At 61.7% G+C, this 56,368-nt stretch carries 53 protein-coding genes (1 of these 53 cut by a window edge); 28 read left to right on the plus strand and 25 right to left on the minus strand.

The window, feature by feature from the left end:
* Positions 1-152: 152 nt before the first annotated feature.
* The 3 genes from yaaA to WAO69_RS01720 all read right to left on the minus strand — a co-directional run bounded on the left by yaaA (position 153) and on the right by WAO69_RS01720 (position 3,381).
* Positions 153-941 carry a peroxide stress protein YaaA gene (gene yaaA / locus WAO69_RS01710; protein ID WP_422176101.1) on the minus strand — a complete coding sequence of 263 codons (789 nt, stop codon included), beginning with the start codon at positions 939-941 and terminating at the stop codon, positions 153-155.
* A gap of 33 nt (positions 942-974) precedes the next feature.
* Positions 975-3,014, minus strand: coding sequence for a DNA helicase RecQ (gene recQ / locus WAO69_RS01715; protein WP_422176103.1), 2,040 nt, complete (start codon positions 3,012-3,014; stop codon positions 975-977).
* 79 nt (positions 3,015-3,093) lie between these two features.
* A complete protein-coding gene (locus WAO69_RS01720; RefSeq protein ID WP_422176105.1) occupies positions 3,094-3,381 on the minus strand; it encodes a YggT family protein in 288 nt (95 codons plus the stop codon).
* Between the two features lie 136 nt (positions 3,382-3,517).
* Between WAO69_RS01720 and WAO69_RS01725 the strand changes: the two genes are divergently transcribed.
* From WAO69_RS01725 to arfB, 5 genes are all read left to right on the plus strand, one after another.
* A complete protein-coding gene (locus WAO69_RS01725) occupies positions 3,518-4,933 on the plus strand; it encodes an MFS transporter (RefSeq protein ID WP_422176107.1) in 1,416 nt (471 codons plus the stop codon).
* Positions 4,930-5,802, plus strand: coding sequence for a penicillin-insensitive murein endopeptidase (gene mepA / locus WAO69_RS01730; protein WP_422176109.1), 873 nt, complete (start codon positions 4,930-4,932; stop codon positions 5,800-5,802). The genes WAO69_RS01725 and mepA overlap by 4 nt, the downstream gene beginning before the upstream one ends.
* A complete protein-coding gene (locus tag WAO69_RS01735) occupies positions 5,775-6,656 on the plus strand; it encodes an esterase-like activity of phytase family protein (RefSeq protein WP_422176111.1) in 882 nt (293 codons plus the stop codon). The genes mepA and WAO69_RS01735 overlap by 28 nt, the downstream gene beginning before the upstream one ends.
* An 86-nt stretch (positions 6,657-6,742) precedes the next feature.
* The gene (locus WAO69_RS01740) at positions 6,743-7,372 is read left to right on the plus strand and encodes a queuosine precursor transporter (protein ID WP_422176113.1); all 630 of its coding nucleotides are present in this window, start codon (positions 6,743-6,745) and stop codon (positions 7,370-7,372) included.
* Positions 7,373-7,672: 300 nt separating this feature from the next.
* Complete coding sequence (gene arfB, locus WAO69_RS01745) at positions 7,673-8,089, plus strand: alternative ribosome rescue aminoacyl-tRNA hydrolase ArfB (RefSeq protein ID WP_422176208.1); 417 nt, start codon at positions 7,673-7,675, stop codon at positions 8,087-8,089.
* Positions 8,090-8,123: 34 nt separating this feature from the next.
* On the opposite strand, the gene pncB is transcribed toward arfB, so the two are convergent.
* From pncB to pncA, 3 genes are all read right to left on the minus strand, one after another.
* Positions 8,124-9,413, minus strand: coding sequence for a nicotinate phosphoribosyltransferase (pncB, locus tag WAO69_RS01750; RefSeq protein WP_422176115.1), 1,290 nt, complete (start codon positions 9,411-9,413; stop codon positions 8,124-8,126).
* A gap of 66 nt (positions 9,414-9,479) precedes the next feature.
* Positions 9,480-11,711, minus strand: a complete 2,232-nt coding sequence (locus WAO69_RS01755) for an ATP-binding protein (RefSeq protein ID WP_422176117.1) — start codon at positions 11,709-11,711, stop codon at positions 9,480-9,482.
* A 66-nt stretch (positions 11,712-11,777) separates the two neighbouring features.
* A complete protein-coding gene (pncA, locus tag WAO69_RS01760) occupies positions 11,778-12,374 on the minus strand; it encodes a bifunctional nicotinamidase/pyrazinamidase (protein WP_422176120.1) in 597 nt (198 codons plus the stop codon).
* 98 nt (positions 12,375-12,472) lie between these two features.
* Between pncA and WAO69_RS01765 the strand changes: the two genes are divergently transcribed.
* Complete coding sequence (locus WAO69_RS01765) at positions 12,473-13,381, plus strand: rhodanese-related sulfurtransferase (RefSeq protein WP_422176122.1); 909 nt, start codon at positions 12,473-12,475, stop codon at positions 13,379-13,381.
* Positions 13,382-13,457: 76 nt separating this feature from the next.
* On the opposite strand, the gene WAO69_RS01770 is transcribed toward WAO69_RS01765, so the two are convergent.
* The 4 genes from WAO69_RS01770 to WAO69_RS01785 all read right to left on the minus strand — a co-directional run bounded on the left by WAO69_RS01770 (position 13,458) and on the right by WAO69_RS01785 (position 17,682).
* Positions 13,458-14,675: a CynX/NimT family MFS transporter gene (locus WAO69_RS01770; protein ID WP_422176124.1), complete on the minus strand. Its 1,218-nt coding sequence runs from the start codon at positions 14,673-14,675 to the stop codon at positions 13,458-13,460.
* A gap of 45 nt (positions 14,676-14,720) precedes the next feature.
* A complete protein-coding gene (locus WAO69_RS01775; RefSeq protein WP_422176126.1) occupies positions 14,721-15,398 on the minus strand; it encodes an SDR family NAD(P)-dependent oxidoreductase in 678 nt (225 codons plus the stop codon).
* Positions 15,399-15,456: 58 nt separating this feature from the next.
* Positions 15,457-16,527: a hypothetical protein gene (locus tag WAO69_RS01780; protein WP_422176128.1), complete on the minus strand. Its 1,071-nt coding sequence runs from the start codon at positions 16,525-16,527 to the stop codon at positions 15,457-15,459.
* Between the two features lie 144 nt (positions 16,528-16,671).
* Positions 16,672-17,682, minus strand: coding sequence for a serine hydrolase domain-containing protein (locus WAO69_RS01785; RefSeq protein WP_422176130.1), 1,011 nt, complete (start codon positions 17,680-17,682; stop codon positions 16,672-16,674).
* A 196-nt stretch (positions 17,683-17,878) separates the two neighbouring features.
* Between WAO69_RS01785 and WAO69_RS01790 the strand changes: the two genes are divergently transcribed.
* Both WAO69_RS01790 and WAO69_RS01795 read left to right on the plus strand, forming a co-directional pair.
* Positions 17,879-19,078 carry a benzoate/H(+) symporter BenE family transporter gene (locus WAO69_RS01790; protein WP_422176132.1) on the plus strand — a complete coding sequence of 400 codons (1,200 nt, stop codon included), beginning with the start codon at positions 17,879-17,881 and terminating at the stop codon, positions 19,076-19,078.
* A 125-nt stretch (positions 19,079-19,203) separates the two neighbouring features.
* On the plus strand, positions 19,204-19,941 hold the full coding sequence (locus WAO69_RS01795; RefSeq protein WP_422176134.1) for a gamma-glutamylcyclotransferase: 738 nt from the start codon (positions 19,204-19,206) through the stop codon (positions 19,939-19,941).
* 59 nt (positions 19,942-20,000) lie between these two features.
* Here WAO69_RS01795 and gyrB read toward each other — a convergent pair whose 3' ends face one another.
* From gyrB to dnaN, 4 genes are all read right to left on the minus strand, one after another.
* Positions 20,001-22,418, minus strand: a complete 2,418-nt coding sequence (gene gyrB / locus WAO69_RS01800) for a DNA topoisomerase (ATP-hydrolyzing) subunit B (RefSeq protein WP_422176136.1) — start codon at positions 22,416-22,418, stop codon at positions 20,001-20,003.
* A 77-nt stretch (positions 22,419-22,495) separates the two neighbouring features.
* Positions 22,496-23,116, minus strand: coding sequence for a LysE family translocator (locus WAO69_RS01805; protein ID WP_422176138.1), 621 nt, complete (start codon positions 23,114-23,116; stop codon positions 22,496-22,498).
* A gap of 4 nt (positions 23,117-23,120) precedes the next feature.
* Complete coding sequence (recF, locus tag WAO69_RS01810; RefSeq protein ID WP_422176140.1) at positions 23,121-24,230, minus strand: DNA replication/repair protein RecF; 1,110 nt, start codon at positions 24,228-24,230, stop codon at positions 23,121-23,123.
* A 60-nt stretch (positions 24,231-24,290) separates the two neighbouring features.
* Positions 24,291-25,409 (minus strand): DNA polymerase III subunit beta, encoded by a 1,119-nt coding sequence (dnaN, locus tag WAO69_RS01815; RefSeq protein ID WP_422176143.1) that lies wholly within the window; start codon positions 25,407-25,409, stop codon positions 24,291-24,293.
* A 195-nt stretch (positions 25,410-25,604) separates the two neighbouring features.
* On the opposite strand from dnaN, the gene WAO69_RS01820 reads away from it, so the two are divergent.
* Positions 25,605-26,483: a phytanoyl-CoA dioxygenase family protein gene (locus tag WAO69_RS01820; protein WP_422176145.1), complete on the plus strand. Its 879-nt coding sequence runs from the start codon at positions 25,605-25,607 to the stop codon at positions 26,481-26,483.
* A 97-nt stretch (positions 26,484-26,580) separates the two neighbouring features.
* Here WAO69_RS01820 and dnaA read toward each other — a convergent pair whose 3' ends face one another.
* The 4 genes from dnaA to mutM all read right to left on the minus strand — a co-directional run bounded on the left by dnaA (position 26,581) and on the right by mutM (position 30,811).
* Positions 26,581-27,960, minus strand: a complete 1,380-nt coding sequence (gene dnaA / locus WAO69_RS01825; RefSeq protein ID WP_422176147.1) for a chromosomal replication initiator protein DnaA — start codon at positions 27,958-27,960, stop codon at positions 26,581-26,583.
* A gap of 517 nt (positions 27,961-28,477) precedes the next feature.
* The gene (gene rpsT, locus WAO69_RS01830) at positions 28,478-28,741 is read right to left on the minus strand and encodes a 30S ribosomal protein S20 (RefSeq protein ID WP_422176149.1); all 264 of its coding nucleotides are present in this window, start codon (positions 28,739-28,741) and stop codon (positions 28,478-28,480) included.
* A 376-nt stretch (positions 28,742-29,117) separates the two neighbouring features.
* Positions 29,118-29,894 carry an enoyl-CoA hydratase gene (locus WAO69_RS01835; RefSeq protein ID WP_422176210.1) on the minus strand — a complete coding sequence of 259 codons (777 nt, stop codon included), beginning with the start codon at positions 29,892-29,894 and terminating at the stop codon, positions 29,118-29,120.
* Between the two features lie 65 nt (positions 29,895-29,959).
* Complete coding sequence (gene mutM, locus WAO69_RS01840; RefSeq protein WP_422176151.1) at positions 29,960-30,811, minus strand: bifunctional DNA-formamidopyrimidine glycosylase/DNA-(apurinic or apyrimidinic site) lyase; 852 nt, start codon at positions 30,809-30,811, stop codon at positions 29,960-29,962.
* Positions 30,812-30,893: 82 nt separating this feature from the next.
* Here mutM and ubiE point away from each other — a divergent pair, with 82 nt between their 5' ends.
* From ubiE to WAO69_RS01860, 4 genes are all read left to right on the plus strand, one after another.
* Positions 30,894-31,646 carry a bifunctional demethylmenaquinone methyltransferase/2-methoxy-6-polyprenyl-1,4-benzoquinol methylase UbiE gene (ubiE, locus tag WAO69_RS01845; RefSeq protein ID WP_422176153.1) on the plus strand — a complete coding sequence of 251 codons (753 nt, stop codon included), beginning with the start codon at positions 30,894-30,896 and terminating at the stop codon, positions 31,644-31,646.
* A 3-nt stretch (positions 31,647-31,649) separates the two neighbouring features.
* Positions 31,650-33,182 carry a 2-polyprenylphenol 6-hydroxylase gene (ubiB, locus tag WAO69_RS01850; protein ID WP_422176155.1) on the plus strand — a complete coding sequence of 511 codons (1,533 nt, stop codon included), beginning with the start codon at positions 31,650-31,652 and terminating at the stop codon, positions 33,180-33,182.
* A 26-nt stretch (positions 33,183-33,208) separates the two neighbouring features.
* Positions 33,209-34,195 (plus strand): 4Fe-4S dicluster domain-containing protein, encoded by a 987-nt coding sequence (locus tag WAO69_RS01855; protein ID WP_422176157.1) that lies wholly within the window; start codon positions 33,209-33,211, stop codon positions 34,193-34,195.
* A gap of 71 nt (positions 34,196-34,266) precedes the next feature.
* Entirely contained in the window at positions 34,267-35,943 is a 1,677-nt protein-coding gene (locus WAO69_RS01860; protein WP_422176159.1) for an adenylate/guanylate cyclase domain-containing protein, read from the plus strand.
* A 70-nt stretch (positions 35,944-36,013) separates the two neighbouring features.
* Here WAO69_RS01860 and WAO69_RS01865 read toward each other — a convergent pair whose 3' ends face one another.
* The 4 genes from WAO69_RS01865 to WAO69_RS01880 form a co-directional block, all read right to left on the minus strand.
* On the minus strand, positions 36,014-37,189 hold the full coding sequence (locus WAO69_RS01865) for an acetyl-CoA C-acyltransferase family protein (RefSeq protein WP_422176161.1): 1,176 nt from the start codon (positions 37,187-37,189) through the stop codon (positions 36,014-36,016).
* Between the two features lie 153 nt (positions 37,190-37,342).
* Positions 37,343-38,071, minus strand: coding sequence for a metallophosphoesterase family protein (locus WAO69_RS01870; RefSeq protein WP_422176163.1), 729 nt, complete (start codon positions 38,069-38,071; stop codon positions 37,343-37,345).
* 60 nt (positions 38,072-38,131) lie between these two features.
* Positions 38,132-39,727: a phosphoglycerate dehydrogenase gene (gene serA, locus WAO69_RS01875; RefSeq protein ID WP_422176165.1), complete on the minus strand. Its 1,596-nt coding sequence runs from the start codon at positions 39,725-39,727 to the stop codon at positions 38,132-38,134.
* 89 nt (positions 39,728-39,816) lie between these two features.
* Complete coding sequence (locus WAO69_RS01880) at positions 39,817-40,971, minus strand: phosphoserine transaminase (RefSeq protein ID WP_422176167.1); 1,155 nt, start codon at positions 40,969-40,971, stop codon at positions 39,817-39,819.
* A gap of 159 nt (positions 40,972-41,130) precedes the next feature.
* Here WAO69_RS01880 and serB point away from each other — a divergent pair, with 159 nt between their 5' ends.
* Positions 41,131-42,006, plus strand: coding sequence for a phosphoserine phosphatase SerB (gene serB / locus WAO69_RS01885; protein ID WP_422176169.1), 876 nt, complete (start codon positions 41,131-41,133; stop codon positions 42,004-42,006).
* Between the two features lie 15 nt (positions 42,007-42,021).
* On the opposite strand, the gene WAO69_RS01890 is transcribed toward serB, so the two are convergent.
* The gene (locus WAO69_RS01890) at positions 42,022-43,008 is read right to left on the minus strand and encodes an asparaginase (RefSeq protein WP_422176171.1); all 987 of its coding nucleotides are present in this window, start codon (positions 43,006-43,008) and stop codon (positions 42,022-42,024) included.
* 175 nt (positions 43,009-43,183) lie between these two features.
* On the opposite strand from WAO69_RS01890, the gene WAO69_RS01895 reads away from it, so the two are divergent.
* The 3 genes from WAO69_RS01895 to WAO69_RS01905 all read left to right on the plus strand — a co-directional run bounded on the left by WAO69_RS01895 (position 43,184) and on the right by WAO69_RS01905 (position 45,466).
* Positions 43,184-43,729, plus strand: a complete 546-nt coding sequence (locus WAO69_RS01895) for an invasion associated locus B family protein (protein WP_422176173.1) — start codon at positions 43,184-43,186, stop codon at positions 43,727-43,729.
* Positions 43,730-43,897: 168 nt separating this feature from the next.
* Positions 43,898-45,079 carry a 23S rRNA (adenine(2503)-C(2))-methyltransferase RlmN gene (gene rlmN / locus WAO69_RS01900; protein WP_422176175.1) on the plus strand — a complete coding sequence of 394 codons (1,182 nt, stop codon included), beginning with the start codon at positions 43,898-43,900 and terminating at the stop codon, positions 45,077-45,079.
* Between the two features lie 177 nt (positions 45,080-45,256).
* On the plus strand, positions 45,257-45,466 hold the full coding sequence (locus tag WAO69_RS01905; RefSeq protein WP_422176177.1) for a hypothetical protein: 210 nt from the start codon (positions 45,257-45,259) through the stop codon (positions 45,464-45,466).
* A gap of 59 nt (positions 45,467-45,525) precedes the next feature.
* Here WAO69_RS01905 and WAO69_RS01910 read toward each other — a convergent pair whose 3' ends face one another.
* Entirely contained in the window at positions 45,526-46,368 is an 843-nt protein-coding gene (locus tag WAO69_RS01910; protein WP_422176179.1) for a TIGR00730 family Rossman fold protein, read from the minus strand.
* A 78-nt stretch (positions 46,369-46,446) separates the two neighbouring features.
* Here WAO69_RS01910 and WAO69_RS01915 point away from each other — a divergent pair, with 78 nt between their 5' ends.
* The 5 genes from WAO69_RS01915 to WAO69_RS01935 all read left to right on the plus strand — a co-directional run bounded on the left by WAO69_RS01915 (position 46,447) and on the right by WAO69_RS01935 (position 49,920).
* Positions 46,447-47,367, plus strand: a complete 921-nt coding sequence (locus WAO69_RS01915; RefSeq protein WP_422176181.1) for a threonine/serine dehydratase — start codon at positions 46,447-46,449, stop codon at positions 47,365-47,367.
* 77 nt (positions 47,368-47,444) lie between these two features.
* Entirely contained in the window at positions 47,445-48,272 is an 828-nt protein-coding gene (dapD, locus tag WAO69_RS01920; RefSeq protein WP_422176212.1) for a 2,3,4,5-tetrahydropyridine-2,6-dicarboxylate N-succinyltransferase, read from the plus strand.
* 92 nt (positions 48,273-48,364) lie between these two features.
* The gene (locus tag WAO69_RS01925) at positions 48,365-49,078 is read left to right on the plus strand and encodes a cytochrome c biogenesis CcdA family protein (RefSeq protein WP_422176183.1); all 714 of its coding nucleotides are present in this window, start codon (positions 48,365-48,367) and stop codon (positions 49,076-49,078) included.
* Positions 49,079-49,094: 16 nt separating this feature from the next.
* Positions 49,095-49,523, plus strand: coding sequence for a thioredoxin family protein (locus WAO69_RS01930; RefSeq protein WP_422176185.1), 429 nt, complete (start codon positions 49,095-49,097; stop codon positions 49,521-49,523).
* Between the two features lie 43 nt (positions 49,524-49,566).
* Positions 49,567-49,920, plus strand: a complete 354-nt coding sequence (locus tag WAO69_RS01935) for a hypothetical protein (protein ID WP_422176187.1) — start codon at positions 49,567-49,569, stop codon at positions 49,918-49,920.
* Here WAO69_RS01935 and WAO69_RS01940 read toward each other — a convergent pair.
* Positions 49,905-50,603, minus strand: coding sequence for a Hint domain-containing protein (locus tag WAO69_RS01940; protein WP_422176214.1), 699 nt, complete (start codon positions 50,601-50,603; stop codon positions 49,905-49,907). The two genes, WAO69_RS01935 and WAO69_RS01940, sit on opposite strands and share 16 nt — an antisense overlap.
* Before the next feature lie 123 nt (positions 50,604-50,726).
* On the opposite strand from WAO69_RS01940, the gene WAO69_RS01945 reads away from it, so the two are divergent.
* The 6 genes from WAO69_RS01945 to WAO69_RS01970 all read left to right on the plus strand — a co-directional run.
* Complete coding sequence (locus WAO69_RS01945) at positions 50,727-51,014, plus strand: hypothetical protein (protein WP_422176189.1); 288 nt, start codon at positions 50,727-50,729, stop codon at positions 51,012-51,014.
* 172 nt (positions 51,015-51,186) lie between these two features.
* On the plus strand, positions 51,187-52,332 hold the full coding sequence (dapE, locus tag WAO69_RS01950) for a succinyl-diaminopimelate desuccinylase (RefSeq protein WP_422176191.1): 1,146 nt from the start codon (positions 51,187-51,189) through the stop codon (positions 52,330-52,332).
* On the plus strand, positions 52,329-52,748 hold the full coding sequence (locus tag WAO69_RS01955) for a GNAT family N-acetyltransferase (protein ID WP_422176193.1): 420 nt from the start codon (positions 52,329-52,331) through the stop codon (positions 52,746-52,748). The genes dapE and WAO69_RS01955 overlap by 4 nt, the downstream gene beginning before the upstream one ends.
* 20 nt (positions 52,749-52,768) lie before the next feature.
* Positions 52,769-53,350: a TIGR04282 family arsenosugar biosynthesis glycosyltransferase gene (locus WAO69_RS01960; RefSeq protein ID WP_422176216.1), complete on the plus strand. Its 582-nt coding sequence runs from the start codon at positions 52,769-52,771 to the stop codon at positions 53,348-53,350.
* A gap of 68 nt (positions 53,351-53,418) precedes the next feature.
* Entirely contained in the window at positions 53,419-55,671 is a 2,253-nt protein-coding gene (gene rnr, locus WAO69_RS01965; protein ID WP_422176196.1) for a ribonuclease R, read from the plus strand.
* 138 nt (positions 55,672-55,809) lie between these two features.
* Positions 55,810-56,368 carry the beginning of a lytic murein transglycosylase gene (locus WAO69_RS01970; RefSeq protein WP_422176218.1) on the plus strand. It continues 764 nt past the right edge of the window, so only the first 559 of its 1,323 coding nucleotides appear in the window; the start codon lies at positions 55,810-55,812; its stop codon lies off the right edge, out of view.

Raw genomic sequence — 56,368 nt, forward strand, 5'->3', positions numbered from 1 at the left:
CAGCGAACAGGCCCAAATACGTGAGGCAGGTGTCGACACGTGCCTCACGAAACCCCTGCGCAAGGACGTGATACTGGAGCAGATCTCGCTGAATGAACCAGACGGGGTTTTGCCCCCGCTGCCGGGCGGCTGAAACTCTCGAGTGGTGGGCCTTACGACGCTGCCTTGAGCGCTGCAGCCTGCGGGCGAACAAACACCGGCTTGTCCTCTTGCGACAGATCCGGGCGGAACTCATACCCACCTATATCGAAATCCGACAGCGCAGCCGGATCGGTCAGGCGCCGCTGGACAATGAACCGCGCCATCGCCCCGCGGGCTTTCTTGGCAAAAAAGCTGACGATTTTCGGACCTTTGTCTTTCTCTTCCATGAACACGGGTGTGATCACGCGCAACTTGAGCGCATCAGGCTTGACCGCGCCAAAGTATTCCTGGCTTGCACAGTTCACCAGAACCTGCGCGCCCGTGGCAGCACCCTGCGCATTCAGCGCCTCTGCGATCTGATCGCCCCAATACTGATAGAGCGATGTGCCACGGCGAGTCTTGAGGCGGCTGCCCATTTCCAGACGATAGGGCTGGATCGCATCCAGCGGTCGCAGCACACCGTAAAGGCCCGACAGAATGCGCAGGTGGTCCTGCGCCCACATCATCTCATCGGTATCCAGCGATCCCGCCTCAAGCCCCTGATAGGTATCGCCGGCAAAGGCAAGCGCGGCAGGTCTCACGCCGTCGGCGGCCGGTTCCTCGGCAAAATCGCGGAAACGGTCGCGGTTCAGCTTGGCCAGATCGGGGCTGATATCCATCAGCTTCTGAAGATCTTCCAGAGTGAGATTGCGCGCGGTCTTGGCCAGGCGGATCGCATCCGCCTGAAAATCCGGTTGCGTCACGGATGTTTCGCGCTCGGCCCAATCCAGACGCTTGGCAGGTGATATGACGACCAGCATGTATTCCCCCTAGGTTCGATTGCCCGACACGATCTAGCTCGCCTCGCGCAGAACGTCCAGAAACGCCGCGCCGAAGCGCTCCGTGCGGCGTTCGCCAAGCAGCCGTTCAAGGCCCTGTTCATCGTCAGGTCGGATCTGCGCCACCTTGGCCAGCAAAGAGGCCGAGCAACTGAGCGGTTTGTCCACTCCTGTCTCACCTCGCGCCAGATCAGCCTGAACTTCGAGCAGGCGATCATAAAGCGAGCCCGCCTGACGCCCGGCCAGTTTTTGCCGCATCGGGTGCAGGGAGGGAGTGTCACCTGCAATCACCTCAAGGAACGTTCTGCCATAGCGGTCCAGCTTCTTGGCCCCGACCCCGCCGATCCGTGCCATATCGTCGATGGATTGCGGGCGCGTTTCCGCCATTTCGATCAGGGTGCGATCGGGAAAAATCACATAGGCGGGTACCTTGGCAGCCTCGGCCAGCGCGCGGCGCTTGGCCTTGAGCGCGGATAACAGTGGCGCGTCTTCTTCCGAGACCAGCATTTTGACGACGGGATGGCGCGTGGCTTTGGCGATGCTGTCGCGCCGCAGGGTGATATGCGCCTCGCCTTTCAGGATCGGACGGGCCGCCTCGGTCATCCGCAACGCGCCGTGACGCTCGGGATCGGGGCGGATCAGGTCATGGCCCATCATCTGCCGGAAGATCGCCTGCCACTGCCGGCGGTCATACTCCGTACCCACAGCAAAAGTGGGCAGATCGTCATGACCCCGTGCCCGCACCTTGTCTGTCACTGTTCCTGTCAGAATGTCGATCAAGTGACCCGAGCCGAACCATTCTTCCGTGCGCAGGATGGCGGACAGGGCCATGCGTACCGGTGTTGTGCCGTCAAACGTCTCGACCGGGCTGTCACACAGGTCACAGCGCCCGCAAGGCACCTCGGTTTCGCCGAAATACCCCAGCAAGGTCTTGCGGCGGCAATCCAGCGCTTCGGCCAGACCTAGAAGCGCGTTCAGACGTGCGTGATCGGCCATACGGCGTTCTGGCGGCGCCAGCCCCTCGTCAATCTGAGAGCGGCGCAGGCGGATGTCTTCGGGACCAAACAGCGTAAGCGTTTCCGCAGGTGCGCCATCGCGTCCGGCCCGGCCGATTTCCTGATAATAGGACTCGATCGATTTGGGCAGATCGGCATGGGCGACCCAGCGGATATCGGGCTTGTCCACGCCCATACCAAAGGCGACCGTGGCCACAACGATCAGGCCATCTTCCTGCTGAAATCGGCGTTCGGTAATGCGCCGGTCCTCTGCCTCCATCCCGCCGTGATAATGGCAGGCGCTGTGGCCATCATCGCGCAGCGCCTTGGCCAGAGTTTCGGACTTGGCGCGGGTCCCGCAATACACGATGCCGGACTGACCGCGCCGGGCCGCGGCAAAATTCAGGATCTGAGTACGCGGCGTGTTCTTGGCGGCAAATGCCAGATGCAGATTGGGGCGATCAAAACCACGCAGAAAGGCGCGCGGCGGCTCTGCGTCAAACAGTTTCTGGATGATTTCGGACTGTGTTTCGGCATCTGCCGTCGCCGTGAAGGCGGCCAGCGGCACATTCAGGCTACGGCGCAGCGCTCCAATGCGCAGATAATCCGGGCGGAAGTCATGTCCCCACTGGCTGACGCAATGCGCCTCATCGACGGCAATCAGCGTCACCCCGATGCGGCGCAGCATGCTTACGCAAGAACCGGCCGCCAGACGCTCGGGCGCGATGTAGAGCAGCTTGAGCCGCCCTTCTTCCAGGGCTTGCCAGACGGCGTCTGTCTCTTCTTGCGTGTTGCCGGATGTCAGAGCACCGGCGGCCACACCTGCCTCTTGCAAGGCGCGCACCTGATCCCGCATCAGCGCGATCAGCGGGGAAATCACCACCGTCACGCCATCGCGCATCAGCGCAGGCAATTGAAAACACAAAGACTTACCGCCACCTGTTGGCATGATGGCCAGCACGTTTTCATTCGCGCAAACGGCGTCAACGATCTCTTCCTGCCCGGGGCGGAAGGCATCGAATCCAAACACGTCGCGCAACAGCGTGGCGGCAGGCGGCATCGGGCAAACCCTGTAAGTTCTTATAAAACTGCTCTTACGGGTGACTGTCCCACACTAAGATTCCGTGAACAAGATCAGATCAGGCAAAACCGAAAATCACCGGCAGCACATAGGCCCTGAGCGAGATCACGACAATCAGAGCCACAAGCGGCGCAAGGTCCAGAGGTCGCGTGTCCGGCAGGATACGGCGGATGGGTTCGTAAATCGGCTCAAGCAGGCGATTCAGCCCGTTCCAGATCTGCGAAACAATCGGCTGATGCAGGTTGAGAACCTGAAAATTGATCAACCAGCTCATGATGATATGCACGATCATCACAAAGTAGACGACGCTGAGGATCAGTTGCAGCGGACCGTAAATGGCGAGCATGGGCGTTAGGCTCCTTGGAAAAACTAACAGTGACCTAAGCCTGACAGTGCAAAAGGGCAAGTCTTGGCAAGGGCGCATGCCCATCGTCGCATCAAGGAAAAACTTGCCCCTGTTACAATTCCCGTGTCTCATCTGCATGAAACGCGAGGGCACGATGGCAGACACGGCGCATCCCGGCATGGTTCAGGGCATTTCGATCCGCAAACGGATCTGGGGCTGGTACTTTTTTGACTGGGCCAGCCAACCCTACAACACGTTGATGCTGACCTTCATCTTTGGCCCGTATTTTGCTCAGACCGCGACGGCCCAATTGATGAGCGATGGCATGACCCAGCAGGCCGCAGCGGCGCAGGCCCAGGCGTGGTGGGGCTATGGGTTGACGGTGACCGGTATCCTGATCGCCGTGCTTGCGCCCGTTCTGGGTTCGGTTGCGGACAGCACAGGCAAACGGATGCCCTGGATCTGGCTGTTTTCCATCCTGTATTTCATCGGCGCGATGGGCACCTGGTGGAGCGCGCCCGAAGCCTTCAACCCGGTTCTGGTGCTGGCGTTTTTCGGGATCGGCATGATCGGTATGGAGTTTGCGACGATCTTCACGAATTCCTACCTGCCCTCGATGGGACCAAAGAAAGAGCTTGGACGCATTTCCGGCTCTGGCTGGGCCTTCGGCTATGTTGGCGGTGTCGTGGCGCTGATCATCATGCTCATGCTGTTTCAGGCCGGGGCAAGCGGCAAGACGATGGCGGGACTGTCTCCATTGTTCGGGCTGGACAGCGCGACCAAGGCCGATACCCGGATCGTGGGGCCCCTGACAGCGATGTGGTTTTTGGTCTTCATGATCCCGTTTTTCCTATGGGTGCGGGATGAAAAGAACGAACCAAGGCTCAAGTATCGCTTTGGCAAAGGCGTAACCGACCTGGTGCAAACGCTGAAGAACCTGCCGGGCAATCCCAGCCTTCTGGCCTATCTGGGCTCGTCCATGTTCTATCGTGACGCGTTGAACGGGATGTATACCTTTGGTGGCATCTACGCCGTCGGAGTCCTGGGCTGGTCGATCACTCAGATCGGAATATTCGGGATTTCTGCCGCGCTGAGCGGCGCGATCTTCTGTTGGATCGCGGGCTATATCGACCGCGCCATCGGACCAAAACCCGTGATTGTCGCCTGTTGCCTGATCATGATGCTGACGGCCCTTCTGATCATCTCGCTGACTCCGACTTCGGTGCTTTGGTTCGCGGTCGAGGACGGCTCGGCCCTGCCTGACCAGATGTTCTATCTGGCCGGTATCCTGATCGGGGCAGCGGGCGGGGTTCTGCAAAGCTCAAGCCGCAACATGCTGACGCGCCAGGGCAACCCGGAACGTATGACCGAAGCCTTCGGGCTGTATGCGCTGTCGGGCAAAGCGACGTCTTTCCTGGCACCCGCGCTGATCGCACTGGTGTCGGACATAACGGGCAGCCAGAGATTGGGCGTGACTCCGCTGGTGTTCCTTTTCGCTTTGGGTCTATTTCTGTTACTCTGGGTGAAACCGGATGGAGAGCCCGAGACATGACACTCATACGCCTGATCGCAGCTCTGGGCTTGAGCCTGACGCTGACAACACCGCTGGCAGCCGAGCCCTTGGCGAAACAACAATTTGGCGCACAGAAAACCGGATCAGCGCAGGCACCCGCGCCTTTGGGCAGCTATGCCAAGGGATGCGTTGCCGGGGCCATGCAATTGCCAGAAACAGGACCGACTTGGCAGGCAATGCGGCTGAGCAGAAACCGCAACTGGGGCCATCCTGAAACGATTGAGTTCATCAAGGATCTGAGCAAGTTCGCCGCCCAGCAACCGGGCTGGGCAGGTCTGTACATAGGAGACATCAGCCAGCCGCGCGGCGGTCCGATGCTGACAGGGCATCGCAGCCACCAGATCGGTCTGGATATTGATATCTGGATGCTTCCGGCCGCAAACCTGAAACTCAGCAAGGCGCAGCGTGAAAACATCTCGTCAGTGTCCCTGCGCCGGGCCGAAGGGGCTTTTGTCAACGACAATTGGAGCCGCGCCCATCATCGCATCATGAAAGAGGCGGCCAAGGATCCCCGCGTGGCGCGGATCTTTGTCTTTCCCGGTGCCAAGGTGCAGATGTGCAACGACGAAAAGGGCAACAGGGCATGGCTGCGCAAGATCCGGCCCTGGTGGGGACATCATTATCATTTCCACGTGCGACTGAATTGTCCGAAAGGAATGCGCGATTGCGTGGATCAGGATCCGATCCCCAGGGGAGATGGCTGTGCGGATGCGCAGCAATGGGTCAACAACATTCTCAACCCTCCTCCGCCTGACCCCAACGCGCCGAAAACACCGCGCCAACCCCGGCGCGAGCTGGTTCTGTCTGATTTGCCACAGCAATGCGTCTCGGTTCTGCGCTCGCAGTAATCGCTCTCGCCTCGCTCATCTTTTTGCGCCCGGTTCTGCCGCTCGCTGAAGGTGCGCGATTGGTGACGGCCTTTACCTGGCAGAACCCGCCCCGAGGGGTGGGCGGGCTGTCGGCGATTACCATCGGCGAGATGGGTCGTACTGCCGTGGTTCTGGTGGACAGGGGAAGCATTTTGAGCCTGCGGCTTGAGCGCGACGGCGATGTGATCACCGATGCTGTGGTGACCGCTGAAACAGCGCTGTTCAGTGGGACCCGTCCGTCAAAGGTCGGCTATGACAGCGAAGGGATCGCCATCGGTGCGGATGGCGCGATCTATGTCTCTTATGAACAGGATCAGCGCATTCAGCGATACGATCAAACGACGGGTGCGCAAACCGCTGTCCCGACCCCGCGGGCCTTTGAGGCGTTTGGCGCAAACACCGGGCTTGAGGCTCTGGCTATTGATCGCAAGGGTCATCTCTATACGCTGCCCGAGAGGCCGCGCTCTCTCAGGCAGGGATTTCCGGTCTGGCATTGGGATGGGGCCGCATGGAGCCGGCCCTATCACCTGCGCCCGCGCAATGGGTTTCTTGTGGTCGCTGCGGACTTTGGGCCGGACGGGCGGCTTTACCTGTTGGAACGGCGCCTGACATTCCTTGGGTTTCAGTCGCGCTTGCGACGCTGGGAGGCGGACGCAGAGAGTGCAACGGATGAAGCCATTCTGCTGACCACCCGCGCAGGGGAATTCGGAAATCTGGAAGGCTTGTCGCTCTGGCGGGATAAGGACAATCGGATGCGGGCGACGATGGTGTCGGACAATAATTTCTTGCCGGTGATGCGGACGCAGATCGTGGAATTTGTTCTGACGGAATGACTTGCGCCGGCCTGCGGGAGCCGTTAGGTGCGCGGCTGTCCCCGATTGGGCCAAGTCTCCGCAACCTTGTCAAAACGGAAACCGATATGACACGCGCACATCTTCCCGGCATCATTGCCATGGCGGCCATTGTCGTCGCCTCCAACATCCTGGTGCAGTTCCTGTTTGAAAACTGGCTGACATGGGGTGCCTTCACCTATCCTCTGGCCTTCCTGGTCACCGACCTGATGAACCGCATCTATGGCGCGGGGCCTGCCCGCACCGTGGTATTCGTCGGCTTTCTGGTCGGCGTGTTCTGCTCGTTGGTGGGCACGCAGATCATGGGAGAATACGGCCCTCTCGTTACCTTCCGGATCGCCATCGGATCGGGTCTGGCATTCCTTACGGCCCAGCTGCTGGACGTCAGCATCTTTTCGGCGCTGCGCAACCGCGCATGGTGGCTGGCACCCTTGTTTTCAACGGTAATCGGCGCAACCGTCGACACGGCGATCTTCTTCTCGATCGCGTTTTCGGATGCTCTGGCCTGGATCCATCCCGAGACCGATGTGGCCTGGGCCAATGAGGTTCTGCCGCTTCTGGGTGTCGGACCCGCGGTCCCGCTCTGGGTATCGCTGGCGGTGGCGGACTGGGGGGTGAAACTGTCGCTTGCCCTGATCGCGCTGATCCCGTTCCGCCTGATTGTTGTGCGGCTTGATAAACACACGTCGCTGGCCTGACGATTTTGTTTGGCACCTGTGGATAACTGTGCAAGGTTTGAGGCAGGTTCAACAAAACGGAAGGAGGTGATCCAGTGTCAAGAAAGATGTTGGAGAGTGGAGTCGGGACAACGTGGGAGGTCGCCAGCTAAGGCAACCCTTGGCGGTTCAGAATCGCCCACGGTGATTTCGATCTAACCGGAATCCCCTCCTGAAACTTTCGAAAGGGCCGCTCTTCCGGGCGGCCCTTTTTCGTGGGAAACTGCCATGCACAATGCGTACACAACCTGTACACATGGCGTACATACGACCGAGGGCATGATGCTGCGGATTAACGACACGATCGCGATCCTGGATTGGGAGCTGACCGAGCAATTCGTCCGCGCCTCGGGTCCCGGCGGGCAGAACGTCAACAAGGTCTCCTCGGCGGTCGAATTGCGGTTTGAGGCCGAACGCTCGCCCTCCCTGCCCGATCCTGTGAAACGAAGACTGCGCCGGCTGGCCGGCCGGCGCTGGACGAAAGAGGGCGCGCTGGTGATCCAATGCGACGAGACCCGGTCACAGGCGCGCAACCGCGAGATCGCGCGGGAGCGGTTGGTGGAGCTGATCCGGCAGGCTCTGGTGGTGCCCAAGTCACGACGTGCGACCAAACCGACGCGGGGCTCGATCGAGCGGCGGTTGAAGGCCAAGAAGGTGCGGGGCGAGGTCAAGGCCATGCGCGGGAGTGTCGAGGAGTAGGGTGGGGTGTCAACTGACTGGCACTGGTAGTTGCCTAAACCACCACTTCCCTTCTCTCCTGCTCTCCCACCCCGAACACGCGTTTGTACCGGGCAATCTCGGCCTCTGGTCCCATCGCCTTGACCGGGTTGTCCGAGAGCTTGACCGTGGGGCGGCCATTGGCCGAGACCGCCTTGCACACCAGGGAGAACGGGGCGAGGCGGTCATCCGGGGTCAGTCCGCGGAAATCATTGGTCAGCAGGGTGCCCCAGCCGAAGGACACTTTCACGCGGCCCGCGAATTGCGCCGACAGCTCCATGATCTTGTCCACATCCAGACCGTCGGAAAAGATCACCAGCTTTTCCCTTGGGTCCTCGCCGCGCGATTGCCACCAGCGGATGGCCTCTTCGGCCCCCTGGGCGGGATCGCCTGAATCGATGCGTATGCCCGTCCATTTGGTCAGCCAGTCCGGTGCGTTTTCCAGAAATCCACTTGTGCCATAGGTGTCGGGCAGAATGATGCGCAGGTTGCCGTCATGTTCTTCGTGCCAGTCCGACAACACATCATAGGGCGCGCGCGCAAGGGCGGCGTCGGTGTCGGCAAGGGCGGCATAAACCATGGGCAGTTCATGGGCATTGGTGCCGATCGCCTCGAGATCGCGGTTCTTGGCGATCAGGCAATTCGAGGTGCCCACGAAACTGTCGCCCAACCCCTCGACCATCGCCTGAACACACCAGTCCTGCCAGAGGAACGAGTGACGCCGGCGGGTGCCGAAGTCAGCGATCCGCAGATGAGGGACGGTTTTCAGACGCTCGACCTTTTCCCAGAGTTTGGTCATGGCGCGGGCATAGAGCACTTCGAGTTCGAACCGCCCCATGTCATTGAGCACGGCGCGGCCACGCAGTTCCATCAGCACGGCAAGCGCGGGGATTTCCCACATCATGACCTCGGGCCACGCGCCTTCGAAGGTCAGCTCATACTGATCCCCCACGCGTTCCAGGTGATAGGGCGGCAGGCGCAGGTTTTCGAACCACTCCATGAAGTCGGGGCGGAACATCTGGCGTTTGCCATAAAAGGTGTTGCCCCTGAGCCAGGTGGATTCCCCGCGGCGCAGGGACAAGGAGCGGATATGGTCAAGTTGTTCGCGCAGCTCCCCCTCGTCAATCAGCCGCGCCAGCGGGATATGGGTCGAGCGGTTGATCAGCGAAAAGGTGACCTGCGTGTCGGGCCGGTTGCGGAACACCGACTGGCACATCAGCAGCTTGTAGAAATCCGTGTCGATCAGAGAGCGCACGATCGGGTCGATTTTCCATTTGTGGTTCCAGACCCGGGTGGCGAGGTCCATAGGGCGTCTCCTGCAACAGCGTCGGGGTTTGATACGCCAGGGCGGCGGGGCGCGCCAAGGTGAAAATCACGGCAGGCCGTGACGCGGACGCGCGAGGGAGGTCAGAATATCATGACGGCGCACGGGTTTGGACAGGAACCCGTCCATGCCCGCGCGCAGGCATTTGGCCCGGTCGGTTGCAAAGGCATTGGCCGTCAGCGCCACGATGACCGGCTGGGGGCCGGGCGTGGCGCGGATATGGCGCGTTGCCTGGATCCCGTCCATCACCGGCATCGACATGTCCATGAAGACAAAATCTGGCGCAAAGCTTTGGGTCTGCGCGACGGCCTCGGCACCATTGGTGGCAAAGGCCAGCTTGATCCCGGTATCGGCCAGGAATTTCTCGATCACGATGCGGTTCACGCGGTTGTCTTCCGCAACCAGAACACGCAGGCCCTTGATCTGCGCGATGAGATCCCCGGCCTGCGCCCCGGTGGTATCGGATGGCTCGTCCGACTGCGCAGCAGACAGGCACAGCGTCAGCGTAAAGCAGGATCCCTTGCCCGGTTGCGACGTGACGGTGATATCCCCGCCCATCGCTTTGGCCAGCAGTTTCGAGATGGTCAGGCCAAGCCCGGTACCGCCAAACCGGCGCGTGGTGCTGGCTTCGGCCTGAGAGAACCTTTCGAACACCTGGCCAAGATGCGCGGGCGCGATGCCGATCCCGGTGTCCTCGACCGCGACCGAAAGCCGGTGCTGATCACCGTCAGGCTGCATCGTGATACCCACGCGCACCGCACCTTCTTCGGTGAATTTCACCGCATTGCCGATCAGGTTGAGCAGGATCTGACGCAGGCGCAGATCATCGCCATGCACGCGGGCGGGCAGATCGGCGGGCAGATCAAGGCGCAGCAGGATCCCCTTGGCTTCGGCCTGAGGCGCAAGAAGCTGCACCGTGTTTGTCAGGCAGGCGGTCAGATCGAAATCCACCGGCGCAAGGGACATCTTGCCGGCATCCAGTTTCGACAGATCAAGGATATCGTTGATGATCGCCAACAGACCCTGTGCAGATCCCCGGATCGTGTCCGCATATAGCCTCTGGTCACTGTCCAGCGGCGTGTCCATCAGCAGGTCGGACATACCGATGATCCCATTCATCGGGGTTCTGATCTCATGGCTCATCGTGGCAAGAAATTCGGCCTTGGCGCGCGCGCTGTCTTCGCTGGCGCGTTTGGCGGCCAACAGTTCCTTCTCGCGGATCTTGGCCTCGGTCACATCGCGGCTGACGGCGACCAGGGTCTCAACCGCGCCCTCTTGGTTCAGGACCGGCACCTGGTTGACCTCGTGACAGAGCACGGTTCCATCCCTGCGGGCAAAGCGGATTTCGCCCAGAAAGGCGCGCCCCTGCAGCGCGCTGTCGCGGATCGCGCTCAGCACCTCGGGATCGGTGGCGGTGAAATCCAGAACCTCTCCGGGTCGTTTGCCAAGGATGTCATCCGCGGTGAGGCCGGTGGCCCGCATGAAGGCCTCATTGACCCAGGTGGTGCGGCCTTTGGGATCGCTCAGCAACACCGCATCATTGGCATGGCGCGCAACAAGAGACAGCCGCTTCAGCTCCCGCTCGCGGGCGACAAGCTGGTCATTGGCCTGCGCCAGTTCCATGCTGCGCCGGGTCATATCAAGGCTTTTCTTGCGGTTCCTTGCAAAGCTGCCGTTCACGAAGACCAGGAAGGCCGCGACCATATAGACAAGCATCGTCGCGCCACCGACATTCAGCGCGAAACCCGGTTTGTCATGGGTGCGCAGAATCACCTCGCTGAGCAAAAGGCCGATCAGGGTCAGCCCATAGACCGTCAGGCGCGCCTTGCCCGAGGCCGGATGATAGGGCAGCAGCAGACCGGCATTCATGGCCGTGCCCAGCAGAAACGACAGCGCAAACAGCGGCGCGGAATGGCTGACAGGCCCGAACCATCCAATCGCCACACAGGCCGCGATGGTCAGGGCCTGAAACGTCCCGCTCAGCGTGCTGAGCAGATAGGCGCGCCGAAGCGCCCTGGTCTGGCGCAAGCTGCGCAAGATGTGATGCAGGCACAGGCAATCGACCAGTTCACCCAGCGCGGCCAGCAGCATGGCGGCAATGGCATAGGTCGGCCCGTTGGAGAACCACAACACGATCCCGCCCAGACCCGTCATCGACTGACGCATCCAGACATGGCGGATGCGTCCGCGCGCATAGCGGATCAGCAGCTCTTCGCGGCTGTATCTGGCCCGTGCCCGATCAAGAGCGGTGACGCTTTGCCCGGGGGTGTGAACGCTCACCCTGTACCCTCATCCTTGCCTGTGGCGGCAGGATGCAGCTAATCCCTTAAGAATTCGCAACCGTGCTCAGGTCAGGTGAACCCCGGCGCTGCGCATGTCCTCAACGGCCTTGGCCAGAGACCCGTTCAGATCGATCGCGCGGCACAGCTCCTGGCGCAGCGTTACCGAAAACCCCAGCGCTGCGGCATCAACAGCCGAATAGGCGACGCAGAAATCCGTGGCGAGCCCGACCAGCGTCAGATCGGTGATCCCGCGGCTGCGCAGATAGCCGTCAAGCCCGGTGGCCGTGCTGTGATCATTCTCGAAAAACGCCGAATAGCTGTCGATGGCAGGGTTGAACCCCTTTCGGATGATCAGATCGGCGCGCGTCACGTTCAGCCCGGCGTGAAACGCCGCCCCCTCTGAGCCCTGTACACAGTGCTCGGGCCACAGAACCTGAGGGCCATAGGGCATCTCGATCATGTCATAGGGGGATTTTCCCGCGTGGCTTGTGGCAAATGAGGAATGACCCGCCGGATGCCAGTCCTGCGTCAGGATGACAGAGACAAAGCTGTCCATCAGCGCGCTGATCCCCGCCACGATCTGATCTGCGCCTTCAACGGCAAGCGCCCCGGCGGGGCAGAAATCATTCTGAACGTCGATCACCAGAAGGGCATGGGTCATGAGGGGCTCCATTTTCTGACAACAGGGGTAGGTCGCAAGCCTCACCGCGTCAATGCAGGGTCTTGTCTGGCGCGCGCCGCAGGCGTATTTCGCCGGATATGTTCAGAATTGCCGCCCTTTATCACTTTACCCGGTTCGACGAACCCAAGGCGCTGCAGGCCCCCTTGGCGCAGCTGTGTTGCGCCGCCGGGGTGAAAGGCACGCTGTTGCTGGCGCGGGAAGGGATCAACGGCACCATCGCAGGACCGCCCGACGGGGTGAGCCGCGTGATCGATCATATCCGCACCCTGCCCGGCTGCAGCGATCTTGAATGGAAAGACAGCTGGTCCGATCATGCCCCCTTTCCCCGGCTGAAGGTCCGCCTCAAACGCGAAATCGTGACCATGGGCCAGCCCGATGTCGATCCGCGCGCGCGGGTCGGACATTACGTGGACCCCCGCGACTGGAACGCCCTAATCAGCGACCCCGAAGTGGCCGTCATCGACACGCGCAATGACTACGAGGTGGCCATCGGCACATTCGATGGCGCAATCGATCCCCGGACAGAAAGCTTCCGGGATTTCCCCGCCTGGTGGGAGGCCAACAGGCAGCGCTTTCACAACAAGAAGATCGCGATGTTCTGCACCGGCGGAATCCGCTGTGAAAAATCAACGAATTTCCTTTTGGGTCAAGGGGTTGAGGACGTCTACCACCTCAAGGGCGGCATCCTGAAATACCTCGAGGACGTGCCCGAGGCCGAAAGCCGCTGGAGAGGGGACTGTTTCGTCTTCGACAACCGGGTCAGCGTGGGTCACGGGCTGAAGGAAGGCCCGCATGAGCTCTGTCATGGCTGCCGCCGCCCGATCCTGCCGCAGGACAAGACGCGGCCGCAATACGAGGCGGGCGTGTCCTGCCATCACTGCATTGATCAGACCAGCGATCAGGACAAGGAACGCTTTCGCGAGCGCCAGAAACAGATCGCGCTGGCGCGGGCACGGGGCTCCTGCCATCTGGCCGGACAGGGCTGAGTCCTGGTTTCATCTTGCCCGAAATATCCCCGCCGGAGGCTGCGGCGCGGGCCAGGGGCACACAGGCCCGGACAGATCAGGCGGCGAGCGCGGCCGGTGTGCGGGGGCGCCCGCGCGACAGCAGCCAGAGCATGATCGCGATGTTCAGGCCGTTCCAGATGATTCCGTTGACGAAAGCCATGTGATAGCTGCCGGTCACGTCATAGATCCAGCCCGACATCCATCCGCCCAGGGCCATGCCGAGGATGGTCATCATCATCACGAAACCCACACGCTGACCGGCCTCTTTGGCGGGCATGTATTCGCGCACCACCAGCGCATAAGAGGGCACGATGCCGCCCTGTGCGAGGCCGAACATCAGGCTGATCACATATAACGACACCATCCCGTCCCAGGGCAGGTAGAGAAACAGCGCGATGCATTGCAGCGTCGAGCCGATCAGAAGCGTCATCACCCCGCCCAGCTTGTCCGCCACCAGCCCCGAGATGATCCGGCTGACCACGCCGCCCATCAGCATCAGCGAAAGCATTTCCGCCCCGACCGCCGGTCCATAGCCCAGCCCGACGCAATAGGCGACGATGTGAACCTGTGGCATCGACATCGCCACGCAGCAGCCGATACCGGCAAAGCCCAGCAGATATTGCAGGGCGCGGGGGCTGAGACCGACGCTGCGGGCGCGCAGGGCGGATGCGGCCTCGGCGACGCCATGGGCATCTTCGGGCAAGCGACGGCGCAACAGCATGGACAGGGGCGGGATCACCAGCACGGCGATGATCGCGAGCATCAGATAGACCTGCCGCCAGCCGCTATCGGCCAGAACATCGGCCAGCAGCGTCGGCCAGATCGCACCGGACAGGTAATTGCCGCTGGCCACCAGCGCGACGGCGATGCCGCGCCGTTTGAGAAACCAGTGGGAGATATCCGCGATCAGCGGTCCGAACCCCACCGCCGTGCCCAGCCCCAGCAACAAATGGGTAAAGGACAACACCATCATCGTGGGCGCATAGGTGGACAGAACGAACCCGGCCGCGATGATCAGCGCCGCGCCATTCAGCGCCAGCGTCACACCGAAGCGATCCACCAGCCGCCCGATCAGCAGGTTGCCGACCGCAAAGCCGATCATCGTCAGCGTATAGGGCATGGACGAGGCCGCCCGTGTCGCCTCGAATTCGACCTCGACCGCGGGCATGACCACGATGACAGCCCACATGCCGACATTGGCAATCATGCCGATGGCCAGCGTGATGCAAAGCCGGGTCCAGGAATAGGTGCTGTCGTGGATGGAGTGTGTCATTGCCGCGACGCTAGGCCCTGCCGGGGGCGTTGCATAGTGCCAGTTTCAGAACCTTTCGACCCAGGGTCGCAATTCGATTTCCCAGGCCCATGACGAGGGGTGTTGATCCAGAAAATGCAGATAGCTTTGCGCGATGGCATCCGGGTCAAGCTGCGCGTTGCCGGCATTGTCATCGGGGGTTTTCGTGATGCCTCCGTCGATGACGAAATGGCCGATGTGAATGCCTTTGGGGTGCAGTTCGCGGGCAAGGGACTGGCACAGGCCGCGCAGGGCGAATTTTCCCATGGCGAAGGTCGCGGATTGCGCAAAGCCCTTGACGCCGGCGGATGCTCCGGTGAACAGCAGCGCGCCGGAGCCCCGGGCCAGCATGCGTTTTGAGGCGTGATGCGCCATCAGGAAGGCCCCGTAGGCCGAGATCAAAAGCGCGTTTTCGACCGCTTCGGGATCAAGCTGGTCGATCGGGCCGCGTACCCGCGCGCTGGGATTATAGATGGCGACGGATAGCGCCGAGCCCGTGGCATCCACCCGTTCGAAAAGCCGCGCCATATCGTTGCGATCGCGCGCATCGCAGGGCACGCAGGTGGCGCCAGTTTCTTCGGCCAGTTCCCCAAGATCCGAGATATCGCGGGCGGCCAGAACGATCTTGTGCCCGCGCGCGGCCAGTTTACGCGCCAGTGAAGCCGAAAGCCCGGCACCTGCGCCGATGATCAGAGCTGTGGTCATGTGAACTCCTGTCCTGTTGCTGCCCCGGGTCCGGGCTATCGACACGCATTGGACCCGTTCAGAGATCGAACCTCAAGATGATGGCCCCGATGATGATGGCATGCACAAGCGGATAGACCCAGATCGTGACATGCCAGTCCATCCTGCGGGCAAATACGTCACGCCCCTGAACTGCCAGACGCTGCAGTGCCACGTTATAGCCCACACCAAGCGCAGACATGACAAACATCGCTGCAATGAACACATCCAGAAACGTCAGATAGCCCAACCGCGGCAATTCGTTTGATATGGTGAAGTTGAGAGCGATGAAGGCAAGAAGGTTCCCGCTGGCGATGTCGATGCGGCGGCGGTAATCCTCGAGGAACAGATTGGCCCATGCCACGCTTCCCAGCAGCAGAAGCGGCAGAAAGATCCGTGACCAGTAATAGATCTGGTGGCGATCGGCGCTGAGCCCCAGCACATATTCCGAGTGAACAAGACCAAGGGGGCCTTCGATCTGGTTTGCCTCGCTCCAGACGTCTTGAATGACCCATTCCTCTTCGCCCAGCTTCGCACCCACCCCGCTGAAGTCCTCATGCGGTCGAAACGTGACAAACTCCACCGGCGCAAGAGAGCGTACGCGGACATAAAACTTTTGTTCATCAAAGGGATAGTCCGAAAAATCAAAATCCGGAGCCTGCAGGGTCAGGATCTCGTCGCGGATATGAAGCGCGACACCGGCGTCTGTCCAGAACACCGTGGACTGCTTGGTGAAGCCGCGCGCCTGCTGGTTCTCGAACACATAGGCGGGGACGATGATTCCAGTGTCGCGGGCAAGTCGCACGAACTCCGAAGACACCATGGTTCGGTGCGTCTGGCCCTCTTTCAGCAACGCGACAAGAGCGGGGTCCGTCCATTCCATGTGGAGCTTGGCAACAACCGAGAAATTCTCGGCTTTCTGATCGACGCCGGTGATCTGCGTGATCCGCACGCCGACCTGCACATCAATGGGTGTTTCGGGAATGGCGCTTTGTTCCAGATACTGGCTGATGCCGGTCGGCTCTTCCCAGTCGTCAAATTGCTGTGCTTGCGCGCCATGAGCGACCATCGTGAAAACCACGACAAGAAAAAGAAAACCCGTCCGCAGCATCCGTGCCGTCCCTATTGCGTACCATCCGCCGAGTGCTCTTGTCCCGAGCGTTCAATGTTTTGGCGGATCGTCATTGCAAAACGGCTAACATCATTGTGCAAGTGCGTCCATGCTCAACGGTGATCGCAGAGGCGCAGGTCACGGCTAGGCCGCCTGGCTGCGCGCAGTCGGGATGATCGCACCTTCGACAAGTCGCATCAGGTCGCCGAAATATCCGCCGCTGCGGGCCGGGCGCGTCGGGTCCGAGGAGATGGCAATGGTCAGACCAAGGCTTGGCACGATGCAGATCACCTGACCGCCATAGCCCCGGGCCAGCGCATAGCTGTCGCCTTCGGCCTGTCCGAGAAACCAGCCATAGCCATAGTCGAGCCCAGAGAACAGCGAGCGCGTCCTTGGAACGAGGGAGCGCGTCACCCAGTCCTGGCTGAGCACCTGCGTGCCTGCCCAGGTCCCGCCCTGGCGATAGAGTTCGCCTAAGCGCACCATATCGGGCAGGCTGAGCGCCATTTCATTCCCGCCGAGGTATCTGCCCTGCGGGTCGCGTGTCCATGCGGGGATGTCCATGCCCAGCGGGCGGCCAAGACGATTGCGGGCCAGCGACAACAGGCTTTCCCCCGAGACCTCGGAGAGCACCGCGCCCAGCACGTGGAACGATCCTGTGGAATAGAGCATCGTGCCTCCGGGCTCGGCCACGAATGGCCGCGCAAGCGCGTCGGCCACCCAGTTTCTGCTGCTGATCCACCCGCCGTAATTGGCACCTGATGTCCGCTCGAGCCCGGCCTGCATGGTGACAAGGTTTTCAACCGTGATCGCTGCGACGCGCGGATCTGCGCCCGGTGGGATCAACTGCGGCGCGATATCGGCGAGGGTGGTGTCCAGCGCCGGGATCTCACCGCGATCCAGCGCCGCGCCGGTCAGCGCGGCGATGATGGTTTTGGACACCGATTTGACGGGCACCGCGCGACCGATGCCGGGACCGCGAAAGACCTCGGAGACCACCTCGGTGCCATTCATGTGAATGACAAGCGCGTTGCATTGATCATGGCCCCGCGCCTGCGAAACGACATCCCGCCATGGATCAGACTGCGCGCGCAGTGGCAGCGCGGTGAATGCCAGCGTTCCGGTCACAAAGCCGCGTCGGCAGAGATCTGGCATGCGCCCTCCTGTGTTCTGTGTTCCAATCTAAGCCGAACCGGGGCCCGGACCATTCAGAGTTTCGTGACCAGCGCGCCCATGGTCAAACCCGCAACACCCCTGCGCCGGCCCGCTTGACGCTGCCGGACCGTCCCGGATACGCAGGGTGTGATCGCAGCCCTTGGGCGCGTTGACACAGAAAGGCGACAGACAGGACATGGTGGATCAGGCCAGCAAACCGATGCGGCAGCGCTTGCCAGTCACCGAAACCGTCAATGCCTTCGTGGCCTTTCTGTTTGCCGCCTCGGCTCCGGTGGCGATCATTCTGGGTGCCGGGGTCAAGGGCGGGCTAAGCGAAACGGACCTGGCCTCGTGGATCTTTGCGGCCTTTGCGCTGAACGGGGCGCTGAGTATCGGGATGTCCGTCGCGTTTCGCCAGCCGCTTGCGTTTTTCTGGACGATCCCGGGCACGGTTCTGGTTGGATCGGCGCTGCAATCGCTGAGCTTTGCCGAGGTGATCGGGGCCTATCTGCTGACCGCGCTTCTGCTGTTGGTGCTGGGGCTGACCGGTTGGGTCAGGGCCGCCATGGATAGGCTGCCCATGCCGATCATCATGGGCATGGTGGCGGGCGTTTTCGTGCAGTTCGGACTGGACTGGATCCGCGCCTTTGGCACGGACCTTGCCCTGGTGGCGGCGATGACGGCAACGTTCTTCGTGCTGACCGCGATGCCGCGTGTCCAGAGGTTTGTTCCGCCGATGATCGCGGTTCTGGTGGTCGGGCTTGGGGTGCTGTTCCTTCAGGGCAGCGAAAGCGCGACCGGGTTCGGGGGCGGGCCGGTCTTTGCGGCTCCGAAATTCTATGTGCCGCAGTTCTCGGTTTCGGCGGCGCTGGAACTGGTGGTGCCGCTGGCGATCACGGTGATCGCGGCGCAGAACGCCCAAGGCATCGCCATCCTGCGATCGGCCGGGTATGCTCCGCCGGTCAGCGCGATAACCACGGCCTGTGGCGGGGCCTCGCTGGTCACCGCCTTCCTTGGCAGCGTGTCGACCTGCCTGACCGGTCCGTCCAATGCGATACTGGTGTCTGGCGGACCCAACAACCGGCACTGGATTGCGGCGGTCATACTGGGTGGTCTGGCCATTGTTTTCGGCATCTTCGCACCGCTGTTCACCAGCCTTCTGCTGGCCACGCCCACGGCCTTTCTGAGCACATTGGCCGGGCTTGCGCTGCTGCGCACGCTGCAGGCTGCGTTCCAGATCTCGTTCGGTCCGTCCTTTCCGCTGGGGGCGCTGGTCGCCTTTCTGGTGACCCTTGCGGGCCTGCCCATCGCAAACATTGGCGCGCCCTTCTGGGGGCTGGTCTTTGGCGTTCTGACAAGCCTTGTGCTGGAGCGGGAGTCGTTCTTGAAACGCTAAACGCAGGATATGCGGTCGCTGCCGTCCCGCAGCCTGATGCGGCGATGGCGTGATTGGTTGGCACCGGGGCTGTGTTGGTCAAATCACCTCTGGCCCCTGCGGTGCAAAGCTTGTTAGATCGCGCCATGCCCTTTGCTCATCATGTCTTTCGCCATACCCCTGCCCTGCGCGGGTTGATCACACCGCCGGACAGTTCGGAAATGCGCTTTGGCCAGGAGCGGTTCGACGAGCTTGATCTGCAGGCCGAGGCCGAAGGCTGGCCAGCGGGCTGGCGCATGGATCATGACGAACGCGAAGCCAACCGGCAGGCGGTGCTGTCGGGTCGGCTGGGGCAGGATTTGTGGGTGTTTGCCTATGGCTCGCTGATCTGGGATCCGGCGGTACAGGTCGAGGAGTATCGCTATGGTGCCTTGCCCGGCTGGCGGCGCAGTTTCTGCATGCGGCTTGAAGGCGGGCGCGGCACTCATGAGCGGCCCGGTCTGATGGCCGCGCTGGACGAAGGCGGGCATTGCGACGGCGTCGTTTTTCGCATCGGGGCCGCGCTGGTCGAGCAGGAAACCCGGTTCATGTGGCGGCGCGAGATGTTTGCCGGTGCCTATCGCCCGGTGTTTCTGGAAGTTATGACGCCGCAGGGCGCGGTTGACGCGCTAGCCTTTGTCATGGACCGGGACAACCACCGCTATATGCCGGACCTGCCCGAAGAGCAGGCGGCGCGGATGATTGCGCTGGCAGAGGGCGGGCTGGGGCCGAACTTCGCCTATCTGGATTCGCTGGTGCGCCATCTTGATGAGCTTGGCATCACAGATGACGCCATCCGCCGGCTGCACGCGCGCGCAGGCGCATGTCGCGCCAAGGCCGGCTAAGGCTGCGTCAGGTCCGGAATGACGCCTCAAGGTCGATGCGATGAGGCGTCACGACCGGATCAGAAGTCCAGATTTTCCACGTTCAAGGCGTTCTTCTGGATGAACTCGCGGCGCGGTTCGACCACGTCGCCCATGAGCTTGGTGAACAGATCGTCCGCCTCGGCCATGTCCTCGACGCGGACCTGCAACAGCGTGCGTGCATCCGGATCCAGCGTGGTTTCCCAAAGCTGGTCCGGGTTCATCTCGCCCAGACCTTTGTAGCGCTGCAGGGACAGGCCTTTTTCGCCCTCTTCCAGAATTGCCGCAAGCAGGCCCAGCGGGCCATAGATCATCTGGCTGCGATCCTTGCGCTGAAGCGTGGCGGCGGTGTTGTAGACGTCCTTGAGGCTTTGGGTGAAGCTGCCGGTGCGGCGCGCCTCGCCCGAGCGCAGCATCGGACCATCCAGCGTGCGCATCTCTTCCACACCGCGCAGGATACGGGACAGGCGGATGCCTTTGTCCTGTGTGATGCGCCCCTGCCAGCCGCGCTCGTATTCCTCGGCGATCAGGTCGAGCCGTGCGGCCACCGTGTCCGCAACACCCTGCAGATCGGCATCCACCGCGCCGGGCACAAACCCGCCGGCAATCGCTGTCTGTTCAAGGATATGACGCGGATAATGCGTCGGGAAGGCGTCGAGCACACGTTTGAGCTGGCGGGCCTCTTCGACGATGCGCACAAGGTCCTGGCCCAGGATTTCTTCACCCGTGCCAAGACGCAGGACGGCCCCGTCCACGCCCTGACCGATCAGATAGTCATCCAGCGCCGCCTGATCCTTGAGGTAAACCTCGGATTTTCCGCGCGCCACCTTGTAGAGCGGCGGCTGGGCAATATAGAGATACCCGCCTTCGATCAGTTCGGGCATCTGCCGGAAAAAGAAGGTCAACAGCAGGGTGCGAATATGCGCGCCATCCACATCCGCGTCCGTCATGATGACGATCTTGTGGTAGCGCAGTTTTGAGATGTTGAATTCATCCCGTCCGATCCCCGTGCCCAGCGCCATCACCAGGTTGCCGATCTCCTGCGAGCCCAGCATCCGGTCAAAGCGCGCACGTTCCACGTTCAGGATCTTGCCGCGCAGTGGCAGGATCGCCTGCGTGCGCCGATCCCGACCGGTCTGAGCTGAGCCGCCCGCACTGTCGCCCTCGACAAGGAAGACTTCGGATTTCGCGGGGTCTTTCTCGGCGCAATCCTTGAGCTTGCCCGCCAGAAAGTTCACATCCAGCGCGGTCTTGCGGCGCGTCAGTTCGCGCGCTTTGCGCGCCGCTTCGCGCGCCATGGCCGCTTCGATGATCTTGCCCACGATGATGCGGGCCTCGTTGGGGTTTTCCTCGAACCATTCCGACAGCTTTTCGCCCAGCAGACCTTCGACCGCGGGTCGCACTTCGGAACTGACCAGCTTGTCCTTGGTCTGCGAGCTGAACTTGGGGTCCGGCACCTTGACCGACAGCACACAGGTCAGACCCTCGCGTGCGTCATCGCCCGTGAAGCTGATCTTTTCCTTCTTGGCGATGCCGGTGTCCTGGGCGTATTTCTGGATCGTCCGCGTCAGCGCACCGCGAAAACCCGCCAGATGGGTGCCGCCATCGCGTTGGGGGATGTTGTTGGTGAAGGGCAGGACATTCTCATGATAGCTGTCATTCCACCACATCGCCGCTTCGATACCGATATCGTCCTTCTCACCGGTCACGAAGATCGGTTCGCTCATGAAGCTGGACTTGTGGCGATCGAGATATTTGACGAATTCCTTCACGCCGCCTTCGTAGAACAGCTCGGTTTTCAGAGGTTCCGCAGGGCGTTCGTCTTCCAGAATGATCCGCACACCTGAATTCAGGAAGGCCAGTTCGCGCAGACGCCGTTCCAGCGTCGCGAAATCATAGTTCAGATCCGAGAATGTGTCCGTCGAGGCAAGGAACCGCACCTCTGTTCCGGTGCGATCACCGGTTTCGCCGACCACCTCGAGATGTTTGACCGTGTCGCCATGTTCAAAGCGCGCGAAATGCTCTTTGCCATCGCGCCAGATGCGCAGCTCGAGCCAGACCGACAAGGCGTTCACGACCGAGACGCCCACGCCGTGCAGACCGCCCGACACCTTGTAGGAGTTGCTGTCGAACTTGCCGCCCGCATGCAGCTGGGTCATGATGACCTCGGCCGCCGAGACGCCTTCTTCTTCATGAATGCCAACCGGAATACCCCGGCCATTGTCGCTGACCGAGACACTGGAATCCGAATGGATTTTCACCAGAACATGGTCCGCGTGACCCGCAAGGGCCTCGTCAATTCCGTTATCGACGACCTCATACACCATGTGGTGCAGGCCCGAGCCATCATCCGTGTCCCCGATATACATACCGGGACGTTTTCTGACTGCCTCTAAGCCCTTGAGAACCTTGATGGAATCAGCGCCGTATTCCTGTGACGGCTGTGTCGCGTCAGACATCCGCGAAATCCTTTGTTATTTCGGTCCAACATACGAATTCTGGGGGGGAATGTCACGCATTTGCCCCAGATTTTGTGTCATGTGAAGGGGATGACAAGACCGACGCAGATCAGCGCCCATCCGGCCACCAGATTGGTCCGGCGCAGCGCATCCGGCGAGCGCAGCACCCGCCGCGCCCGATCGATGAAAAACGCGAATGTCAGGTTGCCGATCAGCGGGACAATGACCGACAAGGCGACGATCACAGAGATGTCGGTTGTGGTGACCACGGACAGATCAAAGAACCCCGGCAGAACGCCCATGTAGAACAGGATGGCCTTGGGATTGCCCAGGATCGCCACCACACCCGCGACAAACCCGGGCCACATGCCCGGACGGGTCAGACGGCTGTCACTGGTGATCGCCTTGCTGGCGCTGCGGATCACCTGCCAGCCCATGAACAGAAACACCACGCAGGCCACCCAGCGCAGCACGGTCAGGAAGGGATCGAATTCCGACACGATCCAGCTCACGCCGAGGATCGCCAGCAAGGGCCAGACCACATCGCCCACCGAGACCCCCAGCGCCAGGGGCCAGGCCGCCTGGAACCCCCCTGAGACCGACCGCGCCAGCAAGGCCAGCCAGACCGGCCCGGGCGTCAGGAACAGGATCAGCAGAGCGATGGAGTAAAGCCCCATATCCAGCAGTGAAATCGTCATTGGATCATGAACCGGCAAAGCCCGCGTCGACCGCAGAGACACCGTCCTGCTCGCTGACCTCGAGATATTGCGCCCGCGCGCCAAGCTCGGCGAAAAGTTCCGGCCCCGTGCCCGTCATCCAGGCCTGCGCACCCAGCGCGCAGATCTCGTCATATAGCGCCGCCCGCCTGTTGGCATCCAGATGCGCCGCCACTTCGTCCAGCAACAGGATGGGCGGCGCGCCGATCTCTTGCGCAAGGGCCCGCGCATTGGCCAGGATCAGCGACACCAGAAGCGCCTTTTGCTCTCCGGTGGAACAGTCCCGGGCCGGTACGCCCTTGGCCGCATAGACCCCATGAAGATCCGTGCGATGCGGCCCGACCAGAGATCGCCCTGCCGCCAGATCGCGAAACCGGCTTTCGGCCAGGGCCTCCCGCAGGTCGTCTTCCGTGGCAGGCATCTCGCCCTCGCTCTGCTGCAACTCAAGATCCGCGGTGGGAAAGGCGGTGCTGGCATCGGCCTGCGCGGCCGCCAGTTGCGCCAGGGTCTCGCGGCGCACGGTGTCGATGCGATGGCCGGCTTCGGCCATCTGACGCTCAAGCGCTGCATACCAGTGGGCATCGCGCACCTGGTCCTTCAGCAGGCGGTTGCGCTCGCGCATGGCTTTTTCATAGACCAGCGTCGCCTCGGCGTGATCCGGTGCAAAGCTCAGCGCCATGCGATCCAGAAACCGCCGCCGCCCCTCGGCCCCTTCGATCCACAAACGATCCATCGCCGGAACAAGCCACAAAACCCGCCCGATCCGTCCAAGCGCCACCTGCGAGGCGGCCTTCTCGTCAATCCGCACCACCCGTGCGGCACCCTGTTCGGACCAGGTCTCGACCTCGTGCACGTGACCCAGAGAAGCCAGCTCGCCCTTCAGTTTCCAGCCCAGCGCTTCGGGCCGGCGGGTCATCTCTTCGGCGCTGGCCCGGCGCAATCCGCGCCCGGGCGAAAACAGCGACACGGCCTCAAGAATATTGGTTTTGCCCGCGCCATTCAGCCCGTGAATGGCCACTGGGCGCGCATCCAGGCTGATCCGCGCCAGCTTGTGCGAGCGGAAATGGGACAGGGTCAGCGCATTCAGGGCGAGCATGGACCGCCTCCCTGCTTCTTTCTGGTCAAAAATACCCTCGCCGAAGGCGTCCGGCGGCGCTTAGACGCGCATGGGCATGACGACATAGACCGCGCTTTGATCATTGCCTTCGCGCATCAGCGTCGGATCGCCTGCGGAATTGAACAGGAACACCGCATTCTCGCGATCCACCTGGCTTGCGATTTCCAGCAGGTACTTGGCGTTGAAGCCGATATCCAGGCTCTCATCTCCATAGGCCACGGCCAGCTCTTCTTCGGCAGCACCACTGTCGGGGGCGTTGACCGACAGGATCAGCCGGTCTTCACCCAGCTGCAACTTGACTGCGCGCGATCGCTCCGAGCTCACTGTGGCCACACGATCGACCGCCTGCGCGAACTCGGCCGCGTCCACTTCAAGCCGCTTGGTGTTGTTTTGCGGAATGACGCGGGTGTAATCCGGGAAGGTTCCATCGATCACCTTGGAGGTCAGGGTGATGTCGGGAGTAGCAAAGCGTATCTTCGTCTCGCTGACTGAGACGGCGACCTTCATCTCGTCATCATCCAGAAGCTTGCGCAGCTCGCCCACGGTCTTGCGCGGCACGATCACGCCGGGCATGTCCGCCGCACCTGCGGGCAGATCCGCATCGATCCGCGCCAGCCGGTGGCCATCCGTGGCCACGCAGCGCAGCACCTTGCCGCCATCCGCTTCGGCGACATGCAGGTAGACGCCGTTCAGGTAATAGCGGGTCTCTTCGGTCGAAATCGCGAATTTCGACTTGTCGAACAGGCGGCGCAGCATCGGGGCAGGTGCCGAGAAGTTCGATTCGTATTCCGACGAGGCCATGACCGGGAAATCTTCCTTGGGCAGCGTCGCCAGCGAAAAGCTCGACCGGCCCGCTTCGACGGACAAGCGGCCCGTGGCGCTGTCCGCGGTCAGCGTGACAAGTGCGCCGTCGGGCAGTTTGCGCACGATCTCATGCAGCGTGGTGGCGGCGACGGTGGTCGAGCCCGCGCGCTCGACCTTGGCAATCGCCTTGTCGACGACCTCGATATCAAGATCGGTTGCGCGGAACTGGACCGTATCGCCTTCGGCTTCGATCAGCACATTGGCCAGGATCGGGATTGTATTGCGCCGCTCGACAACCGATTGCGCCTGAGACACTGCTTTAAGAAGCGCGCCGCGTTCGATGCTGAATTTCATGTGCCGTCCCCATGTGATGCGCCGGGACAGGCAAGGTACTGTTTTGCCACCGCAGCACAAGCGTTTTTGTCATGTCACGTCAGCTTGTCCGCCGGAATGCGGCGATGGTCAAGTGCGCAGGGCCTTGCAATCTCTTGGTGATTGTCGGATGCCTCGTGCCGTGGCAGGCTGACCACAGCATGGAGGAGACCGACCATGGCGCTGACAGTTCAGACCGCCCGCGACGCTGCCGAGCAGTACCACGAAGAGGGCTATGCGATCGTGCGCCAGTTTGTGGATGGCGATGCGCTCGCCGCATTGCAGGCCGAGACGGCGCGGATGTATGATGAAGGGCTCAAGCATCACGCAACCTTCCGCCATGGCAATCTGGCCTTCGAGATCCTGCCCGAGCAGGATTTCCAGCAACGCTATGTCATTCAGGCCTATTGGATGAGCTGGATATCCTCGTATTTCGAGCAATTCCGCCGCTCGCAGTCATACTTTACCCTGCTGGAGCCATTTCTCGGGCGCGACATCAAACAGGTCGCCCAGCAAATTCACTGGAAGCCGCCCGGTGCCGGGCTGACCGGGTATCGGTGGCATCAGGATCTGCGCTTTCGCCCCAAGCGCGACGCCTTTCGCGATATTGAAACATCATCGGTTACCGTCGGTCTGGCGGTGGATCCCTCGACGCGGGAAAACGGCTGTCTGCAGGTCGTGCCGGGCTCGCATAAACTGGGATATCTGGGGCTGTCCGATGAGGGGGATGGTCAGATCATGAAGGGCGTCAGTGCCGATGATCAGTTGCGCGCCGTCGGGCTGGACCCGGCGGATGTGGTCTGGCTTGAGCTGGAACCGGGGGATCTGGCGATCTGGGGGCTGATGACGGTGCATGGGTCCTTGCCCAACACATCCGATCAGGACCGCGCCTTTGCGCTGTCCTCCTATGTGCGCGCCGATACCACGGACCGGGGTGAATGGGCGTTTCGCGACGGGGTCTCAACGCCACTGGGCGACACCCCGTCCTTGTGCAAATTCGAAGCGCTGCACGAGCGGCCCGAACCGCATTATGTGACGGACAAGTGGTATGATTGACCCGCAGGGATCCGGCGCTTTGCCTGAAGGGAACGGCCACCCCTGATGCGCATGCGCCGCACAGGTTACCCTTGCGCGGCGCAGCATTCTCGGGTGATCAGGCCTCGAGCACCCGACGCAGCATTTCCACGTCTTCGGCGATCTGCCCATCGGTGGATTTCAGCTCTTCTATGCGGCGCACGCCATGCATGACCGTTGTGTGATCACGCCCGCCAAACCGGCGACCGATCTCGGGCAGGGAGCGCGAGGTGAGCTGCTTGGCCAGATACATCGCCACCTGACGCGGACGCGCATAGCTGCGCAGGCGCTTGGGGCCGATGATGTCACTCATGCGGATGTTATAGTAATCCGCCACCTGACGTTGAATCTCTTCGACGGTGATCTTGCGCTCGGAGGCGCGCAGCACATCGGACAGACAATCCTGTGTCAGTTCCATGTCGATCGGGCGACCCACCAGCGAGGCAAAGGCGAACAACCGGGTCAAGGCGCCTTCGAGCACGCGCACATTGGTGGAGATCCGCTGCGCCAGAAACTCAAGAACGCCGTCCGCAATCGTCAGACCCGGATAGGTGTTGCGATACTGTTCGACCTTGGAGAGCAGCACACCCAGACGCAGTTCGTAATCCGTCGGGTGCAGATCAACCACCAGCCCGCATTGCAGCCGCGAGCGCACGCGGTCTTCCATTTGCTTGATCTCACCGGGTGCGCGGTCAGCCGAAATGATGATCTGCTTGTTCTGATCCACCAGCGCGTTGAAGGTGTGAAAGAATTCTTCCTGGGTGCTGTCCTTGCCGGCGATGAACTGAACGTCATCCACCATCAGCACATCGACCGAACGGAACAGATGCTTGAAATCCATCATCTTGCGTTCGCGCAAAGCCTGGACAAAGCGATACATGAACTGTTCCGCCGACAGGTAAAGCACGTTCAGATCGGGCTGACGGGCGCGCAATTCCCAGGCGATGGCATGCATCAGATGGGTTTTGCCAAGGCCGACGCCGCCATAGAGGAACAACGGGTTGAACGTCACCGGCCCACCCTCGCTGACGCGGCGTGCGGCGGCATGGGCAAGCTCGTTTGGTTTGCCGACGACAAAGCTGTCAAATGTGAAGCGACTGTCCAGCGGCGCGGCCTGGAACAGTTCGGTTGGCTTGCCGGCAGGCTGTGCGCCCTCGCCAGACCGCGCATAGACGGGTTCCGCAATGCTGTCTCTTGACCTGGGTTGCAGCGTCGAGTTGGCCGAGACCTGAAAGGTCAGGCGCTGTACGCGTGCGCCGGCATTGTTGAGTTCGTAAAGGATAAGGTCGGAAAAATTCTGACTGACGTAATTTCCCAGGAAGTTGGTTGGAACCGTGAACTCTGCCACGCCGCCTTCGAGCGATGCAAATTCCAGCGGTTCAATCCAGGATTTATAGTTGTTTTGTCCTACGGTCTTGAGGAGTTTTTTTCGGAGTTGGCCCCATTTTTCTTGTGTCATTCGTGCCTCACACGTCCCCAGTTTATGGCCTACGGCCTCATTTTTTGCAGTCTCGCCCACCTCTGAGCGAACAATCCACCGGCACAGACATCCAGCCCCCGAAAAAACGAACGGAGTTCAGTCCTGAGACTGCTGGCGGCAATCCACACAGGCAACGGCTTACAGCCATTTCCCGCGCATTGCGCAGATATGTCATGACAGGGTCATGATCAGGAGCGAAGCCGATCATGACAGCAAGTTGGAAACCGCACAGGCGTGCAGATCTCTCAACATAAACGCACCCGAAACCCATGTGAGCAGCAGTAAGTTCCGGGACGCAGCCTGTCCCCCCAAGCGAGTGAATCGCTAAGACAGTGCTAGCAAGTCAGACCGTACCACAGCAACGAAACTCTGCACTTGACTCGGGCTATCCGGCAAAAGAATCTATCGTCTCTGCAGCGGGTGCCGGACATGCAAAAGGCGCCGCAGGACGCAGCGCCTTTGATTCAAAATAGAAAACTCCGAGCGGCTGCTGGTGTCAGCCCAGAGCCTTTACGCGCGATGACAAACGCGACAATTTTCGGCTTGCGGTGTTTTTATGAAACACTCCCTTGGTCACACCGCGCATCAGCTCGGGCTGAGCGGCGCGCAGAGCAGCAGTTGCGGCATCTTTGTCACCGGATGTGATGGCTTCTTCTACTTTACGCAGAAAGGTACGGATGCGCGAACGGCGGGCTTTGTTGATGGCGAAGCGCTTTTCGTTCTGACGGGCGCGCTTTTTGGCCTGAGGCGAATTTGCCATGATGTGGTCCCTTTCTCGGGTCTCTGAAACTTGTGACGTCGTGCAGCACGAAGATCAGACCCTGAGCGGGATCAACCAACCGATTCTGGCCTGAGCGGGCCGCACGCGCATGTATGACCGCGCGGTATAGCCAAGAATCCCGATCATGCAACCTGTTTCTACGCGGCGCGCCGGTTTGGCAGGCCTGGCAAAGTGGCTGCACAGGGCATCACAGGAGCACAGACCTGCTGCATTACAAGCTGATCTGCTGACGTCGGGTTGCCGGAATGCGCGGGCCGCGCCCTGATCAGGGAACGGCCCGCGGTGTTGGACGCATGCATGCGGGAGCGGGCTGAGCATCCGGAGCATGCACCTGAAAGGCGCATGCCCAGGGCGATCATTTGTCCCGGAACTGCGCGGTGCGCTTTTCCATGAAGGCGTTCATGCCCTCTTTCTGGTCTTCGGTGGCGAACAGAGCGTGGAACACGCGGCGCTCGTAATTCAGACCTTCGCTCAAGGGCAGCTCGAATGCGCGGTTCACGGCATCCTTGACGGTGAGCGAGGCGATCAGCGATTTCTCGGCGATCTTCTGCGCCGCACCCATCGTTTCTTCCATCAGCTTCTTGGCCGGGACGACCCGCGAGACGAGGCCCGCGCGTTCCGCCTCGTCTGCCGGCATGAAGCGGCCGGTGAGGTTCATGTCCATTGCCTTGGCCTTGCCGACCGCCAACGTCAGACGCTGGCTGCCACCCATTCCGGGAATGACACCCAGGTTGATTTCGGGCTGGCCGAACTTAGCGGTGTCGGATGCGATGATGAAATCGCATGCCATGGCCAACTCACAGCCGCCGCCCAGCGCATAGCCCGAGACAGCGGCAATGATCGGCTTGCGGATGTTCATCAGCCGCTGCGAGGGTTCGGCAAAGAGGTTGCGGTTGAACACCTCGACATAGGACATCTCGGACATTTCCTTGATGTCGGCACCTGCCGCAAAGGCCTTTTCAGACCCAGTAATGACAATGCAACGGACTTTGTCGTTTTCGTCGGCCTCTTCCAGAGCCGTGCACAGCTCGCCCAGCAGGTGCTGGTTGAGCGCATTCAGGGCATCGGGGCGATTCAGCTTAATCAGGCAAACGTGGTCTTCTACTTCGACGATGATCGTCTCAAAGGCCATGATCGGTTCTTTCGTTTGTTCCGGTCGAAATGCTGTCATTAAGGGGCACGGTGAAACGGTTCAAGCTATCTTTGACATTGCGGGCAGAAGAAAGATGACCGACCCGATTGAACAATTCGCCTGATATCGGTTGTACAGCCGGGGCTGCGACAGGGTTCACCCTCGCGTCCGTACACATCAAAGGAATGCTGAAAATACCCAAGTTCTCCATCGGCTTGGCGGAAATCGCGCAGGGATGATCCCCCTGCGTCAATGGCATCCCCCAACACCTGCCGGATGATCGGAACAAGGCTTGCAACACGGGGTTTGGCGATGCGCCCGGCCTTGCGATTGGGCGAGATACCTGCGCGAAACAATGCCTCGCACACATAGATATTGCCTAATCCTGCGACGATTTTCTGATCCAGCAGCACAGATTTCACCGGACTCATCTTGCCTGTGAAGGCCCTGATCAGGTGGGTTTCATGGAAATCATTGCCCAGAGGCTCGGGTCCAAGGGCACTCAGCAGCTTGTGACCATCAGCTCCGGCCGTGTCGATCAGGTCCATCGCGCCAAACCGGCGGGGATCGTTGAACGTGATGCGCGCGCCGTTTTCCATGTGAAACACCACATGATCATGCTTTTGCGCTGCCGGATGATCATGCACGAACATGCCAAGGGGATCCCCGGACACCAGCATCCGCCCGGACATGCCCAGATGAACAAGCAGGGTCTCGCCCGAGGACAGATCGGCAAGGATGTACTTTGAGCGGCGGCGCAACCGCATGACCCGCTGGCCGGTCAGCCTTTCGGCCATGCGCTCGGGAAAGGGCCAGCGCAGATCGGAACGGTTGACATCGGCGCGCGCGATCACCTGCCCCTCCATCGCTGGGGACAGGCCGCGCCTCACGGTTTCAACCTCGGGAAGTTCAGGCATGTGGAACCTCGTCAAAGGGGCGCATTGTGCCCGGTGCTCAGCGCCCTATAACAAGGCCTGACACAGAGGCAAACAAGACCCAATGACAGACGATTCCGAGAAAACCACCCATTTCGGGTTTGAAACCGTGCCCGAGGGCGAAAAGGCTGGTCGCGTGCGCGGCGTCTTTGGCTCGGTCGCGTCGAAATATGACGTGATGAACGACGTGATGAGCCTGGGCATCCACCGGATCTGGAAAGATGCTATGATGGATTGGCTCGCGCCCCGGCCCGGTCAGCGCCTGCTGGATGTGGCGGGCGGGACGGGCGACATCTCGTTCCGCTTTCTCAAGCGTGCGGGTCACGGCCACGCCACGGTGCTGGACCTCACCGAACCGATGCTGATCGAAGGGCGCAAGCGCGCCGAAGCCGAGAGCATGGCCGACAGTCTGGACTGGGTGGTCGGCGATGCGATGGCCCTGCCGTTCGAGGACAACACATTCGACGTCTACACCATCAGCTTTGGCATCCGGAACGTCACCCGCCCGCAAGAGGCGCTGGCGGAAGCCTATCGCGTTCTGCGCCCCGGTGGGCGGCTGATGGTGCTGGAGTTCAGCCAGCTTCCCAATGACGGGATGCAAAAGCTTTATGATCTGTATTCGTTCAACGTGATTCCGCGCATGGGCCAGATGATCGCCGGAGATCGTGACAGCTATCAGTATCTGGTGGAATCGATCCGCAAGTTTCCCGATCAGGAAACATTCCTGGCGATGATCCGGGACGCGGGGTTCGAAAACGCGAAGTACCGCAACCTGTCGATGGGGATTGCGGCGCTGCATTCCGGTTGGAAAATCTAGGCGATGCGCGGACCCCATAACATCTGGCGCCTTGTCGTCACCGGAGCCACGCTTGAGCGCACAGGTGCCATGGGCGTGGTTCTGGATGCCTTTGATGCACCCAAGTCCATTCGCGTCCTCGCCCGTCTGCTGGGCTTTCCGTTCCAGTGGCTGGGTTACAAGGGCGACCCCAACATGCCGCCGGTCACGCGCGCGATCACGGCACTTGGCCCGGCCTATATCAAGTTCGGCCAGATCCTGTCGACCCGGCCCGATGTGGTCGGAGACGAGATGGCCGTGCAACTGCGCGTGCTGCAGGACAAGCTGCCACCCTTCTCGATCGCGCGCGCCAAGGCCGCCATCGAGGAAGAGCTGGGCCTGCCCGTTGCCGAGATTTTCGACGATTTCAGCGAACCGATTGCGGCAGCCTCCATCGCACAGGTCCACCGGGCACGCTTGCGCGGGACCGGCGAGGACCTGGCCATCAAGGTTCTGCGCCCGGGTATCGAACGGGCGTTTCGCAAGGATGTGGACGCGTTCTATTTCGCGGCAACCATGATCGAGATTCTCGCGCCCTTCTCGCGCCGCCTGCGGCCCAAGGATGTGATCACCCATTTCGACGGGGTCGTGCAGGGTGAACTGGACCTTCGCCTGGAAAGTTCCGCCGCCTCTGAATTTGCGGCCAATACCGCAAACGACCAGGGCTTTCGGCTGCCCAAGATCATGTGGAACCTATCGGCTCGCCGCGTGATGACGATGACCTGGGCCGAGGGGTCCAATCTGGGCGATAACGCAGCACTGGATGCGGCAGGCCATGACCGCAAGGAACTGGGCGAACGGGTTCTGCGCCTGTTTCTGAACCATGCGCTGCGCGACGGATATTTTCACGCCGATATGCATCAGGGCAACCTCAAGGTGGCCCCCAATGGCGATGTGATCGCCTTTGATTTCGGGATCATGGGCCATATCGACGAATACACCCGCCGGGTCTATGCCGAGATCCTCTACGGGTTTATCCGGCGTGATTACAAACGGGTCGCCGAAGTTCATTTCGAAGCGGGCTATGTGCCGGCCGACCGGGATGTGGATGAGTTCGCCCGCGCCCTGCGCGCCGTGGGAGAGCCGATCTTCGGCATGGATGCGACCCAGATCTCGATGGGGCGCGTGCTGGCCTATCTGTTCGAGGTGACGGAACGCTTTGGCATGGAAACCAGGACCGAGCTGATCCTGCTGCAACGCACCATGGTGGTTGTCGAAGGCGTGGCGCGGTCTCTGCATCCGCATGTGAACATCTGGGAAGTCGCGCAACCGGTGGTCGAGGATTACATAAAGGGCTCTATCGGCCCCAAAGCGGTGATCCGCGATCTGACCAACACGCTGCGCGTGGTGGCCCGCTTTGGCCCGCGCCTGCCCGGTCTGGTCGAGGCCGCGTTGATCCGGCAAAGCCAGGTCGATGTGACACCGCCCAAGCGGCGCTTCTGGCGCTATGTACTGGTGGGTGTGATCGGCTTGCTGCTGGGGGCAAGCGGCGTTGTGGCGATCAGCACTCTTTTCTGAAATCGCAGCTGTGTTAGGCTGCGGCCATGGCACGGAGCAACCCATACAGACCCTTCACGCCTGATCGGCTTCAGACCGTGCGCATTCCGCAAACATCCGGCAATGCGATCAACGGGCTGGGCGAACCGGATTTCCGCCGCCCGGACGTGGTCTATTGGGCACCGGACCCCGGCACGATCCCGCATGGGAAGATGCAGGAATATTTCTACATGCGCTCGAACGAGGTTGACGGCTTCGCCGAGGCCCGTGCCCGGCGGATGGAGATCAACGAAGCCCCCCTGCCCCCGATCGCCCCAACCCCGGTGCAGCGCGATCCCGACGGCTGGACTGCACAGCTTGACCAGTTCGTGGCCTCTGGCGATTGCGAGATGATCGGAGTGGCCGAGATGAACCCGGACTGGGCCTATCAGGGTCAGACCGTGCCTCAGTCGCGGGTCATCGTTGTGGGTGTTCAGCATGATTATGACATCATGCGGACCGCTCCTGAACATACCGCCGGCCTCGAAGTGGTGCGCCAATACACCCGCGCCGGAGCTGCCGCCAAACGAATCACCGGCTGGCTGCATGAACAGGGCTGGGCAGCGCAGGCCGTGACCGGACCGCTTGCGGGATCGATCACCATGATCCCTCCGGCGCTGGCCTGCGGATTCGGAGAACTGGGCAAACACGGCTCGATCATAAATCCGGAACTGGGCGCATCCTTCCGCCTGTCGGCGGTGCTGACGGATGCGCCTTTCGCACCGACCCCGCCGCGCGATCACGGCATTGACGACTTTTGCCGGAACTGCCGGATTTGCGAGGATGCCTGCCCGCCCGAGGCCCTGTTCCCCGAAAAGAAAACCGTGCGCGGAGAGCTCAAATGGTATGTCGATTTCGACAAATGCATTCCGTTCTTCAATGAGACCCATGGCTGCGGCATCTGCATCGCGGTCTGCCCCTGGTCGCGCCCCGGCGTTGGCCTGAACCTTGCGGCGAAACTTGAGCGCCGGGCAGACCGGCGATCCGCAACCTGAGCCAGCTTGGCAAGGGGTCGCCCGCGACCTAGGATGGCGGCGGAACTGTCCCCACCCGGAGCGCCCGAGACATGCAACGCAGACTGGCTGCCATCCTCGCCGCAGACGTCGTGGGCTATTCCGCCATGATGGGCAAAGACCAGTCAGGAACCCTGGCCGCCGTTCAGGCCCTGCACAGCGAAGTGATGGGACCGGCCGCGATCGGCAATTCCGGCGAGATCGTCAAGACGATGGGCGATGGCTGGCTGATCGCCTTTGCCAGCGCCAGCGACGCGGTGAACGCGGCGATGGGCATTCAGGACAGGGTGGCGGATCGCGCCACGTTGAAATTGCGGATCGGGGTGCATCTGGGTGATGTGACCTTTTCCGAAACCGATGTGTTCGGCGACGGTGTCAATATCGCCGCGCGCCTGGAAGCTATCGCCGATCCTGGCGGGATCACGATCTCTGACCCGGTCTATGGGAGCATCGACGGCACACTCGCTCCGTCCTTTGACGATGGCGGCGAAAAGTCCCTCAAGAACATCGCCCGGCCTGTCCGCATCTGGGTGCGCATGCCACAGCAGAAACGCGACCTGTCATCGCCTGCCGTGATCCGCGCCTCGGGTCTGCCACGGCTTGTGGTCCGTCCGGTGGGCCATTCCGATCCCAGATCCGAAGTCCGCGACCTTGCCGAGGCGCTCACCTTCGACTTTGGCACCTATCTCAGCCCGGTCGTCTGGCTGCAAACCGCCGTGTCGGACGAGATGAACCCGGATGCCTATGTCTTGCAAGCCGTCTTGCGTGCTCGGGGGGACAGGCTTCGGCTGGAAACCCGGATGATCGCCCCGGACGGACAGGCGATCTGGATGGACAAACTCGACGGTACGCTGGCCGACAGTTTCGACTGGCAGGACAGCGTGGGCGAAACCGTTGTCTCCAATACTGTCGGTGCCATCATGGATTCCGAGGTACGCCGGATCGAAACCTGTGCCGACGCTGATCTGACGGCCGAACAATGTCTTCTGATGGGCATGATGACCTGGCGCAATTTCGAACCCGACGCCTTTCTGCGCGCGGTCGAATTTCAAACCCGCGCCATCGCCGCGAATCCCGATATGATCGCCGCCTATGCCGAGGCGATCATGATCACCGTGGCCGGAAAGACGGTGGGATATCATGACATGCTCGCCCCCTTTGCCGCTCGCCTGCCCGATTGGATGGACTCCGCCAAACGGTTCTCCGGACAAAGCCCCATCCTGGATCTCAACGTCGCCATCGCCGCCTATTTCGACGACAAGGACGCGGCGTCCTTGTCGCTCAAACTCTCGGACATTCTCAGGCGTGCACCTTTCGATGCGCGCGTTCTGTCTTTTGGCGGATGGGGCTATCTCTGGTCGGGTCGCACCGAGCTTGGCTTTGACTGCTTCGACAAGAGCGTGCGCTTTGGAAAGATGAACACCTTCTACGTCGCCTCGCTTGGTGGGGCAGCGACGGCCTGTGTCCAGCTTGGTCGCGATGAAGAGGCGCTGAAATACTGCCTGACAGGCATGGACATCTCAACAACATACGCAACGTTTTATAGCGCAGCGGCCGCAGCCTATGCCAATCTGGGCCAGCAGGCCAAGGCAGAGGCAGCACTTGCACGCCATCTTGAGCTGGCACCGGCCCGCTCGCTCAGATCATGGCGCGCCTATAACGATTACGGCGGATCCGAAGGCGGGAAACGCTATTTCGCGGCCCTCAGAAAAGCCGGATTGCCGGAATAGAGCTACTCCCTCAGCTTGCCAGAAATATCCCGGGGGTGTGGGGGCTGGCCCACACGCCTCGCCGTGACACTCAGAGCATCTCGAAGGCCAACGCGATCCCCTGGCCGCCGCCGATGCACATGGTCACCAGACCCTTCGATCCACCGGTCCGCTCCAACTCGTAAAGCGCCTTGATCGTGATGATTGCTCCGGTCGCACCGACCGGGTGGCCCAGCGCGATGGCACCGCCGTTCGGGTTCACCCTGGCCGCGTCGAGACCCAGTTCCTTGTTCACCGCAAGGGCCTGGGCGGCAAAGGCCTCGTTGGATTCGATCACGTCGAAATCCGCGATGCTCAGTCCGGTCTTTTTCAGCAGGTTCCGCACCGCCGGGATCGGGCCGATGCCCATGACTTCGGGGCGCACACCGGCATGGGCATAGCCGAGAATCCGGGCCTTGGGCTTGAGGCCTGCGGCGGCAGCGGCATCGGCTGTGGCCAGAACGATCGCGGCAGCACCATCGTTGATTCCGCTGGCATTTCCAGCCGTCACCGAGCCGTCTTGCTTGAACACCGGGCGCAGTCCGGCAAGGGCTTGCGCCGTGGTGGCCTTGGGGTGCTCATCCCTGACAAAGGGCACTTTCTCGCGTCTCACCATCACATCCACCGGGGTGATCTGGCTGTCGAAATAACCAGCGTCTATCGCGGCTGCGGCACGCTCCTGGCTGGCCAGTGCAAAGGCGTCCTGATCCTGCCGGGTGATCTGGTATTCCGAGGCGACATTCTCGGCGGTGACGCCCATATGGCCGGTGCCGAAGGGGCAGTTCAGCGCGCCCAGCATCATGTCGAGGGTCTTGATGTCTCCCATCTTCTGACCCCAGCGTTGGGCAGGCACGATGAACGGGCTGCGCGACATCGCCTCGGCACCGCCGGCAAGGGCGAATTCCGCATCCCCCAGCATCAGGGATTGCACCGCGGAAACAATGGCTTGCGCACCCGATCCACAGAGGCGGTTGACGTTCATTGCCGGTGTGCCGTTGGGTATGCCTGCCTGCATCGCCGCCACGCGCGAGAGATACATGTCACGTGGCTCGGTGTTGATCACATGGCCAAACACCACTGCGCCGATCTGCCCGGGCTCGACTCCGGAGCGCTCCATGGCCGCTTCGCTGGCCACGCTCGCCAGGTCTATCGGCGCGACGCTGGACAATGCACCGCCGAACGTGCCGATCGCCGTACGTGCGCCGTCCAGAATAACGATATCTTTCATGGGTTCAGCCCTCCCTCGCTCGAATCCTGCGTCAGTATGCGTCGGGCTGCTGACAAGGTCAGCCCTGACCCAGCGTCGCATGGGCTGAATTGGCGGCAGGCGTCAGGTCTGGCCTGGGGTTTTGGGTATTTCGGACCAGAAAGAAGCAGGGCGTCAGGGCAGCAGCGGCTGGCGGCTTTGCGGGGTCACAAGCCAGCAGTCGGCACCCTCGAAAACGGCCGCTGTGAGCGGGTCGCCATAGCCGGCTCCGGTGTCGAGATTGACGCGGTTGCCGTAATGGGTGGCGGCATCGATCGGGGTGTGGCCATGCACCACCAGTTTGGAGTGCGCTGGCTTGTAGTTGTGGAACTGTTCGCGGATCCAGACCAGGTCTTCTTCGGTTTGATCCGCAAGCGGGATACCGGGGCGTATGCCTGCATGCACGAAAACCAGATCGTCGGTTTCAAAGCGGGTCGGCAAGGCGTTGAGGAAAGCGACATGGGCCGGCGGCACGGCGGCACGGGCCTGTGCGTGGATATCCTTGAGGCGGGTGCGTTCGTCAAAGGTCACGCCATAGGAGGCCATGGTCGCGATGCCGCCGATGCGGTCGTGGAACCAGTGAAAGCCGACGAGCAAATGGGGGTCGTGGCGGGGGATGTCCTCCATGAACCACTGGAACATGCGGTCGTGATTGCCTTTGAGACAGGTCCAGTTGCGGCCTTCGGACTGACCCTGGATGAGCGTGTCGATCACCGCCCGGCTGTCCGTGCCGCGATCGACATAATCGCCCAGAAACACGATCCGTGCATCCGCTCCGCCGTCGGCCTCGATGCGGGCAAGCGCATCGGTGAGCATGGCGTGCTGACCGTGGATATCGCCGATGGCGTAGATGGGCTGTGTCATGCACCCGACCTGCCATGCAAAACGCCGCCCGGCAAGGGGCGGCGCTGGAGAGTTCTGCGATCAGGCAACGTCGAAGGCGAGCGGTTTGACCTGTTGGAACATTCCGGTGCCTTCGAGGGTTTTCAGTACCGTGTCGGGGATGGGATCATCGACATAGAGCAGTGCGATGGCTTCGCCGCCCACGACATTGCGTCCGAGAGTAAAGTTCGCGATGTTGACGCCGTTCTTGCCCATCGTATTGCCCAGCAGACCGATGATGCCGGGGACATCTTCGTTGGTGGTGTAGAGCATGTTGGCCCCGATCTCGGCGTCGATGTTGATGCCCTTGATCTGGATGAAGCGCGGCTTGCCATCCGAAAACACCGTGCCCGCGATGGAGCGTTCGCGTTTGGCTGTGACCACTGTGACCTTGATATAGCCGTCAAACGAGCCGGATTTGTCCTGATTCGTGGTCGAGATCTGGATCCCCTTGTCCTTGGCGATGACGGGGGCTGACACCATGTTCACATCCGGATTGGCCTTTTTCATGATGCCTGCGATGACCGCGCAATTGAGCGCATCAAGGTTCATTTCCGACACAGTCCCGTCATAGAGAATGTTGATGGCCTTGATCGGCTCGTCCGTCATCTGTCCGATGAAACTGCCCAGATGTCCGGCAAGCTTGACCCAGGGGCCCATGATGCGGGCTTCTTCGGCGGTGACCGAGGGCATGTTCAGCGCGTTTTCCACGGCACCTGTCAGCAGGTAGTTCGACATCTGCTCGGCCACCTGCAGGGCCACGTTTTCCTGTGCTTCGGTGGTGGCCGCGCCCAGATGGGGGGTGCAGACCACATTGGGCAGGTTGAACAGCGGGTTGTCGACAGCCGGTTCGACCGAGAACACGTCGAAGGCTGCCCCGGCGACATGGCCGGATTTCAGCAGATCGGCCAGGGCCTCTTCATCCACCAGCCCGCCGCGCGCGCAGTTGATGATGCGCACGCCCTTCTTGGTTTTTTCCAGGTTTTCGCGGCTGAGCACATTGCGCGTGGCATCGGTGAGCGGCACATGCAGCGTGATGAAATCGGCGCGCTTGAGCAGGTCATCGAGTTCGACTTTTTCCACCTGCATCTTGGCAGCCTTTTCGTCCGACAGGAACGGATCATAGGCCAGAACCTTCATGCGCAGACCGCGCGCGCGGTCACATACGATCGAGCCGATGTTGCCTGCGCCGATCACACCAAGGGTCTTGTTGGTCAGTTCGACCCCCATGAACTTGGACTTTTCCCATTTGCCCGCATGGGTGGATGCCGAGGCTTCGGGGATCTGGCGCGCCACGGCAAACATCATCGCGATTGCATGTTCCGCCGTGGTGATCGTGTTGCCGAAGGGCGTGTTCATCACGATCACGCCTTTCTTGCTGGCCGCGTCCTTGTCGATATTGTCAGTGCCGATTCCCGCGCGCCCCACGACCTTGAGGTTGGGTGCCGCGGCCAGGATCTTGTCCGTCACCTTGGTGGCCGAGCGGATTGCAAGACCATCGTACTGGCCGATGATTTCGGCAAGCTTGTCCTTGTCTTTGCCCAGATCGGGTTGAAAATCGACGTCGATACCCCGGTCACGGAAAATCTGAACGGCTGTCTCGGAGAGTTCGTCGGAGACGAGTACTTTGGGAGCCATGGGTTTGGTCCTTCTGGAGAGTTGGGTCAGCTTAAGGTGGGTTTGCACCCACCCTACGGTCAGGGTGTCGGGCGGGGATCAGCCCACCATCATGCGGCCTGGGATTGAGCGGCGATTTCGGCCTGAAAGGCCCAGTCGAGCCAGGGCAGCATTGCTGCGATATCCGAAGTCTCGACCGTGGCACCGCACCATATGCGCAGGCCCGCAGGGGCGTCGCGATAGGCGCCGATATCCAATGCGATGTTTTCATCGCCCAGGCGTTTGGCCACGGCCTTTGCAAAGGCTGCCCCGTCGATGATGCGCGCATCGCTGAATGTCAGGCAGACAGATGTGTTGGACCGCGTGGCCGGATCAGAGGCCAGGAAGTCGATCCAGTCATGCGCTGCCACGAAATCGGCGATGGCGGCCGTGTTGGCATCCGCACGCGCGATCAGACCTGTGAGACCTCCGATCGAGCGGGCCCAGGCGAGGCAGTGGAGATAATCCTCGACCGCAAGCATGGAGGGTGTGTTGATGGTTTCCCCGGCAAACACGCCTTCGATCAGCTTGCCGCCCTTGGTCAGGCGGAAGATCTTGGGCAGGGGCCAGGGCGGCGTATAGCTTTCCAGCCGCTCAACCGCGCGGGGGCTGAGGATGAGCATGCCATGTGCCCCTTCTCCGCCCAGCACTTTTTGCCAGCTGAAGGTGGTCACATCCAGCTTGTCCCACGGCAGATCCATGGCAAAGGCCGCCGAGGTGGCATCGCACAGGGTGAGACCTTCGCGGGTGGCGGGGATCACGTCGCCATTGGGGACGCGCACGCCAGAGGTGGTGCCGTTCCACGTAAAGCAGACGTCGCTGTTCCAGTCGACGGCCGTCAGATCGACGATCTCGCCATATTCGGCGGTTGTGACCTTGGCGTCGAGTTTGAGCTGTTTGACCGCGTCTGTCACCCAGCCCGAGCCGAAGCTTTCCCAGGCGAGCATTTCGACGCCGCGTGCACCCAGCAGGTTCCACATCGCCATTTCATAGGCACCGGTGTCAGAGGCCGGTACGATGGCGATCTTGTACTCTGCCGGGACGCCGAGAATCTCGCGCGTCTCTTCGATGGCGGCTTTGAGCTTGGCCTTGCCGATGGCGGCGCGGTGGGAGCGGCCCAGAGCGGCGTCAGACAAGGCATCGAGCGTGAATGTAGGGGGTTTGGCGCAGGGGCCAGAGGAAAAACGCGGATTTGCCGGCCGCGTGCCGGGTGTTTCAATAGCCATTGATGCTATCCTTCCAGATAAGCGCCCTTCGTTGGGGAAGGGTGTCCCACCGCCGCAGATACGGCCTGTCCCGGTCTGGTGCAACAGGGAAATGATAGGTATAGCGCCGCATCAGGATACAAAAGCGACATCTGCGTAACCGATCGGAAACTCTGTCTCATGTTCATAGCAACTCTTCTGACCACACCCGGAACCGGAAGGCTGGACCTGGCTCTTGTGGATAGCCTGCGCAATGCCTGGGGCGGCGGCGATGTCCTGTGGCTGGCACCGGATGAGGCAGCCGAGTTCGCTTTGCCTGCGATGCCCGCCAACCTCTGGACTGTCTGGGCCGAAGTTCAGGCGCTGGGCGTGGACCTTGCGGTGCAGCCTGCCGCGGGGCGACGGAAAAAGATGCTGCTGGCCGATATGGACAGCACGATGATCCGGCAGGAATGCATTGACGAACTGGCTGACGAGGCCGGGGTAGGCGCGCATGTCAAGGATATCACCGCGCGGGCGATGAACGGAGAGCTGGATTTCGAAGCCGCATTGATCGAAAGGGTCGCCTTGCTCAAGGGGCTTCCCGAGGGGGTCATTGCCAAGGTACTGGCCGAACGGATCGAGATGATGCCCGGCGGGCGCGCATTGGTGGCCACGATGCGGGCGCAGGGTGGCTATGCCGCGCTGGTGTCGGGCGGCTTCACGGCCTTCACCGGGCATGTCGCGCAGGAACTGGGGTTTGATGAAAACCGGGCCAATGCCCTGCTGGTCGAACAGGGCGTGCTGACAGGACAGGTCGGCCTGCCGATTCTGGGGCGCGCGGCGAAGGTGCAGGCGCTGGAAGAGATCACCGCGCGTCTGGGCATTACCCATGGCGATGTGATGGCCGTGGGTGACGGTGCCAATGATCTGGGCATGCTTGGACGCGCAGGGGCCGGCGTGGCGCTGCATGCCAAACCATCCGTGGCCGCCGAATGCGATCTGCGGGTGAACTACGGGGATCTGACCGCCCTGCTCTATCTGCAGGGCTATGGCCGGGATGAGTTCGTAGCCTGACGCGCGCGCCGCGCTTCAGGGCGACAGCAACCCGGCGGCTGGGCGTATGAGGCCGGTCGTCAGCCGGCGTCGATTGAGGATGGGCGCGTTCATATAGGCCTGCGCCGCCTCATGTGCGCGATCAAGCACACCAAGACGCACCAAAATAGCGGTGATCGCGCATTCGCTGGCGCGGGTGGCTCCATCCGTGATCTTGAGCGCCACCCCCAGTTTTTGCCGGGGCAGAATGGCGACGAACACCGCTTCGGCCCCGGTCTTGATCGCAGCAGCACCCCCCATGGCGCGCATCAATCGGGTGCAGGAGCGCCCCTCGCCCGCCACCAGTTCGGGGTGGAGCATCATCGCCTCGCGCAGCCGCGCCTCGGCAGAGCCCGAGGGGGCGGCGGCAAAGCGGGCCATGGCACGGGCCAGACCCAGAACCGTTGTCTGAAAATTGGGGGCCGAGCATCCGTCGATGCCGTAACCGGGGCTGTCCTGGCCTGTGGCACGCTCGAAGGCGTCCTTGCAGGCCAATTGCACCGGATGGTCGGGGTCAACGTATTCGGGGCCTGCACCCATGTCCTTGGCCAAGGTCAGAAACCCGCAATGCTTGCCCGAGCAGTTGTTGTGATACTGGCAGGGGGTTTCATCCGCGCGGATCATCTCATGCGCGCGCGCCTCGTCATAAGGCAGATGCGCGCCACAGCGAAAAGCGTCATCGTCTAGCCCCAGATTGCCCAGCCATGCCTGAACGCGATCGGTATGAATGCGCGCTCCGCTATGGGATGCACAGGCCAGCGCCAGCTGTTGGGTCGTCAGCCCCGCGCGATCCGCAGCCCCGCTTTCCAGAAGCGGCAGGGCCTGAACCATCTTGCTGGAGCTGCGCGGATAAATCAGCGTGTCCGGCGCGCCCCAGGCATCAACGATCTGCCCGGTGTCATCGCAGATCACGGCATGACCGGTATGCAGGCTTTCCAGCAAATCACCGCGCCAGATTTCGGCCATTGGAACAGGCTGGGACATGATGTACCTCAATTCTTGGCGATTTCCTGCCAATCGCCCTTTCGTCTAATGCGAATATTCCCTAAATATGGCAATTGTCGAGAGCGCCCGGTTCCGATCAAACGCAGACGGCCAGAACAGGCCGCAGGAGCAGGGCAGAACAGATTGAGGTTACGGACAGCTGGAGGCTGGACACATGGCTGTAGACTTGGGATTTAAACTCACGCGCCTGATGGCAGGACTGAGCTTGGCCGCGCTGGTTTCGACCGGTGCCATCGCGCAGGAAGAAAGCACCAACCGCGTTGCCGCCAAGACCGACTGGAGCGTTTTCGTCGAAAGCGACCCGACCGAATGCTGGGGCGTGTCTGCGCCCAAAGAGACGGTGAACACCCGCGATGGTCGCGTGGTGGCGGTGCAACGCGGAGACATTCTGCTGTTTGTCTTCTATCGACCGGGCGAAGACGTAAAAGGACAGGTGACCTTCACGGGCGGCTATCCGTTCGCGAATGGATCGACCGTCAGCCTGCAGGTCGGCAGCAACTCGTTTGAACTGTTCACCGAGGGTGAGTGGGCCTGGCCTGCATCGGCTGCAGATGATGCCAAGATCATCACCGCAATGAAGCGCGGCGCACAGGCAACCCTGACAGCCCGCTCAAGCCGGGGCACGCAAACCGTCGACACCTTCTCCTTGCTGGGCTTCACCGCCGCGGTCGAGGATGCCGAGGCGCGCTGCGGCGGCTGACGCGCTGACGCGCGCGCGGCGCAGGCGCTCAGGATCGACCGGTTGCCGTGCGGCCTGCCTGTGGCGTTCAGAGGCGCAGAACGGTGTACCGGCGCTGGCCAAATACCTTTTGCATCGCAGGGGCCATCCTATATAGAGGCGCATCAACCCCAAAGACGAGTACGCCCGATGTCCGCGCAGGCACCGATCACCCAAGATGTCATGACGATCCCCCGGAAACTGCCCGAGGGGCCGGTGAACCTTGTCGGTCTGACCCGGGATCAGCTGCGCGACACTCTGATCGCTCATGGCACGCCGGAACGGCAGGCCAAGATGCGGGTCGGGCAGATCTGGCAGTGGATCTATCAATGGGGCGTGCGGGATTTCGAGGTCATGACCAACCTCAGCAAATCCTATCGCGCGGAACTGGCCGAAAAATTCGTCATCGAAATCCCCGAGGTGGTGTCCCGGCAGGTCTCGACGGACGGAACGCGCAAATATCTGGTGCGCATCGCCGGCGGCCATGAAGTCGAAGTGGTCTATATCCCAGAAGAGGGACGCGGCACGCTTTGCGTGTCCTCGCAGGTGGGCTGCACGCTGACCTGCTCGTTCTGTCACACCGGCACGCAGAAACTGGTGCGCAACCTTACCGCCGGTGAAATCGTGGGCCAGATCATGATGGCGCGCGACGATCTGGATGAATGGCCTGTTCCCGGTGCACCCAAGGACGAGACGCGGCTTTTGTCCAACATCGTTCTGATGGGCATGGGCGAGCCTCTCTACAATTTCGAGAATGTGCGCGACGCAATGAAGATCGCCATGGATCCGGAAGGGATATCCCTGTCCCGGCGCCGCATCACGCTCAGCACATCCGGCGTCGTGCCGGAAATCGCACGAACCGCCGAAGAAATCGGCTGTCTGCTGGCCGTCTCGTTCCATGCCACCACCGATGACGTGCGCGACCGGTTGGTGCCGATCAACAAGCGCTGGAACATCGCCACCCTGCTGGATGCGCTGCGCGACTACCCGCGGGTCAGCAATTCGGAACGCATCACCTTTGAATATGTGATGCTCGACGGTGTGAATGACAGCGATGAGGACGCCCGCCGCCTTGTCCGCCTGATCGAAGGCATCCCTGCCAAGGTGAACCTCATCCCGTTCAACGAATGGCCCGGCGCGCCCTATAAACGCTCGTCCAACAACCGGATCCGCGCCTTTGCCGATATCATCTACAAGGCAGGCTACGCCTCGCCGATTCGCACACCGCGCGGCGAGGATATTCTGGCCGCCTGCGGTCAGCTGAAATCCGCGACCGAACGCGCGCGCAAATCCCGCAAGGAGATTGCAGCCGAGGCCGGCCTCTCGTCGTGATCGCCTGCATCTTTCTGGTCTGAAATACCCCTCTTTTGGTGCGCCATCAGACCCGGCCCGAATTGTGTCCCAATTCGGAACAGTCGCCCCGAAAATTCCCCTTTGTGGAACCATTGGTGCCGCGATCAACAATCAGTTTCCAATCCATAAACAACCGCACTGGATTGAGAGCATAAAATGTTGAACGCAGAAACAAGCAGCCAAGTATTGGAAACCTCCGTAGTCGATTTTCTCGCTGATGAACGGCGCAAGGCGCTATCAAAGCGCGAATGGCAATTCCGCATGCGCGGCTACGGATATGGTATCCGGGATCATGGCGACCGCCAGATCGTCACCAAACTGCCGCAAGGCGTCACGCTGGGGATTCTTCCTTCAAGCTTCGCATGACCCAGTACAGAACGTGCTCTGGATGACTGCGGCCCTTGGGGGTCGGCATCCAGGGCACGTCAACGCCCCGGTATCGACTTGCGCGGCGGCGCGGGTTCCCAATTGTCAATGAGATCCACGGCTTCGGCGGCTGTATCCACAAAGCGGAACAGATCGAGGTCCTCGGCAGAAATCGTGCCGGCCTCGGCCAGAGCGGTCCAGTTGATGATCTTCTCCCAGAACGCCCGGCCAAACAGCAGGAACGGGATTCGTTCCATCCGTCCTGTCTGGATCAGAGTCAGGCTTTCAAACATCTCATCCAGCGTTCCGAATCCGCCCGGAAACACGCAGATCGCCCGCGCACGCATCAGGAAATGCATCTTGCGGATGGCGAAATAGTGGAAATTGAAACTCAGCTCAGGGGTGACATAGGCATTGGGCATCTGCTCATGCGGCAGAACGATGCTCAGCCCGATCGAAATACCGCCGGCGTCGGCCGCACCGCGATTGCCTGCCTCCATCACACCGGGGCCGCCTCCGGTGGCAATGACGTATTCGCGGCATCCGGTTGCAATCGACTTTTCGGTCATCAGGCGGGCAAACTCGCGCGCTTCGTCGTAATACTCCGACAGCTCTGCCAGCGTTTTGGTGCGTGCGCTGTCCTTGTTGGCCGGTGAGGGAATACGCGCTCCCCCAAACAGCACGATCGTGCTTTCGATGCCGCGTTCTTCCAGCAGGAGTTCTGTTTTCTGCAGCTCCAGTTGCAGACGCACCGGGCGCAATTCCGGGCGATACAAAAACTCTTCATCCGCAAAGGCAAGCCTGTAGGCCGACGATTCCGTCTGCCGTGTGCTGGGAAGGTCTTTGGTCGCAACGCTATCTTCACGCGCATCGCGGAAACGACTGTGGCGGCGTTCTGTCATATCGGTCTTGTCCTTGTGAGAGCTTGTCCAATCCCTATAGGTTCGCCGGGAAAAGAGCTACGGCGAAGGATGCAGGTAATGAACTGGACGGCAGAAATCGAGGCAGCATGGTCACGCATCGCGCCCCATGTGCGGCGCACGCCGGTTCTGATGGGCTGTGATCTGGGGCTGGCGCAGCCATCGGATCTCAAGTTTGAGCAGATGCAGCATACCGGTAGTTTCAAACCCCGCGGCGCGTTCAACACCCTGCTGTCTTCGCACGTGCCCCGGGCGGGCGTGGTGGCCGCATCGGGCGGCAATCACGGCGCGGCCGTGGCCTTTGCGGCGGGCCGGCTTGGGCATCGGGCGACAATCTTCGTACCGGAAATAGCCGGACCGACCAAGATCAACCTGATCCGGGAAACCGGGGCTGATCTGCACGTGGTGCCCGGAGCCTATGCCAATGCGCTCGAGGCCGCGCAAGCGTTCGAGGCGCAATCGGGGGCGATGCAGATCCATGCCTATGACTCCATTGGCACCGTGGCCGGGCAAGGCAGCGTCGCCGCCGAATGGGACGCGCAGGGACTGGAGGCCGACACCGTCATCATCGCCGTCGGCGGCGGCGGTCTGGTTGCCGGTGCAATGGGCTGGTGGGCCGGGCGGCGCAAGATCATCGCCGTCGAGCCGGTGACCTCCTGCGCCCTGCATGCGGCACTGGAGGCCGGCGCGCCGGTGGATGTCGAGGTGGCTGGCATCGCGGCGAATGCTCTGGGCGCAAAGCGGATCGGGCAGATCTGCTTTGATCTGGCCCGGGAGACCGGTGCGCAATCGGTGCTGGTGCCGGACGAGGCCATCGCGGCCGCCCAAAGTCTCTTGTGGCGCCAGCTGCGTCAGTTGGTGGAACCGGCCGGGGCTACCGCTTTGTCGGCCGTGATGAGCGGGGCCTATGTGCCAGAACCCGGTGAGCGGGTTGCGGTTCTGGTCTGTGGTGCCAATCCGGCACCTGATCCGCTGAGCTGAGACACACAGAGTCCATTGCCACGAGCTGCCCCCGCCGGTATAGGGGCCGGGATCAGATGACCAAGGGGAATGCGCAAGTGTCCAACGCTCAGCTTGAAGCCGCAATCGAAGCCGCCTGGGAGGCGCGCGATACCATTACGCCCGCGACCACGGGCGAGGCACGCGAAGCCATCGAAGACACGCTCAACGCGTTGGACGGAGGCAGCCTGCGGGTCGCTGAAAAGCAGGACGACGGCAACTGGCACGTGAACCAATGGGCCAAGAAGGCGGTCCTGCTTGGCTTCCGCATCAAGAATATGGAGCAGCACGAAGGCGGACCGCAGTCCGGCGGCTGGTGGGACAAGGTCGACAGCAAGTTCAAGGGCTGGGGCGACACCCAGTGGAAATCCGCCGGGTTCCGTGCCGTGCCGAACTGTGTGGTGCGTAAATCGGCGTTCATCGCACCCGGTGTGGTGCTGATGCCGTCTTTCGTGAACCTCGGTGCCTATGTCGACGAAGGCACGATGGTTGATACTTGGGCCACCGTTGGATCCTGCGCGCAGATCGGCAAGAACGTCCATCTGTCGGGCGGTGTCGGCATCGGCGGCGTTCTGGAGCCGATGCAGGCAGGCCCGACGATCATCGAGGACAATTGCTTTATCGGTGCCCGTTCGGAAGTGGTTGAAGGCTGCATCGTGCGCGAAGGCTCGGTTCTGGGCATGGGCGTGTTCATCGGCCAGTCCACCAAGATCGTGGACCGCGAGACCGGCGAAGTCATGTATGGCGAAGTGCCGCCCTATTCGGTGGTGGTCGCGGGGTCGATGCCCTCCAAGAACAACGTCAATCTCTATTGCGCCGTGATCGTGAAGCGCGTCGATGAGCGGACACGCTCGAAGACCGGCATCAACGAGCTTTTGCGCGACTGAAACTGCGCGCGTTACAGAGCGTAACGCGAACGTGACAAAACGGCAGAACATTGTTTGTTCTGCCGTTTTAAGTCGGCGGATATACGCGTTGCATGGAATTGCTGTTTGCATATATCGCCGGACTTCTGACGCTGATCAATCCTTGTGTCCTGCCCGTCCTTCCCATCGTTCTGGCAACCGCTCTGAACGCGGACCGGCGCGGTCCTCTGGCGCTGGCGGCGGGGATGAGCGTGTCTTTGGTCACTTTTGGCATGCTGGTCACGACCATCGGCCGTTCGATCGGATTGACCGAAGAGCGGTTGGCGGATGCCGGGGCCATGGCGATGCTGCTGTTCGGTGCGGTGCTTTTGATGCCCCGCCTGTCGGCCCGGTTCGAAACCGCCCTGGCCGGTGTGTCGGCCCGCGCCGACAACTCGCTTCATCACAGCAGCGCCAGCGGGCTGAACGGGCAGTTTCTGGGCGGGTTGCTGTTGGGCGCGGTCTGGTCGCCCTGCATTGGCCCGACGCTGGGCGGGGCCATTGCCCTGGCCAGTCAGGGCGAAAGCCTGTTCTGGGCCTTTCTGATCATGGTCGGGTTCGCCCTTGGAGTGTCGACCCTGATCATCGGGATCGGCATCGGCGGGCAGGAAGTCCTGCGCTCGCGCGCTCAGGCGCTGCGGGGTCTGGCGGTTCGCTCAAAAACCATACTCGGGGTGGTCTTCGTGGCCGTGGGCCTGATGATCCTGTTCAAGCTGCACCATGCCTTTGACCGCTGGGCGCTCCAAAACCTGCCGCACTGGCTGACTGATCTTTCCGTATCTTTCTGACAACAAGGAGACTGACATGAAACGACGCGCATTTGTTCTTTCGGCACTGGGTGCCTGCGTGGCCTTGCCCGGTATCGCCCTTGCGGGCGGTTTGAAAACCGTGGCATTTGACGACAGCGATCCGATTGCCACGGCCCTCGCAGAGGGAAAAACCGTCTTTGTGGATTTCACCACCGACTGGTGCTCGACCTGCGCGGCACAGGACCGGGCGATGGAAGCGCTGCGCAGCGCGAATCCGGAATATGACGCCAACATCGTCTTTGTGCGGGTGGATTATGACAAGTTCGGAAATGCTCCAGTCGCCACCAGCCGCAACATCCCGCGCCGTTCGACCCTGATCGTGCTGAAGGGCGAGCAGGAGCTTGGACGGATTGTCGCCGGCACCAGCAAGTCGGACATCAAGGCACTGATGGACACAGCCCTGAAGGCCGCAACGACCTCGTGAATCACTCTGTTCCCTGACTGGCGGCTGCGGTATAGCGCGATGCATGAGCGACAAACCACATAAAGTCAGCCGCCAGCAGGTCTATACTCTTCTGGTCGAAATCGGCCGTAAGGAGGGCGATGGCTTGCCCAAGAAGGCGACCGGCGCGGCCCTTGTGGTCTATGCCTCGGGCGTCGATGAGGGCGAGGCCGTCCGCGAGACAGTGGCTATTCTCAAGCAGGCAGATACCGCACCGTTGGATGTGACCGGGTACGGCACACTGGATGAGCGGCTTGAGCAGGGCCATGAGATCGATGAGGAAGAGCGGGCGCTCATGGCGCGTGCGCTCGAGGAAAACGCCGTCATCGTCGCGCAGATGACCCCATTTTTCGACGAGGACGATCAGGCCGCGCGGTAATCCGCAAGCACCTGCGCATCGTAAGGACGCAAAACCGGATAGAGCGATTTTCCGTGGTCCGGCAGGAAGGCATGATCCAGATCGCGCAGCTGGCTCTCGGCCAGAAGCCGCGGTTTGCGACGGATGCGCCCGATATAGAGGCTTTCTGCGGCTGTACCGGCCGCATCAAGCGCCTCGTGATCGGGCAACAAAACCTGAGAATAGCGGATCGTGCCCATCAGAGGGACGGGAGCGGCCGCCGATGCTCCGGCAAGATGGCAGGCAGGCACAAGAACCGCCTCCTGACCAAACAGGTATTCGACTTCCGAGCCACGGATCACGATGCGCTGATCCGGCGCAACGGTAATGTCCTGCTTGAGGCCGAAGAACGGAGCGCGCAGGCGGATCGGCCGATTGCGCCCCCGTGCAGGCACCTCACGGTCAATACGGTGCAGAACGGGTACGACGTCGCCTGCAGCGGTCATAACGGTGTCACCGCGTGTCAGGCTTCCGACAGGTCGGTACCCGCGCGGCGTGGCAACAGGCGTATCAGGTGTCAACGTCGGGGCGGGACCGATGCGTTCGATATGGGTTGCGGCGGCGAAAAAGACGACGTCATCCGAAAACTCGCGCTGACCATCGCCCAGACACAGGGCACGCAGATCACGCATCAGGATGGGTTGGGGTGCCGTCACCGGGAACATAGCGATCGTCGACGTGCCCAAGCGTTCAACGGCGATCAGCCCCCGGCGCGCCGGGGAATCCCAGCTATAGGTGATGCGCAGCAGATCGGTGCGCCCGGTCTCGGCATGGCTGATGGCGCAGTGATGAAGATCATCTCCGTTCGAGATCACCAACGTCAACCCGCCTCCGGGGATGGCCTGCAGGCTGATCTGCAAAGGCCCGGCGATGCTCTGGCTGAAGGTCAGAAGAGGTTGCGGGCGGCGTTGCGGAGACACGCCGGTTTCGATCACCAGACTGCCTTGCGCAACCAGAAGATGGGCAGGTATCGCTTCGAAATGCGCGTTCGGGCGCGCGCCATGTGGCCCAAGGCCCTGCGCGTCAAAACATGCGTCAGAATGATCTGCGATTGCGATCCAAGCCATGCCCGGTGATTTGCCTGTACTGCGTCTTGCCCGCGTTTCTCGCGGGTCGGTAGGCTGGAAACTACCATCAGGCGGCCATTGCGTGAATCGATTTGTCTTGAGAAGGGGTTGGCTTTGGTGCGAATTCGCCCCAACTGTGGCGGGAAACGCTCAATATGCCGCCAAACAAGGATGTTTTTGAATGCCTGACACAGATGCCGCCGCTTTGACCGCCGACCTGATCCGCTGCCCGTCGGTGACGCCAGAAGAAGGCGGGGCGCTGGTCGTGCTGGAACAGATGCTGACCGAGGCCGGGTTTGACTGCGCCAGGGCAGATCGGGGCGGCGTCGCCAATCTCTTTGCCCGCTGGGGAGAAAAAGGGCATCCGCGCAGCTTTGGGTTCAACGGACATACCGATGTGGTGCCGGTTGGCGATCGGGCGGCCTGGACCAAGGATCCCTTCGGAGCGCAGATCGTGGACGGTGTGATGTACGGGCGCGGGGCGACGGACATGAAATCGGGCGTGGCGGCCTTTGCCGCAGCGGCGGTGGATTTCGTGCGCGACACCCCCCCTGATGGTGCCGTCATACTGGCGATCACGGGCGATGAGGAAGGCGATGCGGTCGATGGCACGACGGCCTTGCTGGAACATATGGAGCGCACAGGCGAGGCCATGTCGGTGTGTCTGGTGGGCGAGCCGACCTGCCCCGACGAGATGGGCGAGATGATGAAGATCGGGCGGCGCGGGTCGATGACGGCCTATTTCACCGTGACCGGTGTTCAGGGCCATTCGGCCTATCCGCACCGCGCAAAGAATCCCATGCCTGCCATCGCGCGGCTGATGGACCGGCTTGCCTCGCACCGGCTTGATGAAGGGTCGGATCATTTCGATGCCTCGACGCTGGCCGTCGTGACGATTGATACCGGGAACCCGGCCAACAACGTCATCCCGGCGCAGACGCGCGCAACCGTGAACATCCGCTTTAACGATCATCATACAGGCGCGGGGATCTCTGACTGGCTGCGCGCCGAGGCAGATGCGGTGGCAGAAGCCTTTGATGTCCGCATCGACATGGACGTGAAGATTTCCGGAGAAAGCTTTCTGACACCCCCGGGTCCGCTTCCGGATCTTGTGGCCGCGGCGGTGAAGGCCGAAACCGGGCGCGATCCGGTGCTGTCGACCACCGGGGGCACCTCGGACGCGCGCTTTGTCAAGAACCACTGCCCGGTGGTGGAATTCGGGCTGGTTGGCAAGACAATGCACCAGGTGGACGAATGCGTTCCGGTCGAGCAGATCCACCAACTCAAGGCGATCTATGGGCGCATTCTTCGGGATTACTTTGCATGACCCAGGTGACCATCTCCGTGACCGATCAGCCCGAGCTTTGCTTCAAGCTGCGCGAGGCCGTTTTCATGGATGAGCAGGGCTTTCCCGAAGATCGCGACGCAGAGGATGCGGTTGCCCTGCATCTTCTGGCCAAGGCGGCAGACACCCCCGTTGGTGCAGCCCGCATCGTGTTCAACAAGGACACGGCCAAGATCGGGCGCGTCTGCGTTGTGCCCGAGGCGCGTGGTGCCGGGCTGGGTGCCGCCATCATCCGCGCTGCGATGGAGATTGCCCGGGATATGCCCGGCGTCAAAACGGCTGCGCTGAGCGCGCAGGTCAGCGTGATGGGCTTTTATGAGGGCCTGGGTTTTGTCGCGCTGGGCCCCGAGCATGACGATCTTGGCGTGCCACATCAGATGATGGTGCAGGATTTGTGACACAGCGCACGCTTGTCATCATGCTCAAGGAACCACGGCCCGGGCGTGTGAAAACGCGGCTTGGGCGCGAGATCGGCATGGTGGCGGCAGCGTGGTGGTTTCGCAGGGCAGCGCTGGCGCTGATCCGCAGGATGCGCGACCCGCGTTGGACCATCGTGCTGGCCGTGTCTCCGGATCGGGCCGGTTTGGAGAGCCGGCTCTGGCCCGGCGAACTGACCCGCGTTCCGCAAGGGGCGGGTGATCTTGGGGATCGGATGGGGCGGATGTTGCGTTCCATGCCGCCTGGGCCGGTTTGTGTGATCGGGGCGGATATTCCGGATGTGACCGCTGCGCGCGTAGCCGAGGCGTTTGCCGCCTTGGGTCAGGCGGATGCCGTGGTGGGTCCGGCCGAGGATGGCGGATACTGGCTGATCGGACTGAAACGGACGCGGGCGGTACCGCCGGGACTGTTTGCCGGCGTGCGTTGGAGTACGGCGCATGCCTTGAGCGATACATTGCAGACATTGCCCGGCTGGGATGTGGCACAGGTGGCGCGGCTACGGGATGTGGATCGCGCGGCTGATCTGATGGCCCCGACGCCTGCCCTTCCCGAAAGCAGCTGATGCGATCGCATTTCCCCCGATGATCGGTGTGGCGCAGCGGGCTATGCGGGTGTATGAGATCGGGTGACATGAGCCGTATTCCCACGAAGGCCGAGATCCTCGACTGGATCGCCGCCAACCCGACCCTCACCTCGAAACGCGACATATCCAAAGCTTTTGGGATCAAGGGTGCTGCCCGCATTGATCTCAAGCGCCTGCTCAAGGAGTTGGAAGCCGAGGGGCATCTGGCCAAGCGCAAGCGCAGTTACAGCGACCCGGATCGCCTGCCACCGGTCAGTGTCCTGCAGATCAAGGCTCCGGACGGGAATGGTGATCTGTTCGCGCGCCCGATGGAGTGGCATGGCGAAGGCGTCGAGCCAATCATTCTGATGGTGCTGCGCGCCAGCGATCCCACCCTCAAGGAAGGCGACCGCATCCTGGCGCGCATGACGGTCGTGCAAGAGGAAGACCACAATTACGAGGCGCGGCTGATCCGGCGCATCGGGACGTCTCCGCGCAAGATTCTGGGTGTGTTTCGCAAGACCGCAGAAGGCGGGCGTATCGTGCCTATCGACAAGGCCGGACAGAACGAATGGCTGGTTCCTGCCGCCAATACACTCAGCGCAAAAGACGGCGAACTGGTCGAGGGCGAACAGGCCGGACCAAAGGACCGCATGGGCCTGCCGCGTGCGCGCATTGTGGCAAGGCTGGGCGATCCGACCGGACCAAAGGCCGTGTCGCTGATCGCCATTCATCAGCATGGCATCCCCGATCAGTTTCCCGAGGCCGCGATTGCCGAAGCAGATGCCGCCAAGCCGCTGGGCGTGAAAGGGCGCGAAGATCTGCGCGATTTGCCATTGATCACCATCGACCCATCGGACGCGCGCGATCGTGACGATGCCTGTTTCGCGCAGGCCGATGATGATCCGAAGAACCCGGGCGGGCATGTGATCTGGGTCGCCATTGCCGATGTCGCCGCCTATGTGAAAACCGGTTCCGCGCTGGATGCCGAAGCGCGCAATCGCGGCAACTCGACCTATTTCCCCGACAGGGTTGTGCCGATGCTGCCGGATCGGTTGTCGGGTGATCTGTGTTCCTTGCACGAGGGCGTGCCACGCGCCTGTGTCGCCGTGCGGATGCGGATCAACGCGGATGGCGAAAAGATCGACCATCACTTTGTGCGCGGGTTGATGCGCTCGCCCCGGGCGCTGCACTATCAGGAGGTGCAGGCCGCGATGGACGGCGCGCCAAATGAGCGGACTTTGGACCTGTTAGAGCCTGTTTTGAAGCCGCTTTACGCAGCCCATCATGCGCTCAAGAAGGCCCGCGATGCGCGTCAGCCTCTGGATCTGGACCTGCCCGAGCGGCGGATCGAGATCGCTGAAGATGGCACTGTTTCCTCGGTGAATTTCCGCGAGAGGCTGGATGCGCACAGGCTGATCGAAGAGTTCATGATCCTTGCCAATGTCTCTGCCGCTGAAACGCTGACAAGCAAAAGATCGCCCTTGCTGTTCCGCGTGCATGAAGAACCCAGCCCCGAAAAGCTGGACGCGTTGCGCGAAACCGCCGGAGCGGCCGGCTATACGCTGGCCAAGGGGCAGGTCCTGCAGACACGGCATCTGAATGCGCTGCTGAATGCGGCCGCCGGGACGGACGAAGCCGAATTGATCAACATGTCTACCTTGCGATCAATGACGCAGGCCTATTACTCGCCACAGAACTTTGGGCATTTCGGGCTGGCTCTGAAGAATTATGCCCATTTCACCTCACCCATCCGACGCTATTCCGACCTGATCGTGCACCGCGCGCTGATCTCGGCCCATGGCTGGGGCAAGGATGGTTTGTCTCCGGACGAGATCGAGCGGCTGGAGCAGACGGCCCAGCATATTTCAGACACCGAGCGTCGCTCGATGATGGCCGAACGCGATACCACCGACCGCTATCTGGCGTCCTATCTCAGCGAACGCGTCGGGAATGAATTCACAGGCCGGATCAGCGGGATTGCCCGGTTCGGAGCTTTCGTCAAACTGGATGAAACCGGGGCCGACGGGCTGATCCCCATCCGGTCCCTGGGGCGTGAGTACTTCCATTTCGACCGGGACGCGGGGACGCTGATGGGATCAGATACCGGCTTGCTGATCGCCATTGGTCAGCGCGTGACCGTGCGCCTTGCCCAGGCGACACCCGTCACAGGCGGGCTGGAACTGGAACTTTTGTCGATCAATGACAAGGACCTGCCCCGCGCGCCCAGCCCGGCGGGCCGCACGGCGCGGCGCAAGTCGGCCAAGGCCCGGCACAAGTCCGCGAAGGTCAAACGCAAGGTCGAGCGCAAACGGCGGTAGGTCCAGGGCCAGCTTTCACTTTGAGATCGCATCGCCGGCAGAAGCTTGCCCGCCGCGAGATTGAGGGCTTTGTGCTGATCCGCCGCTGAGCTACACTTGGTACGAGCAGACAGATCAAGGCAGAGGAACATGCTGATCATGATACGTGGCGCACTTGTGTTCGCGTTGGGTTTCGGCGCATCCGCGTCCGGTGCGGTCGACAGGTCCATTCGACCGGAAATGCGCACGCCTGTGGAAAAGGCCGTGTTCGAAACCGCCATCGGCCTGTCCTCATCCATCCGCCCCATGTTACGACCGGTGACCCAAATCGTGGCCGACCCTAGCGAAGATACACCCGTGACACATCAACGTTTCCAGAACTGGATCGGGGCTTTCAAGACCCGGGCCATCGCGCAAGGCATCTCGCCGGGCGTTCTGGATGCCGCATTTGACGGGGTGCGCTATGACAGCGACGTCATCAAGCGCGATCGCAACCAGTCGGAATTCACCAAGACGATCTGGGAATATCTCGACAGCGCGGCCTCGGACACGCGGATCGCCAATGGCAAGACCGCGCTCGCCAGCCACCGCAGCACGCTGGAGGCCATAGAAGAGCGCTATGGCGTGGAAAAGGAAGTTGTCGTGGCGATCTGGGGGCTGGAAAGCGCCTATGGCTCGTATCGGGGACGCTCGGATGTGATCCGCTCGCTGGCGACTT

It is taken from the genome of Aestuariivita sp., assembly GCF_049276915.1.
In the GTDB taxonomy this organism is placed as follows: Bacteria; Pseudomonadota; Alphaproteobacteria; order Rhodobacterales; family Rhodobacteraceae; genus Aestuariivita.

What these genes read in the sequence shown, in the direction of transcription:
- WAO69_RS01925 (WP_422176183.1), top strand. Translation starts at nt 48,365, where the DNA reads ATGGAATTGCTGTTTGCATATATCGCCGGACTTCTGACGCTGATCAAT.
- WAO69_RS01910 (WP_422176179.1), bottom strand. Translation starts at nt 46,368, where the DNA reads ATGACAGAACGCCGCCACAGTCGTTTCCGCGATGCGCGTGAAGATAGC.
- mutM (WP_422176151.1), bottom strand. Translation starts at nt 30,811, where the DNA reads ATGCCTGAACTTCCCGAGGTTGAAACCGTGAGGCGCGGCCTGTCCCCA.
- ubiB (WP_422176155.1), top strand. Translation starts at nt 31,650, where the DNA reads ATGCGCGGACCCCATAACATCTGGCGCCTTGTCGTCACCGGAGCCACG.
- WAO69_RS01870 (WP_422176163.1), bottom strand. Translation starts at nt 38,071, where the DNA reads ATGACACAGCCCATCTACGCCATCGGCGATATCCACGGTCAGCACGCC.
- WAO69_RS01930 (WP_422176185.1), top strand. Translation starts at nt 49,095, where the DNA reads ATGAAACGACGCGCATTTGTTCTTTCGGCACTGGGTGCCTGCGTGGCC.
- WAO69_RS01785 (WP_422176130.1), bottom strand. Translation starts at nt 17,682, where the DNA reads ATGCCAGATCTCTGCCGACGCGGCTTTGTGACCGGAACGCTGGCATTC.
- WAO69_RS01805 (WP_422176138.1), bottom strand. Translation starts at nt 23,116, where the DNA reads ATGACGATTTCACTGCTGGATATGGGGCTTTACTCCATCGCTCTGCTG.
- pncB (WP_422176115.1), bottom strand. Translation starts at nt 9,413, where the DNA reads ATGGACCTCGCCACCCGGGTCTGGAACCACAAATGGAAAATCGACCCG.
- WAO69_RS01940 (WP_422176214.1), bottom strand. Translation starts at nt 50,603, where the DNA reads ATGTTCCCGGTGACGGCACCCCAACCCATCCTGATGCGTGATCTGCGT.
- dnaA (WP_422176147.1), bottom strand. Translation starts at nt 27,960, where the DNA reads ATGACACAAGAAAAATGGGGCCAACTCCGAAAAAAACTCCTCAAGACC.
- arfB (WP_422176208.1), top strand. Translation starts at nt 7,673, where the DNA reads ATGCTGCGGATTAACGACACGATCGCGATCCTGGATTGGGAGCTGACC.
- WAO69_RS01820 (WP_422176145.1), top strand. Translation starts at nt 25,605, where the DNA reads ATGGCGCTGACAGTTCAGACCGCCCGCGACGCTGCCGAGCAGTACCAC.
- recQ (WP_422176103.1), bottom strand. Translation starts at nt 3,014, where the DNA reads ATGCCGCCTGCCGCCACGCTGTTGCGCGACGTGTTTGGATTCGATGCC.
- WAO69_RS01865 (WP_422176161.1), bottom strand. Translation starts at nt 37,189, where the DNA reads ATGAAAGATATCGTTATTCTGGACGGCGCACGTACGGCGATCGGCACG.
- gyrB (WP_422176136.1), bottom strand. Translation starts at nt 22,418, where the DNA reads ATGTCTGACGCGACACAGCCGTCACAGGAATACGGCGCTGATTCCATC.
- yaaA (WP_422176101.1), bottom strand. Translation starts at nt 941, where the DNA reads ATGCTGGTCGTCATATCACCTGCCAAGCGTCTGGATTGGGCCGAGCGC.
- WAO69_RS01935 (WP_422176187.1), top strand. Translation starts at nt 49,567, where the DNA reads ATGAGCGACAAACCACATAAAGTCAGCCGCCAGCAGGTCTATACTCTT.
- WAO69_RS01895 (WP_422176173.1), top strand. Translation starts at nt 43,184, where the DNA reads ATGGCTGTAGACTTGGGATTTAAACTCACGCGCCTGATGGCAGGACTG.
- WAO69_RS01725 (WP_422176107.1), top strand. Translation starts at nt 3,518, where the DNA reads ATGAAACGCGAGGGCACGATGGCAGACACGGCGCATCCCGGCATGGTT.
- recF (WP_422176140.1), bottom strand. Translation starts at nt 24,230, where the DNA reads ATGCTCGCCCTGAATGCGCTGACCCTGTCCCATTTCCGCTCGCACAAG.
- WAO69_RS01720 (WP_422176105.1), bottom strand. Translation starts at nt 3,381, where the DNA reads ATGCTCGCCATTTACGGTCCGCTGCAACTGATCCTCAGCGTCGTCTAC.
- mepA (WP_422176109.1), top strand. Translation starts at nt 4,930, where the DNA reads ATGACACTCATACGCCTGATCGCAGCTCTGGGCTTGAGCCTGACGCTG.
- rlmN (WP_422176175.1), top strand. Translation starts at nt 43,898, where the DNA reads ATGTCCGCGCAGGCACCGATCACCCAAGATGTCATGACGATCCCCCGG.
- dapE (WP_422176191.1), top strand. Translation starts at nt 51,187, where the DNA reads ATGCCTGACACAGATGCCGCCGCTTTGACCGCCGACCTGATCCGCTGC.
- WAO69_RS01770 (WP_422176124.1), bottom strand. Translation starts at nt 14,675, where the DNA reads ATGACACACTCCATCCACGACAGCACCTATTCCTGGACCCGGCTTTGC.
- rpsT (WP_422176149.1), bottom strand. Translation starts at nt 28,741, where the DNA reads ATGGCAAATTCGCCTCAGGCCAAAAAGCGCGCCCGTCAGAACGAAAAG.
- WAO69_RS01795 (WP_422176134.1), top strand. Translation starts at nt 19,204, where the DNA reads ATGCCCTTTGCTCATCATGTCTTTCGCCATACCCCTGCCCTGCGCGGG.
- dnaN (WP_422176143.1), bottom strand. Translation starts at nt 25,409, where the DNA reads ATGAAATTCAGCATCGAACGCGGCGCGCTTCTTAAAGCAGTGTCTCAG.
- WAO69_RS01835 (WP_422176210.1), bottom strand. Translation starts at nt 29,894, where the DNA reads ATGGCCTTTGAGACGATCATCGTCGAAGTAGAAGACCACGTTTGCCTG.
- serA (WP_422176165.1), bottom strand. Translation starts at nt 39,727, where the DNA reads ATGGCTCCCAAAGTACTCGTCTCCGACGAACTCTCCGAGACAGCCGTT.
- WAO69_RS01960 (WP_422176216.1), top strand. Translation starts at nt 52,769, where the DNA reads ATGCTCAAGGAACCACGGCCCGGGCGTGTGAAAACGCGGCTTGGGCGC.
- rnr (WP_422176196.1), top strand. Translation starts at nt 53,419, where the DNA reads ATGAGCCGTATTCCCACGAAGGCCGAGATCCTCGACTGGATCGCCGCC.
- WAO69_RS01775 (WP_422176126.1), bottom strand. Translation starts at nt 15,398, where the DNA reads ATGACCACAGCTCTGATCATCGGCGCAGGTGCCGGGCTTTCGGCTTCA.
- WAO69_RS01905 (WP_422176177.1), top strand. Translation starts at nt 45,257, where the DNA reads ATGTTGAACGCAGAAACAAGCAGCCAAGTATTGGAAACCTCCGTAGTC.
- WAO69_RS01855 (WP_422176157.1), top strand. Translation starts at nt 33,209, where the DNA reads ATGGCACGGAGCAACCCATACAGACCCTTCACGCCTGATCGGCTTCAG.
- WAO69_RS01780 (WP_422176128.1), bottom strand. Translation starts at nt 16,527, where the DNA reads ATGCTGCGGACGGGTTTTCTTTTTCTTGTCGTGGTTTTCACGATGGTC.
- ubiE (WP_422176153.1), top strand. Translation starts at nt 30,894, where the DNA reads ATGACAGACGATTCCGAGAAAACCACCCATTTCGGGTTTGAAACCGTG.
- WAO69_RS01880 (WP_422176167.1), bottom strand. Translation starts at nt 40,971, where the DNA reads ATGGCTATTGAAACACCCGGCACGCGGCCGGCAAATCCGCGTTTTTCC.
- WAO69_RS01740 (WP_422176113.1), top strand. Translation starts at nt 6,743, where the DNA reads ATGACACGCGCACATCTTCCCGGCATCATTGCCATGGCGGCCATTGTC.
- WAO69_RS01765 (WP_422176122.1), top strand. Translation starts at nt 12,473, where the DNA reads ATGTTCAGAATTGCCGCCCTTTATCACTTTACCCGGTTCGACGAACCC.
- WAO69_RS01945 (WP_422176189.1), top strand. Translation starts at nt 50,727, where the DNA reads ATGAAGATCATCTCCGTTCGAGATCACCAACGTCAACCCGCCTCCGGG.
- serB (WP_422176169.1), top strand. Translation starts at nt 41,131, where the DNA reads ATGTTCATAGCAACTCTTCTGACCACACCCGGAACCGGAAGGCTGGAC.
- WAO69_RS01790 (WP_422176132.1), top strand. Translation starts at nt 17,879, where the DNA reads ATGGTGGATCAGGCCAGCAAACCGATGCGGCAGCGCTTGCCAGTCACC.
- WAO69_RS01955 (WP_422176193.1), top strand. Translation starts at nt 52,329, where the DNA reads ATGACCCAGGTGACCATCTCCGTGACCGATCAGCCCGAGCTTTGCTTC.
- WAO69_RS01735 (WP_422176111.1), top strand. Translation starts at nt 5,775, where the DNA reads ATGCGTCTCGGTTCTGCGCTCGCAGTAATCGCTCTCGCCTCGCTCATC.
- WAO69_RS01890 (WP_422176171.1), bottom strand. Translation starts at nt 43,008, where the DNA reads ATGTCCCAGCCTGTTCCAATGGCCGAAATCTGGCGCGGTGATTTGCTG.
- WAO69_RS01915 (WP_422176181.1), top strand. Translation starts at nt 46,447, where the DNA reads ATGAACTGGACGGCAGAAATCGAGGCAGCATGGTCACGCATCGCGCCC.
- pncA (WP_422176120.1), bottom strand. Translation starts at nt 12,374, where the DNA reads ATGACCCATGCCCTTCTGGTGATCGACGTTCAGAATGATTTCTGCCCC.
- WAO69_RS01860 (WP_422176159.1), top strand. Translation starts at nt 34,267, where the DNA reads ATGCAACGCAGACTGGCTGCCATCCTCGCCGCAGACGTCGTGGGCTAT.